38 protein-coding genes, 1 tRNA gene and 1 pseudogene are annotated in these 43,205 nt (G+C 30.2%); 19 read left to right on the forward strand and 21 right to left on the reverse strand.

The features are described from left to right. Positions 1 to 442: 442 nt before the first annotated feature. On the reverse strand, positions 443 to 1,738 hold the full coding sequence (locus ACP5GV_RS04800) for an MFS transporter (protein ID WP_428102578.1): 1,296 nt from the start codon (positions 1,736 to 1,738) through the stop codon (positions 443 to 445). A 115-nt stretch (positions 1,739 to 1,853) separates the two neighbouring features. Further along, a tRNA-Val gene (locus ACP5GV_RS04805) sits at positions 1,854 to 1,928 on the reverse strand. Positions 1,929 to 2,015: 87 nt separating this feature from the next. On the opposite strand from ACP5GV_RS04805, the gene ACP5GV_RS04810 reads away from it, so the two are divergent. Together ACP5GV_RS04810 and ACP5GV_RS04815 are read left to right on the forward strand one after the other, a co-directional pair. Next, entirely contained in the window at positions 2,016 to 2,531 is a 516-nt protein-coding gene (locus ACP5GV_RS04810; protein WP_428102580.1) for a hemerythrin domain-containing protein, read from the forward strand. 177 nt (positions 2,532 to 2,708) lie between these two features. Then, a complete protein-coding gene (locus tag ACP5GV_RS04815; protein WP_428102582.1) occupies positions 2,709 to 4,175 on the forward strand; it encodes an MFS transporter in 1,467 nt (488 codons plus the stop codon). A 9-nt stretch (positions 4,176 to 4,184) separates the two neighbouring features. On the opposite strand, the gene ACP5GV_RS04820 is transcribed toward ACP5GV_RS04815, so the two are convergent. Beyond that, the gene (locus tag ACP5GV_RS04820) at positions 4,185 to 4,454 is read right to left on the reverse strand and encodes a ferredoxin (RefSeq protein ID WP_292319161.1); all 270 of its coding nucleotides are present in this window, start codon (positions 4,452 to 4,454) and stop codon (positions 4,185 to 4,187) included. Between the two features lie 193 nt (positions 4,455 to 4,647). Between ACP5GV_RS04820 and ACP5GV_RS04825 the strand changes: the two genes are divergently transcribed. Continuing rightward, positions 4,648 to 5,817, forward strand: a complete 1,170-nt coding sequence (locus ACP5GV_RS04825) for an MFS transporter (protein WP_428102585.1) — start codon at positions 4,648 to 4,650, stop codon at positions 5,815 to 5,817. Here ACP5GV_RS04825 and ACP5GV_RS04830 read toward each other — a convergent pair whose 3' ends face one another. Next, positions 5,818 to 6,768 carry an aldo/keto reductase gene (locus ACP5GV_RS04830; protein ID WP_428102587.1) on the reverse strand — a complete coding sequence of 317 codons (951 nt, stop codon included), beginning with the start codon at positions 6,766 to 6,768 and terminating at the stop codon, positions 5,818 to 5,820. Positions 6,769 to 6,981: 213 nt separating this feature from the next. On the opposite strand from ACP5GV_RS04830, the gene amrB reads away from it, so the two are divergent. From amrB to ACP5GV_RS04845, 3 genes are all read left to right on the forward strand, one after another. Continuing rightward, positions 6,982 to 7,833, forward strand: coding sequence for an AmmeMemoRadiSam system protein B (amrB, locus tag ACP5GV_RS04835; RefSeq protein ID WP_428069051.1), 852 nt, complete (start codon positions 6,982 to 6,984; stop codon positions 7,831 to 7,833). A gap of 63 nt (positions 7,834 to 7,896) precedes the next feature. Then, positions 7,897 to 8,661 carry a hypothetical protein gene (locus ACP5GV_RS04840; protein ID WP_428102589.1) on the forward strand — a complete coding sequence of 255 codons (765 nt, stop codon included), beginning with the start codon at positions 7,897 to 7,899 and terminating at the stop codon, positions 8,659 to 8,661. Between the two features lie 44 nt (positions 8,662 to 8,705). After that, positions 8,706 to 9,440 (forward strand): isopentenyl phosphate kinase, encoded by a 735-nt coding sequence (locus tag ACP5GV_RS04845; RefSeq protein ID WP_428102591.1) that lies wholly within the window; start codon positions 8,706 to 8,708, stop codon positions 9,438 to 9,440. Here the strand turns inward: ACP5GV_RS04845 and ACP5GV_RS04850 are convergent. Continuing rightward, the gene (locus ACP5GV_RS04850) at positions 9,430 to 10,026 is read right to left on the reverse strand and encodes an isochorismatase family cysteine hydrolase (RefSeq protein ID WP_428102593.1); all 597 of its coding nucleotides are present in this window, start codon (positions 10,024 to 10,026) and stop codon (positions 9,430 to 9,432) included. The genes ACP5GV_RS04845 and ACP5GV_RS04850 overlap by 11 nt on opposite strands. A gap of 99 nt (positions 10,027 to 10,125) precedes the next feature. Here ACP5GV_RS04850 and ACP5GV_RS04855 point away from each other — a divergent pair, with 99 nt between their 5' ends. Beyond that, positions 10,126 to 10,443, forward strand: a complete 318-nt coding sequence (locus ACP5GV_RS04855) for a hypothetical protein (protein ID WP_428102596.1) — start codon at positions 10,126 to 10,128, stop codon at positions 10,441 to 10,443. 15 nt (positions 10,444 to 10,458) lie between these two features. Next, the gene (locus ACP5GV_RS04860) at positions 10,459 to 10,605 is read left to right on the forward strand and encodes a vitamin K epoxide reductase family protein (protein ID WP_428102629.1); all 147 of its coding nucleotides are present in this window, start codon (positions 10,459 to 10,461) and stop codon (positions 10,603 to 10,605) included. 1 nt (position 10,606) lies between these two features. Here the strand turns inward: ACP5GV_RS04860 and ACP5GV_RS04865 are convergent, their stop codons facing one another. From ACP5GV_RS04865 to ACP5GV_RS04880, 4 genes are all read right to left on the reverse strand, one after another. Then, the gene (locus ACP5GV_RS04865; protein ID WP_428102598.1) at positions 10,607 to 11,095 is read right to left on the reverse strand and encodes a hypothetical protein; all 489 of its coding nucleotides are present in this window, start codon (positions 11,093 to 11,095) and stop codon (positions 10,607 to 10,609) included. A gap of 48 nt (positions 11,096 to 11,143) precedes the next feature. After that, the gene (locus ACP5GV_RS04870; RefSeq protein WP_428069040.1) at positions 11,144 to 11,683 is read right to left on the reverse strand and encodes a DUF998 domain-containing protein; all 540 of its coding nucleotides are present in this window, start codon (positions 11,681 to 11,683) and stop codon (positions 11,144 to 11,146) included. 187 nt (positions 11,684 to 11,870) lie between these two features. Continuing rightward, positions 11,871 to 12,395 (reverse strand): hypothetical protein, encoded by a 525-nt coding sequence (locus ACP5GV_RS04875; RefSeq protein ID WP_428102600.1) that lies wholly within the window; start codon positions 12,393 to 12,395, stop codon positions 11,871 to 11,873. A gap of 142 nt (positions 12,396 to 12,537) precedes the next feature. Continuing rightward, positions 12,538 to 14,721, reverse strand: coding sequence for a cbb3-type cytochrome c oxidase subunit I (locus ACP5GV_RS04880; protein ID WP_428069037.1), 2,184 nt, complete (start codon positions 14,719 to 14,721; stop codon positions 12,538 to 12,540). Positions 14,722 to 14,834: 113 nt separating this feature from the next. Between ACP5GV_RS04880 and ACP5GV_RS04885 the strand changes: the two genes are divergently transcribed. Beyond that, on the forward strand, positions 14,835 to 15,467 hold the full coding sequence (locus tag ACP5GV_RS04885) for a helix-turn-helix domain-containing protein (protein WP_292319736.1): 633 nt from the start codon (positions 14,835 to 14,837) through the stop codon (positions 15,465 to 15,467). Here the strand turns inward: ACP5GV_RS04885 and ACP5GV_RS04890 are convergent. Next, positions 15,417 to 16,175 (reverse strand): hypothetical protein, encoded by a 759-nt coding sequence (locus ACP5GV_RS04890; RefSeq protein WP_428102603.1) that lies wholly within the window; start codon positions 16,173 to 16,175, stop codon positions 15,417 to 15,419. The two genes, ACP5GV_RS04885 and ACP5GV_RS04890, sit on opposite strands and share 51 nt — an antisense overlap. A gap of 116 nt (positions 16,176 to 16,291) precedes the next feature. Here ACP5GV_RS04890 and ACP5GV_RS04895 point away from each other — a divergent pair, with 116 nt between their 5' ends. Further along, positions 16,292 to 16,714: an SCP2 sterol-binding domain-containing protein gene (locus ACP5GV_RS04895; RefSeq protein ID WP_428102605.1), complete on the forward strand. Its 423-nt coding sequence runs from the start codon at positions 16,292 to 16,294 to the stop codon at positions 16,712 to 16,714. Between the two features lies 1 nt (position 16,715). Here the strand turns inward: ACP5GV_RS04895 and ACP5GV_RS04900 are convergent, their stop codons facing one another. The 8 genes from ACP5GV_RS04900 to ACP5GV_RS04935 all read right to left on the reverse strand — a co-directional run bounded on the left by ACP5GV_RS04900 (position 16,716) and on the right by ACP5GV_RS04935 (position 27,847). Continuing rightward, the gene (locus tag ACP5GV_RS04900) at positions 16,716 to 17,882 is read right to left on the reverse strand and encodes an iron-containing alcohol dehydrogenase (protein ID WP_428069030.1); all 1,167 of its coding nucleotides are present in this window, start codon (positions 17,880 to 17,882) and stop codon (positions 16,716 to 16,718) included. 10 nt (positions 17,883 to 17,892) lie between these two features. Further along, a complete protein-coding gene (locus ACP5GV_RS04905; protein ID WP_428069028.1) occupies positions 17,893 to 19,611 on the reverse strand; it encodes a thiamine pyrophosphate-binding protein in 1,719 nt (572 codons plus the stop codon). 73 nt (positions 19,612 to 19,684) lie between these two features. Beyond that, complete coding sequence (locus tag ACP5GV_RS04910) at positions 19,685 to 20,563, reverse strand: dimethylarginine dimethylaminohydrolase family protein (protein WP_428102631.1); 879 nt, start codon at positions 20,561 to 20,563, stop codon at positions 19,685 to 19,687. 81 nt (positions 20,564 to 20,644) lie between these two features. Beyond that, entirely contained in the window at positions 20,645 to 21,760 is a 1,116-nt protein-coding gene (locus ACP5GV_RS04915; RefSeq protein ID WP_428102609.1) for an MFS transporter, read from the reverse strand. 127 nt (positions 21,761 to 21,887) lie between these two features. Next, positions 21,888 to 23,807 carry an aldehyde ferredoxin oxidoreductase family protein gene (locus tag ACP5GV_RS04920; protein WP_292319730.1) on the reverse strand — a complete coding sequence of 640 codons (1,920 nt, stop codon included), beginning with the start codon at positions 23,805 to 23,807 and terminating at the stop codon, positions 21,888 to 21,890. After that, complete coding sequence (locus ACP5GV_RS04925) at positions 23,808 to 24,311, reverse strand: 4Fe-4S dicluster domain-containing protein (protein ID WP_292319746.1); 504 nt, start codon at positions 24,309 to 24,311, stop codon at positions 23,808 to 23,810. Between the two features lie 93 nt (positions 24,312 to 24,404). Beyond that, positions 24,405 to 26,417, reverse strand: coding sequence for a molybdopterin-dependent oxidoreductase (locus tag ACP5GV_RS04930; protein ID WP_428102611.1), 2,013 nt, complete (start codon positions 26,415 to 26,417; stop codon positions 24,405 to 24,407). Beyond that, positions 26,414 to 27,847, reverse strand: a complete 1,434-nt coding sequence (locus ACP5GV_RS04935) for a complex I 51 kDa subunit family protein (protein WP_428069023.1) — start codon at positions 27,845 to 27,847, stop codon at positions 26,414 to 26,416. Before ACP5GV_RS04935 ends, ACP5GV_RS04930 begins: the two co-directional genes overlap by 4 nt. A 241-nt stretch (positions 27,848 to 28,088) precedes the next feature. Between ACP5GV_RS04935 and ACP5GV_RS04940 the strand changes: the two genes are divergently transcribed. The 5 genes from ACP5GV_RS04940 (at position 28,089) to ACP5GV_RS04960 (ending at position 37,612) form a co-directional block, all read left to right on the forward strand. Continuing rightward, complete coding sequence (locus ACP5GV_RS04940) at positions 28,089 to 29,942, forward strand: S9 family peptidase (protein ID WP_428102614.1); 1,854 nt, start codon at positions 28,089 to 28,091, stop codon at positions 29,940 to 29,942. Between the two features lie 138 nt (positions 29,943 to 30,080). After that, on the forward strand, positions 30,081 to 32,921 hold the full coding sequence (locus ACP5GV_RS04945) for an ABC transporter substrate-binding protein (RefSeq protein WP_428102616.1): 2,841 nt from the start codon (positions 30,081 to 30,083) through the stop codon (positions 32,919 to 32,921). Between the two features lie 105 nt (positions 32,922 to 33,026). Beyond that, positions 33,027 to 36,671, forward strand: a complete 3,645-nt coding sequence (gene rgy, locus ACP5GV_RS04950; protein WP_428102618.1) for a reverse gyrase — start codon at positions 33,027 to 33,029, stop codon at positions 36,669 to 36,671. A 45-nt stretch (positions 36,672 to 36,716) separates the two neighbouring features. After that, positions 36,717 to 36,980, forward strand: coding sequence for a DNA-binding protein (locus ACP5GV_RS04955; RefSeq protein WP_428069015.1), 264 nt, complete (start codon positions 36,717 to 36,719; stop codon positions 36,978 to 36,980). 203 nt (positions 36,981 to 37,183) lie between these two features. Further along, a complete protein-coding gene (locus tag ACP5GV_RS04960) occupies positions 37,184 to 37,612 on the forward strand; it encodes a universal stress protein (protein WP_428069013.1) in 429 nt (142 codons plus the stop codon). On the opposite strand, the gene ACP5GV_RS04965 is transcribed toward ACP5GV_RS04960, so the two are convergent. The 3 genes from ACP5GV_RS04965 to ACP5GV_RS04975 form a co-directional block, all read right to left on the reverse strand. Further along, positions 37,609 to 38,802: an MFS transporter gene (locus ACP5GV_RS04965; RefSeq protein WP_428102621.1), complete on the reverse strand. Its 1,194-nt coding sequence runs from the start codon at positions 38,800 to 38,802 to the stop codon at positions 37,609 to 37,611. The two genes, ACP5GV_RS04960 and ACP5GV_RS04965, sit on opposite strands and share 4 nt — an antisense overlap. 78 nt (positions 38,803 to 38,880) lie before the next feature. After that, on the reverse strand, positions 38,881 to 39,582 hold the full coding sequence (locus ACP5GV_RS04970; protein WP_428102623.1) for a purine-nucleoside phosphorylase: 702 nt from the start codon (positions 39,580 to 39,582) through the stop codon (positions 38,881 to 38,883). A 33-nt stretch (positions 39,583 to 39,615) separates the two neighbouring features. Further along, positions 39,616 to 39,888, reverse strand: a complete 273-nt coding sequence (locus ACP5GV_RS04975; protein ID WP_428102625.1) for a PolB1-binding protein PBP2 family protein — start codon at positions 39,886 to 39,888, stop codon at positions 39,616 to 39,618. A 157-nt stretch (positions 39,889 to 40,045) separates the two neighbouring features. Here ACP5GV_RS04975 and ACP5GV_RS04980 point away from each other — a divergent pair, with 157 nt between their 5' ends. The 4 genes and pseudogenes from ACP5GV_RS04980 to ACP5GV_RS04995 form a co-directional block, all read left to right on the forward strand. After that, positions 40,046 to 41,047 carry a hypothetical protein gene (locus ACP5GV_RS04980; protein ID WP_292319019.1) on the forward strand — a complete coding sequence of 334 codons (1,002 nt, stop codon included), beginning with the start codon at positions 40,046 to 40,048 and terminating at the stop codon, positions 41,045 to 41,047. Between the two features lie 9 nt (positions 41,048 to 41,056). After that, positions 41,057 to 42,259 carry an aconitase X catalytic domain-containing protein gene (locus ACP5GV_RS04985; RefSeq protein WP_428102627.1) on the forward strand — a complete coding sequence of 401 codons (1,203 nt, stop codon included), beginning with the start codon at positions 41,057 to 41,059 and terminating at the stop codon, positions 42,257 to 42,259. Further along, positions 42,256 to 42,633 carry an aconitase X swivel domain-containing protein gene (locus tag ACP5GV_RS04990; RefSeq protein WP_292319017.1) on the forward strand — a complete coding sequence of 126 codons (378 nt, stop codon included), beginning with the start codon at positions 42,256 to 42,258 and terminating at the stop codon, positions 42,631 to 42,633. The genes ACP5GV_RS04985 and ACP5GV_RS04990 overlap by 4 nt, the downstream gene beginning before the upstream one ends. 46 nt (positions 42,634 to 42,679) lie before the next feature. Further along, positions 42,680 to 43,205, forward strand: a pseudogene (locus ACP5GV_RS04995) (ABC transporter substrate-binding protein); the annotation flags it as partial.

Here is a 43,205-nt window from a genome sequence, read left to right on the forward strand (position 1 = left end):
CTGCCTTACCAGGGCAGCGCTCCACCAGGCTGAGCTACCACGGCCCATTTATTAAGAATCTAGGAAGGATTAAAATGGATTTTGCTCATTTTTGATCTTATTATCTTACTAAAAATATGGATTCATTTCAATTGATTCTAAGTAGTAATTAGCATCTTCGTCTCCATAATAAATAATGATTATGAGGTAAATTTTGTTTCGTACAGCTAACAACTTTCATGATCTTAATCAAATTATCAATGTCCTACATTTTTAGTTTTCTTTTTAAGTTGCTAATAGGGACATTGAGATACGTTTATTAATACATTATCACTAGAGCGCCATTTAATGTTTAGAATTAGCTATACAATATCTTAAAATTTTATAATTTAAAATGTTTTATGCAAAGGATGTCTAGTTTTACAATATTTTGTAAAGTATTTTCTATATTTTTAATATATTATTAGATCTTAGACAAAACATCGAGACTTTTATATCTGACATCCTCACCTCTTTTAATCCAATATACCGAAGCTATTAAACCAAGTCCTTGAAACCCCATACCATATATAGCAAATCCCCATAATGGAAGTGATGAAGTTAAATAAGTTGATATAGTGTATGTTGTCATAGCTATTCCTCTAACTATACCTATATAAAATGCCCTATTTGTTGTTGGGAATAAAGTTGGTTCATAAATTGTTCTAACAAACCATGTCATAGTTATGAAAAATAGATTAATAAATGTCAAAGAATAAAATAGATACAATGACTTAAAGTTAAAAATTGTATATGCTAATATAGGTAAAAAACTAATTGTAGCAGTTAAAAATGAAATAAAAGTATATTTTCTCATATCAATTTTATCTATTATTGGACCAATTAATAATCCTGCAAAGCTAGCCCCAAGGTTAGCCCATAAAATAACTTCTATGAGAGAAGATCCTTTAAAGTAAAAATCCGCTAAAACAAAAGCCATTAAGGACCAAGTTAAGTAGTTTGCCAAAGCCCAAATTGTTAAAATCAAAAACCTCTTTTTTAGTCCTATATTAGATGATAAAAAGTTTTCTTTAACGTTTAATTCCTGGCTAGTAGTTATTTTGCTTATTTCTTTTTCTGCATCTTTAATTTTTCCTTTTGCTGTTAGCCATCTAATAGATTCTGGCATTAAAAGCCTCAACATTATAGCAATTATCAATCCTATTATAGCCATTATAGCTATTGATATACCCATTATTATAAATGAGTTTTTCATGAAATAAACAGACAAAGCTATAGCTGCGGCAATTGCCGCGCCAATATTTTCGAAATTTGGAGATAGAACTAATATTTTTTCCCTATATTTAACAGGAGTAAGTTCTGCAAGCAATGATAGCCCTATAGGATTCTCTCCTTCAACTCCAAACATAGATATCCCATAACCTAATAGAAATAGCACCATTTGTAGTAATCCTTTTATAAATAATAAATCTAAAACAATTATTAAGCTACCAAGGCCATAAAGACCCATAGTTATTATATAAGTCTTTTTTCTACCCATAATTCTATCGGATATTCTCGATAATATTAAATCTCCTAACAATGGAATAGCTGCTATAACAATTAAATAATATATGTTTTGATATGTTGGAAAAAATGCGTATCCCAAAGTATTAATTATCCCCCATAAAAAGAAACCTATAGATGTTGAAAAGAAAATATACCAATGCATTTTACCCCATTTTGCCAAATCAATTTTTCTGATTAGATTTTCAGACATAATTTCACCTTAGAGAACAGTTGTTCTCTAAATATTTAAATTTTTTCATAGGACTTATTATAAATAAGTATTGCTAATTTTCAAATACAAAGAAAGATTAAAATAACATGTCATATGGGCCCGGCCGGAGTCGAACCGGCGACCTCCGCCGCGTCAGGGCGGCGTCCTAACCAAACTAGACTACGGGCCCTCAAATCTATATTTATTGTTACCCTTTAAAATCATTTCTTTCATAAAGATATAAAATTTTTTGATTTTAAATAAAATAGGGTTGAAAATGATAGCATTAACCCTAGAATTACAAGATGAACATGTTTTCATTTCAGATCTGAACAACTATTTAAAAAATTATAAAAACAATTTAAATGACAAGAAAAATTTGCAAAAAATTAGTAAAATTCTTTTTATTTTAAGCAATTATGTTTTAAAATGCCATCATAAAAAAGAAGAAAAATTCATTTTTCCATATTTAATAAATAAGGGTGGAGAAGAAGCATCTTTGGCAAACGAAATGATGAACCAACATAAGATCATTGAAAATCTTGAAAATCAATTAGAAAGTAGTTTAAATATGGTCGCATTAAAAACAATAGATCAAAAACTTTTAGACCTAATCACAATTTTAGATTCTCATATCCAGGAAGAAAATACTGTTGTATTCGCATATGCAGAAATTTCTATTGATGAAAAAGAAAAAGAAAAAATTCTAAATGAAATTAATGAATTTGAAAAAGAAAACCCCGAATTTTGTAATAAGGATAAATACCAAAAAATATTAAATCAGTTGCAATGAGTGTAATTTATTATTAAATAATAAAATCAAAATATTAAATCAGTTGCAATTTATAACATTTAATTTTTTTATAAAGATCTTTATTAATAGATTACTCGCATAAAGGTTAAAGTAGTGATTTCATATATAGAAAAAATATATATAGTCTATTTAAGTTAAATATACCGAGGAGAGATAATGGAATATAAATGGAGAGCATTATCTGTCACAAGCGTTGGATCACTGATGTCAGCTATAGATAGCACGGTTGTATTATTAGCTCTAGTTCCTATAACTCAAGATCTTCATGCAAATTATGTCACAATAGTTTGGGTAGTTATAGCTTATTTGCTAGCAAGCACCAGTTTAGTATTAAGTCTTGGAAGAATGGGAGATATGTATGGAAGAAAGAAAATTTACAATCTCGGATTTATAGTCTTTACTATAGGTTCCTTGTTAGCGGCTTTATCATTAAACGGTATTCAATTAGTTATTTATAGGGCCATAGAAGGAATAGGATCAGCTATGATGATAGCTAACTCTTTAGCTATAATATCAACAGCTTTTCCACAAAATGAAAGAGGCAAAGCTTTTGGCATAAATTCTATAGTTTGGGCAACCGGAAACATTTTAGGTATAGTATTAGGAGGTTTTATAATAACATATACTAGTTGGAGATGGATATTTTTAATAAACATACCGATAGGCATTTTCGGAACTATATGGGCTTGGAGGACATTAAAAGAAACTAAGGCATATAATACAAAGGAATCGTTTGATATAGCAGCTGCTATAGCATTTACTTTAGGAATATTATTAATACAATTAGGGGTAACGAATGGCCTATTATATGGCTGGCACGACTTTTCCACAATTGCATCATTTATACTATCACCGTTTCCTTTTATATTCTTTATCATATGGGAAACAAAATATGCAATCGACCCGATAATAGATTTGAAATTATTTTTTGGTAATAAAATGTTTAGCGCTTCTACTTTTACAGCTACAATTCAGAGTTTAGCTATGTTTGCTGTCAATTTTCTATTATTATTTTATTTGGAAGGTATATTTGGGTTAAGCGTTCTAACAGCTTCGTATCTAATAATACCTATGGCATTTGTTAATGCCATAGTAGGCCCAATAGGAGGTAGGTTAACCGATAAATATGGTGCAAGAATTATAAGCACTTTAGGTTTAGCATTCCAAGCAGCAGCTATATTAATGCTTAGTTTTATGAATTCGTCAACATCCTTATGGTATGTTGCGTTTACTGAAGGCATTTTTGGAGTTGGAGGAGGTTTATTTTGGCCTTCTAACACAAGTGCTGTGATGTCCGGTGCTCCCAAAGGTAAATATGGTGCAGCGTCTGGAATATTATCAACTTTTAGAAATACAGGCATGATATTGAGTTTCGCTGTAGCATTAACTGCTGTAGCAAGCAAGCTACCACCTGCTATAGTTTATCAGCTATTTGTAGGCACGCTAAGCACTAAGCTTGATATTAATACAGCTAGCAGTTATTTAGCAGCTCAATCATATGCTTATCATATTTCTTTTGGTTTACTTGTTATATCAATAATATTGTCCTTAATGAGGCCTAGTAAAACACAAAATATAATTGAAGAAAAAATAAAAACTCAACAAAGTATACCTATACAATGAATTTATTCTTTAATGTATTTGTTGCCCATCCTTACTATAATGTATTATTTGTGTGGGACAACTTTGTGAAGCAGCATCTACACAATCTTGTAACTCATCACCTACTGTACCTTCACTTCTTGATCCTTGTTCTTTTTTATCTGCATCTGCTCTCCATTTATTAACTATTTCTGCCTTGCCATCAATTTCATTCATCTGAAATACGTCTGGACACAAGCTAACGCATACCATATCTGCTATGCAATTCTCTCTTGGTTCGATCCAAACCTTTATTGTCATTTTTCTCACCAATTTTATATTATTTTTATAAGTTTTAAGTTTTAGTAAATACTAATACTTAACTTATATGATTTTATCTATCTATATAATTATAAACTATACATATTAATAATTCATATTATTAAATTCTTAATTAAATAATTTAAATGATAAGATATTTATTTTTGAAAGAAATATTTTTACTGGTGTCGCTATGAATATAGGGTTTGCAAGAATTTTAATGAGCAAATCAATAAGAGTATTTTTGTCAGGAATCGTATCAATTTTAACACCATTTTATCTAAAATATTTAGGATTTTCACCATTCTTAATAGGAATTTCCATATTTGTTATTGTGTTAGGTAATGTGGTTCAAAATTTAATTTTGACATGGTTTAGGAGCAAAATAAATATCAAAACATATTTGCTTATAGTTAGTTTGCTTTTTTCTATATCAGGATTTATTCTATTTATATCTTCTTCAATATTCTTAATTTTTTTATCACTGTTTATAGGGAATATAAGTACAACCGGAAATGAGACTGGTCCATTCCAGTCAATTGAAGCAGGTATTTTGCCTGATTTAGTAGATAAAAACTTTGTAAAAAGAGCATATGGTATTTATAATTTCTTAGGCTATACTTTTTCCTCATTAGGAGCCTTAACATCATCAATACCGGCTTATTTTAATTACGATATATTCTCCTTCAAAATATTTTATTTATTGTATGGAATAGGAGGTTTAATAATTTTTATAAATTATGTTAAGTTTAATTACAAAGAAGATGAAAGCACAAGACTTTCATTAAAAGATTTTGATAAAAAAGCTAAAAGAGATCTTTATTTAATTACAGCATTATTTTCTACTGATGCCCTAGGAGGTGGATTCATAGTACAATCAATAGTAGCTTACTGGTTCAACTTAAGATATGGAATATCATTAAAAGTTTTGGGTCCTCTTTTTACGGCAGTGAATATAATTACTGCTATTTCTTTATTGTTAGCACCTTTGATAGCGGAAAGGTTGGGAAATCTTAGAACGATGGTTATTACCCATCTTATATCTAATGTATTTTTAATAATGATACCTATTTTTTCATCATTTTGGATAAGTGCTATGTTTTTATTGCTAAGACAAAGTATGTCTCAAATGGATGTGCCGACGAGACAAGCTTTTATCGTTGAAATATTTAAGAGAGAATATAGAGTCTCATTTAATTCTATATCAAATACTTTTAGAAGCATTTCTTCTTTGTTTGGATCTCCTTTAGATGGTGTAGCTTTAGAAAATGGTTTATTGATTTTACCATTCTTTGCAGGAGGTTTCATTAAAATTTTCTATGACTTTTCTATTTTCTATTTTTATCGTAATAGAACAAAATAATTATTTATATTTTTGTGTCTCTTCGATGCTTTCTTGGTTTAAATCCTTAAAGTAATTGTTGTATATTTCTTCTACAATTATTTTTTCATCTGTTTTTAATTCTAATCCATTAATTTTAATGTATTTATCTATTTCTGTTATAGATGTTATATTTGGTAAAACAGATGAAACGTTTCTGTTTGATAATATAAAGATTAATGCTAATTCATATAGCATATAATTTTTTAATTTTTCTTTTAATATTTCTGCCCCCTGTAATCCTTTTTTAATCCAATTTATATCTTTAAATTTTCTATGTAATTTACTATCATAGTTTATTGGCCATTTCATTTCATTTAGTACGTCGCTTGCGTGAGGTACTCTAATAAAATGATCAATGTTTTCATATTTTAAAAAGTCTTCACCTGGATATCTTTCTATTATGTTATATATATGTTCTAGGCTTTCATAACCAATTTCTATAGCTTTTAAACCCTCTTCTTTCCAACCTAATGTTGGACCTAATGAGATTCCATAACTCAATATTTTGCCTTCTTTCTTAAGATCCTTTAGAAATTCGAATATTTTTTCATTAGTTACCACATTTATAGTTGGATTGTGAAGCATTAGTATATCTATATAGCTTGTTTTCAGTCTATTTAACGAATCATTGATTGCTTTATTCAGATAATCCAAATCAAATCTTCTCTTATTTGTTAATAAATCATACCCTACCTTAGTTAAAATAACTATATCGTCCCTATTAGTTTTAAATATACTTAACAATTCCTCTCCTTTTCCCTTTCCATAGATATCAGCAGTATCGAAGAAATTTATTCCTTTTTCATAGGCATACTTTAATATTTTCTCTGAATTGCTTACAATACCCCATTCATTAGAAACTAAAGACCATAATCCTATTCCTATTTCTGATACTTCTTTATTAACATTTTTTAGCTTTCTATATATCATAGGTTCCACAATTTTTTGTCTAAAACTAAAAAATTTAAAATGCGATATAGATTTTAATGTAAAGCCAAATCAGCAACTTTGAACTATAAAATTATACAAGATGTATTGAAAAGTAAACAAGGCCTAGTGAATTTAATACTTTATTCAACAGATAAAACGTTTCTCAGAAAAGGAAATAAAAGCTTGTTAGTATTTATTAATTGGTGATATTAATTGGCATTAAAAAGACAAGCTTCACATGCAGGATCGTTTTATCCATTAAATAAAGATGAGCTTATTAAATCAATAGAAAATAGCTATTTACATAAACTTGGTCCAGGGAATTTGCCAAAGGTAGGAGAAAGAAAAAGACAAAGTATTGGTTACATGGTTCCTCACGCAGGCTACATATACAGCGGACCAATTGCAGCTCACAGCTATTTTAATATAGCAGCTGAAGGAAAACCAAAAGTATTTGTGATAGCAGGACCTAACCATACAGGTCTTGGAGAAAACGCATCTATATGGAAAGAAGGACTTTGGGAAACTCCTCTGGGTGATGTTGAAATAGATAGTGAAATCTCAAAGCTTATAGTTTCTTATTCAAAATATTTTTCTTTTGATGAGGAAGCTCACCTATATGAGCACTCTGTAGAAGTCCAGATACCTTTCTTACAGCAACTATTTGAAAATGTAAAAATAGTTCCAGTTGTAATTAAGCTACAAAATGAAGAAGTTTCTTTAGACCTAGCTAATGCTTTGTACAAAATAATAACAGAAAATGGGGTAGATTTAATCTATATAGCTAGTAGTGATATGAACCACTACGAACCTTATGATGTTACTTATAAAAAGGATGAGATGGCATTAAAGAAGATTGAGGAATTAGATACAAATGGATTATTTAAAGTATTAGATGAAAACAACATAACTATGTGTGGTCCCGGGCCCGTTGGAGCATTACTGTATTTAGGAAAAAAGATGAACTCTAAGGTTCAAATATTAAAACACGCAACCTCTGGTGACATTACTGGAGAGAAGGATTGGGTCGTTGGATATGCAGCAGCAAAAGTTATAAATTCATAAAAATATCTTCAGATGAAAATTTAAATTTAAATCAGATTATATTTTATACGAAGATGATATGCAATGAAGCTCAAATCTTACTCATCGGCAGTTATTTTGGGTTTTCCAATACCAGATACATCTAACCCTTTTATTGCTGTTCCTACAAAAGAACTAGTATTTAATATAAATATAGAAAAATGCAACAAACCAATTGTATTATTTGATAATTTTCCTAACGAAGTAAAAGAGTATATATTAAATTATTGGAAAAAATTAAATGAAGGATTAAACGAAAATTTATGTGCAAAGGTTAATTTGGAAGAAAATCTCAAAGGCTTTACATATTCTGGATTGTATGCAGTCACAACCTCTTTGCTCTTGTATTCTTTAGGAAAATATAATAATGAAATTTTAGAAGAGGATGAAATAATAGAGCTTACTAGGATAACTGATAATGTTAAAGATCCTTCATGGAGTTCAGTTCTAGATTCGTTGAGATTTTCATCTTTAACAGGAAAATCAGTAGTATATAGGAACGATGAAGAGAACTCATCATTAATGAAAATTATATTCCCAATAGAGTTTAGAAGCATGATTACATTGAATCAAAAATTAACGAGGGATTTATTGGGAAACGATGTTTATGGATCATTAACTCATCTCATGGGAATTTCAGTATTAGAAGCATCTATTAGGCTTAGAGAATCAAACAACTTTAGAGAAGTTTTTAATATATTTAGGCCAATAACTGATGCAATATCAAAAATAATGTGGGGATTAGACAGCAATGAAAATTGTTTTTATGTTCCTGGTTTACCTAATACTGCTGAAAAGATATGCATCTAAAACATTTATATTTAATTAATTTAGAATTTTATTAGGGATTAAAATTGAAGTGCAAATCTGCTGTAATAAAACTTGGAGGAAGTCTAATTACAGACAAATCGTCTCCAAGAACTATAAATTGGGATTCATTAAATGATTCTATTTTACAAATATATAAATATTATAAAGAAAGTAATGCGAAAATAGTTCTTGTACATGGAGGAGGGAGTTTTGGTCATTATGAAGTTGATAAAATAAGGAAAACAAGAAATGTAATTGATTCTTTTTCAACATCTTTAATTCAGGAATCTATGTTAACATTAGCTTTAGCAGTACTAAAATCTTCAATAAACTCTGGAATTCCTGCCTCTCTACATCCAGCACATACTATATGTAAAAGCAATGTAAAAGATTGTAATTATTATCCAATAATAAATGATTTAAACAACGGGTTAATACCAATTACTTATGGTGATGCAGTTTTTGATGGAGAAGGGAAAATTATTAGTGGAGATGATTTATCTGTACAAATTTCAAATATTATAAATTCTGATTGTTTGATTTTTGCGACAGATGTGGAAGGAATCTTAGATGAAAAAGGCAACCTAATAAGAGAATTAAGGAGAGATCAAAATATAAATATTATAAATAGGAATGTTTTTGATGTCACCGGTGGTATTATAAATAAAATAAATAAGGCTTTTAATTCAAAGTCTAATAACATAAGAATAGTATCGGGAAAAGAAATCTATAACGCTTTAAATGGAGAAGATGTTGGAACAAAAATCATTAGCCTTTAGTTTTTTCCCAATAGTTTATTATTTCACCAGACTTCATAACTATAAGCATTTTCTTCATATTAGCTAAAGACCTTTCGTGCGATTCTTTATCAGAGGATGAAACAGCATCTTCAGCAATCACAGGTAAAAAACCTAGGTTAAATGCATGTCTTGCACTAGATTCGACTCCAATTTCAGTTGCAATACCAGTAAAAACTAAAGTTGTAATTCCTGCATTTCTAATCATAAGCTCAAAATTAGTCCCAACAAATATGCTTGCTGTGTTTTTATTTATTACAATTTCATTTTTCTCTGGTTTAATTGCCAATTCGTACAAGTTAGGATCATTACCCCATGAAGCTTTTCTTCCCCATCTTGATAACAGAAATTTTCTTACAGGCGATTCAAACCTTTCTGGTAAGGGCGTTATTTTAGTATAAAATATAGGAATGTTTAGAGACCTGGCAGAATTTATTAAATTGTTTAAAGAATTCATGAACTGCTCTTTATTAAAAATTCCTTGAACTAACATGTTTTGGACGTCCCATACAATCAAAGCAGAATTATTTGGCTTAAACAGTTCTTCATAAGAATTATATTCACTCATACTACCACCAAAATATATATGTAGCTTAGATATATAAATATGTATCATATAGTTTTTCTATATGAAACTTTTTAAACCTTTCTCTATTTAATGAATGTAGTGATCAAGTTGAAGTTAATACCTACAATTATTTTCATTACAATCTCAATAGCAGGAATTGGTGCTGCACTAACATCTTATTATTACGTTTATATGGCTAACACTTCACCACCTGCTTGTCATTTTAGTGAAAACATAACAAGTAGTGGTATTGAATTAAACTGTTTAAACGTACTTAAAAGTTCATATTCTTCTATTAGTTTAAATTTTGGAGTAAAAGTTAATGCAAACTTTGATGTTTTAGCAATAATTTATTTCAGTGTTAGTCTTATACTTTCACTTATGATGCTTTTTACTTATTATTCAGTAATAGCATAATATATTTGGTCTATAATAGGAGCAAGCTTCATACCATATTTAGTTTACTTAGAAATATACGTTATAAGATCCATATGTATTTATTGCACAACAATGCACATACTGATAATTTCGCAGGTCTTATTATCTTTATATTACATTAAATCAAAAAAATTAATTTAGGTTATTTCATTAATTTACTTTTGTTTCTGATAGAAATTATAGTACCATAGGCTATTATTACAACCCCCACTATACCTAATATAATGCTTAAAAATATTGATAGATACGAAGGCCATAAAACAATTCCCACGATTGCATATCCAATTCTTATAGGAACCGTATAATTGTTAGCTATTGTAATTGTTCCATTAGTTGTCGAAGCTGCAACCCAAATATTGTTACTTCCTGCCTGTGATACACTTTGTCCATTTATTAGGACTTTTAATGGGTTTGAAGAATTGTAAATAAGTAATTTACCTTGACTTATGGATATAGATATGTTTTGATTAGGAGCCAGCAAATATGTTGATAAATTGATTTGTTTTTGAGCTTGTTTAAGGGAATTGGAAAAAGTAGATTCCAGAGCATATGGAGAAACAATAAACAATAAAACTACTGCAACCGCTAAAATAACTATCCCTATTGTAAATAATCTCCTAGCACTTGGCATTTAAATTACCTCAGATTATCTATAGAGAAAAAAGATTATAAATATAGTTTATTTAGTCCTTATCAAAAAGCCAGAAAATCCTATCGCCCAAATTAAATTTGGATAAACTATTAATCTTTCCATGCCACCATAATTAAAAGGACCATAAATATTAAATATATATAATATTAGAGATACCAATCCTATGCTTCCCATTATAGGCCATGTTAAATTTTTGTTTGATTTATATTTGAAAGCAGCATAAGATGATAAGGAAGCAAAAAGAAAAACTATTAATGACATTATAGTATGTAAATGATAAGGAGAATTTTCAGGGAAAAAACCAACTCCAGCAGCACCTATTCCTGATAATAATAAAAATATCTTTAAGATTTTTCCTTCTAATAAGAATCCAGATATTATCAACAAAAAACCCATTACAATTATTGATGTATTGAATATATAGGCAGTACTGCCAACACCTAAATCACTTATGTAATTTTTTGAAATACTATATCCTGGATATAATGATTCCGCAATCATCATAAATATGAAAAACTGAGCAACACCAATAAATATGAGATATCCAGATATTTTTTCTTTGTTCATTGTTTTACACCATTGAATAAAAATATTTTTAGAAATTTAAATTTTTCTATAATTTTATATAATAAATTTTTATTAAAAGCTGCTAACAATCTATAAAAAGTTTTTACTTGGTATTTCTTATTAATTTATTAATATTTGTCAATAATTTATATTTAGTTGAAAAATAAAAACAAATAAGAAAAAAAGATTATGGTAGAACGTAACCTATCGATCCAGCGAAAGCTAATATTAAAAACAAGAAACCATCTATAGCCGAGAATATTCCTGCTATTTTTGCATAAGTTGCCTTACCAGTATATCCATGAATTGATAGAAACACAGTAACTGGAACTAAGAAATATAGTATTATTGATATGAATATTAAACCATGTATAGCTGTATATGTTGCAAACATAGCAAAAATTATGCCTGTATACCATAAAGCATGTTGAATTATATACATATTAGTTCCGCCTAATATTAACGCTATTGATATCATCCATAGCAACAAAACAAATGCAGCAGCAACAGTTGCATCAAAAACAGCTGCATCTTGAATAACAAAAGCCAATGCAAGTGTCTCCATTATTGCGCCACTCAATATAACTATACCAAAATCCTTAGGATTATTTTTAGTCCCACCAACACCCATATTAACAAAACCTATTATTAAAGTCATAACTCCTGCTTCCCAAAAAAGAGTATTCATAGCTGTGTTAGCTAATGCACCCATTTTTGTTTCACCTCTAATATTAAAATATTAATGTAATATATAAATTTAACTATATCAAAAATATTATATACAAGTTTCCCACAAACATCTAACTAGTTGTAAAAAAACTAATTGTTAAAAAAGAAATCTGTTTATTCTCCAATTAACTTTTAAGAGATTTAGGAAATCTGATCAACATCAATGATATTATTACAGCTATTGCAGATGCAGCAACTAAATCGCCAATCATTCTCAACCAAATTAAATTCTGAACTACCTGGAGATTCCAGAACCCAATATTACCATTTGGTGTTGTAATTGTTTTTATATACCAAAAACCATACTTTAGCTCGTAAATCCACTGCAAAATTCCCAATGGTAACAAAGAGATTAAAGCCTGGAGGTAAAATCCAACAGTATAAATTATTGATGCTATACCTAAGTACTTTAGATCTCTTTCTGTAAATCCTCCAGATAATGTATAAGCGACTACCCACATTAATATAGTTGGTAGTCCATAGGCTAATGGAAATGCCAAGTGAGCATGAGCCATTGTAAATTGTAGGTCATGGGTAAAATAATTAATTATAGGAGCATTAATCAAACCTGCTCCAAAAACTATTACCCCAGCACTTCCACCTATTCCTGCAGCTAAAACAAACGTTATCAAGGTTTTTTGGAACTGATTTAGATTGTTGCCCTTGTTTCTTTTAGCTGCTAAAATTACGTAACCCATGGCCATTCCTAATGGTATGGCCTCTAAAACACTTAATATAGCACCTATGTACATCCATATAACAGGAAATCCAGTCCAATAATAATGATGAGCTGTACCGATCATGCCAGTAAGTACTTCTGTTACTGCATCTATAGTTACAACAGTTTTTGCTAGACCCGCTGGAATTAGACCTTGTAAAACTAATAGTAATGCAAGTACAGCTATTACAATACCTGGCCAGAAACCTTCTACATTTGCATGCACAAATATCCATCTGAAGAACTCATCTTCTGTAAAATAGGGAAAAGGTTTTACAATTGGTAATGCTCCAACAAAAATACCTATTGCATCACCCGCAAGTAAGTATGATAGTACTTTGGCAAAGGGCTTAAGAAGGTCAACTGTCAATTTAGACGCTTTATAAAATAAATACGAGACGTAGCCTAAAAGAGCGGTTATTAACAATAACCAGAAAGAACCGACTTCTATTACATCCCTACCTTGTGCTCCAAATATAAACCACCATGGAGATGGTATTAGCTGCAGATAGCTTGCCCATAATCCGAACAAAGAACCTAATGCAGTTACTACACCCAAAATTATAACGGTAATCATTGTTTTCCTAGATATATTTAATCCAAAGTATGGCAAAACGAATAGCGAAAAAATTACCCATGTTAATGAAATCCAATATATGGCCAACCATATATGTAAGCCCCTTGCAACATTAAACGGTAAAATAGATAGAAGATTTAAACCATATAATACACCCGTAGAATAAAGATGCATAACATATGCTCCTAATAGGCCTTGTACTCCAGAGCCCAAGGCAGCTATAAGCATGACCCATAATGCTAATTTTTGGGTTTTATTGGGTTTAGGTAAATCAATTTTTACAATAGGATCATTCCAATGCGAAATTAATTCCTTAATTATATAGATTATAAGAGGTATTCCAACAGCAAAGATAGCACCTATCATTGCAAATGTAGAAAAATAAGCGTTATTGCTAGGCGTAGTTAATCCTATAGTATAAGGAAAACCATTCGTATAACCCATAATTGAAATTATTGCAGACCATGTAAAGTATGCGGTCAAATCCTTTATTATAGTCTTATTTGTTATCAAATTGGGTTTTAATCTATATTGAGATGAGTTTGATCCTAAATATATAGAATAATAATCAATTGCATAATTATAAGCGTTAGCAAAATCATTGCTAACAACTATTGTATTATTATTTTTATAATATATTGGATCTAAATAATTTTTAATCTCATTAAGTTCGGTTGAGTTATAATTTGAAGGCATATCGCCTTGTGATATTGGATCTAAATATAGCTGCTTTGCCGTATAATCTTGAAATAACCTTAAGGTATAACCAGTAAAATCTATACCAAAATATGATCCCATACCTTCAATGCTACCGTAATCCATAAGTCCATACTTTTGGAAGTAGTATTTTCCCATAATTATTTGTTGTTTAGTAAAAAGGACAGTACCGTTTTGTGATATTACCTCATTCGGAACTGGAGGGAAATTTCTAAACGTATACGCATATAAGGCAAAAGCAAATATAAACACAAATATAACTGCTACTAAAACAATTTTAGTACTTCCATTTTCCATTATGTTCACCAATTAATAATTAAGGTTAAATATATTTAGGTAAGATCCTAACCTTTTAGGAAATCTAAATAAAAAAATAAATTTTAGCAATTAAAATTTTAGTAGGGGTTAAATTGGTTAAGCTTGTAAAGGCTCAAATAAAGATTTACAGAGATGATTGCGAAGTAACTAATGAGATTTATGAAAGAGGAATTAAATTTAAACATTTAAAAGTTAGACCCGGATATGAGGAGAGCATTCATATAATAAAATTTGAAAACCCGATAGATAGAAATTCTATTAGGGGACTCAGAAACATTTCACAAATCGATAGCAATACCATATTAGCTATTACAAAAAGTTGCAGTGCTTGTAAAGTTATGTCTCTAGTAAATCTATTGATATTGTCAGCAGAACCTGGTAACAATAACAGTATAGTTTATACGGTATTAGCAAAGAATGATCAACTAAACGATGCCATAAAAGAGATCAAAGATAATGGACTAAAAGTTGAGATATTAAGTAAGGAGAGATACGAAAACATTGATTTAAGCGAAAAGCAAATCAAAGCAATTATAACAGCATATAAAATGGGATATTTTTGTAAGGATAGAAAAGCAACGCTAACTCAGGTTGCCCAAAAGCTTAATGTAAAACCATCATCGCTTGAGGATGTTTTAAGAAGAGGATTAGAAAAAATCTTAAGTAATTACTTTTTAGAACAAGGCCTTATGGATGAAGATGATATTGAGAGCAATAGGTGTTGATAAAATCAATAAATGATATATAAATATACTAATTAAAACGAACAATATAGATGAATACATACCTATTCTTCCAATTTTCTTTATTTCTTTAATATTAATAATTTTATTACCAGAAAGAGATAAAGCAATCAGAGGAAATAAATACAGCGTAACCAAGTAATAATTTCCAGAAATTAAATAAGTCAATGCAATAGCTATTACAACTAGAGATAATGTATAACCAACAGTTTTAATTTTATCAATCTTCCTAAAAGGTAGCTTATATTCAACTATAGAAGCTAAAGTTAAGGTAAACATAATCCACGATAATATTATAAGAAATTGATAGGTTTTCACATAAGATATCATTGATAACCAAACTAATGACATAGATGACAAGAAACTGCTACCTGAAATGTTAGTTAAGACGTATTTTTTCCTTAACGAAGACGCTAAATAAATAATCAATAAAGATACAGGTAGAATCAAATATAATGTTAATTTAACTAAAATAATATATGGTATTAACAATAATGTAACCAAAGCAATATCCTTTACTTTAATTTTATTTATTCTTAACCTTAAATAATTAAAACAGTAAATATCAATAATTGCATTAATTATAACCATTAATGATATTATAGAAATTTTCGATGATAGCCCAAGAGATAATACTAACGATAATATTAACGAAGACATTAATCCATGCGCCATTGGTGTTTTCTGCATTGAATATCACGATTATTAAAAAAATAATAAACCTAAATTTACCTTAGCCTAATCTTTAAGGCAAAATAGGATAGGTTTTTATTTTTGAGAAAGTAATAATAAAATAGGTGATAAAAGTGGGAAACGTAGAATTTCCTAGCAAAGAATGGGCAGAAATTTTTTGTAAAAAAATTAATGAAAACAATAACTATAAAAACGTTGCTAAAGGCTGGAAGTGGCCTCTGATGTTTAAGGTGATAGGCTTATCTGATGAATTATTGAAAAAGTTTCCCAGTGGGAATATAGGTATTAAGTTAGATTTATTTGAAGGACAATGTAAAGGCGCCGAATTTTATGAAGATTCTACAAAAGGGAACGCTGATTTCATATTAACAGCATCGTTCGATAGCTGGATGAAAATACTTACAGGAGAACTTAATCCTGTTACCGCAATTTTACAAGGAAAACTTAAATTAGAGAAAGGATCCATGGCAACAGTGATGAGATTTCCTTCAGCAGCAGTTGAATTGGTAAAATCAGCTCAAGAGGCTTCTAAATAAATTAATATATTTTATTTAATATATCTTTTATTTCATCTATTGTAGGAGAAATTGGATTAAAAGCAAGATCAGGATCCCTTAAAGCTAAATCAGCAATCTTATCTATACTACTCTTATATGTCTTTTCATCTATTGCTATTTCGCTTAATTTCTTAGGTTGTCCAATTTTATTATATAAGTCTAATAAATGCTCTGTCAAGTTCTTTTTTATTTCAAATCCATCTAACTGTTCTAATGCAATTTTTATTTCATCATACATTTTCCCTGCATTTTTATCTTTATAATTAAAATTTATTACATAAGGCATTACTATTGCTACAGCCATACCATGAGGAATATTAAATAATGAGCCCAAAGGATGCGCTATAGCGTGAACTAAGCCTACACCTGAATTAGAAAATGCTATACCAGATAGCGTGGCAGCAAGATGAAGATAGTTAAGCGATTCCTCATCATCCTTATTTTCTACAACTTTTGGTAAGTATTTGAAGAACATTCTAGCTGATTGAATAGCTATTCCCTCTGATAATGGATTAGAATTTATTGATACTATACCTTCGATATCGTTTGCCAATCCATCAATAGCGGTTATAATTAGCTGCTTTTTCGGTAAAGTTTTTAAAAAATTTATGTCTAGAATGCTCTCGTAAGGAACTAAATCATAATTACCTGATGCGTATTTAATTTCGTAATTATTTTCTTTTATTTTCAAAACAAAAGCAAAGCTAGCATCACTTCCAGTTCCGGCTGTAGTTGGTATTGTAACTAGTAATGGGAATTTATTTTCTAAGTTTAACGAAACAAATGGAGAAATATCTTCGCTTTTTAAATCAGGTCTCAGTAATTTAACCCTTAAAACTTTAGATACATCAATGACGCTTCCTCCACCAATAGCAACAATAAGATCTATATTTTCTCCTTTGACAAACTCATAAATATTGTTAACTGTTTCTATATTAGGCTCCGGACTTATATCATAATATAGTCTTACATTTATACCATTTTTAGCTAATCCTTCTTCAATCTTTTTAAAGTAATCTGTACTTCTTATTACCTTATCAGTTATTATTAGAATATTCTTTAAACCATAGCCTCTAGATAAATTTAAAAGCTCTTCTAAAGAATCTGCATTATAAATAATCTTTCTTGGTAAAACAAGAGACACCATTTTAAACACCTTATGAAGGAATTTCGACCCCTTCTAGCCAAATTCCAGCTAATATTTCAAAGTGTGGTGGTATTACATTTTTATCTACGGCCACATTTATTACAGATGATTTCTTCGATTCTATAGATCTTTCCAATGCGGGTTTTATTTCATCTGGTTTTGTAATATATTCTCCATGGCATCCAACAGCTTCAGCTATTAAATCATATCTTATCTCAGAAAAATCAACGCCTACATGTCTGTTGCTATAATATAATGTTTGACCAGCTTTAATCATTCCCCATGCGCTATCATTTAATACAATAAAAGTGATTTGTAAGTTTTCTCTGCATGCAGTTTCAAGATCAGCTATATGAAATCCAAAAGCTCCATCTCCTGATATTACATAAACTTGTTTATCTGGATTTGCAAGCTTAGCAGCTATTGAGAAGGGTATTCCAGAACCAAGATGGCCTGAATCTCCACTAGCAGTGCTGAAATAAGTATAAGGTAAATAAACCTTATTCAGATATGACGCCCATACGGTAGTGTTACCGCCATCGATTACTGCTATAGAATCTTTAGGGAAAAACTCCCTTACTTCTCTTACAACCCTTAAAGGATGTATTGGTATAGAATCAGAATAAGAAAGATCTTCCATATTTTTTAAATATTCTCTTTCGGATTCTTTATATTTTTCAAGCTTTTCTGGGTAATCTTTCTTTGGTGGCATAATTTTTTTAATTGCTTCCAATAATTGGCTTAAAACTACTTTTACATCACCGATAATACCTATATCAACAGGTCTATTTAATCCTATATCGTCACCTGTGATATCTATGTGAATTGTTTTTTGATTACTGAAATCACCCCATGCAGGAGGCTTTCCCCAATAATCTAGATCTCCAAGCCTTGATCCTGCTATTAATACAACATCAGCCTCTGTTTGAGCTTCTAATGCTCCTGGTAATGAAGGTAATAGTAACGAAGGATAATCCTCAGAAATACTACCTCTTCCACCAATTGATGTAGTTACTATAGCTTTTAGATAATCAGCCAATGCTTTAGCTTCTTCAACTGCGTTAGCTCTTAAAATACCTCCTCCTAGGTGAATCAAAGGCATTTTGGCCTTAGCTAATAATTTTGCTGCTTCATCTATTAAAAAAGGATTACCTGCAGGAGGTACTATTGGTCTATAATTATCTGGTTTTAGCAAAGATACACTGCTTTCATCACCTGTTTGATATAGCACATCCACAGCTACATCTAAATGAACTGGTCCTGGTCTGCCAGTTAGAGCTTTTCTAAAAGCCCATTGAACCAATTCCGGTATTCTATTCCACTGACTTATATAAGCATTCCATTTTGTTACAGGCTTTAATAAATTAATTTGATCCAATGCTTGCATCGATCCATGATCTGGATAAGATTTCCATGATTGATTTTGAGCTGTTATAATTATTATTGGTATACCTTCAGCGAATGCAGGATAAACACCACCTATTAAATTAGCTGCTCCAGGGCCAACAGTTGCTATTACAACTCCAGGTTTGTTTGTAACTCTAGCATATCCATCAGCTGCATGTGCTGCAGCACCTTCATGATGAAATGTTACAAATTTAATCTTGTTATCGTTATAAAATGAATCTAATAAAGGATATAATTGATCTCCAGGTACACCAAATACATATTTTACCCCTTCATTAACCAAAATCCTTTTAATTAATTCTCCACCTGTAATTTTTCCCACAAAAGTTCACCAATCTTATTGTATACAAAGAAAAATAAAATACTTTATCGAATACAAAGAAATAATAATAGATTCATTTATTATAAACTAAGTCTCTAGATATTTGACCTGTTACACAATGAATACTTCCTCCCCCTTTAACAACTTCATCCATTTTAACTTCTATTACATCAATTGCATTTTCTTCTAGGATTTTTCTCACAGCATCGCACCCTTCTGCTAAAAGTATTTTATTGGGCTCTAACGCAACGGTGTTTAAACATAACTTTGTTTTGAAATCTTTAGAAACATCAGAATATTCTACTGTTACTATATTAAAACCAAGATTTTTCAATTCGTCAGCAACTTCCCAAGGGAACATTTGTTTAATAGTAATAAGAGTGTCTTCATTAATTTGGGACACATATTCATCTATGTGAATTCTACTGATAGGGGTTTGTATAACAAATATGTTTTTAAAACCATTTTTTTGTAATAATGAAATAAATGCTTCTACACCGCTTTTATTATTTCTTTCACCAATTCCAACCAATGCTACATCATTTCTAATAATTAGTGCATTTCCTCCTTCAAAGATTTCATTGTTTTGCATTTTTTTCACTATAGGAATATTTAACTTCTTTAATGATTCCTCATATACGCTTTCTTCTCCTCTTCTAACATCGTATTTAAAGTTAGAAATTATTGCACCTGAAGGTATCATTAAAAATGGATCCCTAGCATAAACAGCATTTGGTTTATCTTCTAAACCTTGAACTATATTTACCTTAACACCTTCGTTTTTATATATTTCAATTAAATCTATTATTTCTTTTTTAAATTCCTCAATATTAACAGTAGAATTAAATAAATATTTACGGTAATTCTCTTCATTTACGATTTCCAGCTCTTTCCCAGGGACATGCATCATTACTTCTCTTAATTTCCCCACCTCTGAATCTAAATAAATCATGCACCTCAATCCTCCCTCCAATTATAAAATGTAAAAAGAAATATATAAAACAGCCTAATTATAAAAATTGGGTTTATTAACTCATTTAACATCTTTAAAGAATAAATAAAAACCTATTGTGGATATTGTATATAAAACAGCTGTAATAAAGAACGGAAGATTTAAATTACCTAAGTAAAATAAATATCCCCCAATAAATGGTCCAAAAGATCTAGGTATAGAATCTATAAGGTTTATTAGACTCTGGCCTCTTGCCCTTTCATCATAAGGTATTAAATTTAAAACAAAAGAGCTAAATATAGGCCCTGTCATGTTCATAAATGTGTTTCTTAATATGAATATTAATGAAGCAAGATAGAATGAATTAGCTAATGGAAGTAATATTAACAAAATTATACCTATTATATGGGTATAAACGATTGTTTTAACTCTTCCTAAATGCCTTGAAAGTTTTGGGGAAAATAAAGTTGATACAGCTAATATTCCATTAGATATTGCAAATATTGGACTTATTTCTGCTGCTGTTTTAGCAAATTTTAAATAAAACCATAAAGATATTATCGGCAATATTAAACCTGCCCCTAATCCAACTAAGGATTCAAAGGACAATTTCATTACATTTTTAAATGATTTCAATCTAAAATCTAATTTACCTCCTTTGTAATCTTCTTTTATTAAAGAAATTAATGACAACGATATTAATACAATAAATAAGTTCAAAAGTATTATATATCTTAATTTTATAAACATAGGCAATAATGAACCAATTACTGAAAGAAAAGTGCTAATAGAATAAGATAAACTCATATTTTTATCTAAATTTAGAGATTTTTCTGCTAATAAAGCCCCAGTTAGTCCGCCTCCACTCATCAAGCTAACTATTAATAAACCATATGGAAATTTAAGAAAAAGGAGCAAAAAACCTACTATAGATATAGATCTATTAATTATGGCAAATTTTTTTCTACCAAAAGCATCTCCCAGAGTAGAAAAAATAATTGATAAAAATGATCCAATTAACATTTGCCCTGCTATCAATAATCCTATAAGTGCTGCATTTAAACCAAGATCTTTAAGATATAAAGGATTTACAAGCTGAGAAGAACCAAAAATTAATCCATTAACTGACATTGCTGCAATCAGTAATTTTTCATCTCTTCTCATTATTATCCAACTCTTTAAACCTTGAAGTCCCATTAATATTGCTGATCACATTGTTAATACATATAAAACAAAATTATATCCGTTTATATTATTACCAGTATAAAATTTTTTATTAATTCCTTAAGAATAAATTTCTATAATGAAAACTTTAAAGGTTTAATTATTTTAATTTGTTAATTTTTCTCAAATAATCAGCCACATCATCTAAACCAAGCTTCTTTAAAGTTTCCTCTTTAATATATCCAGTCTCTTTGTCCCAACCAAAACCTTCGTAAGCTTCTTCTAACAATTCATTAGGTTTTTCAACCTTAAGCCCTTTGGCTGGTCCAGATAATATCGGAATTTCCATCCTTTTCGGTAGCTTATCGTGTGACTTTTCAAGACCTTCTCTCAAATTAAATGCCCTTTTTAAATTCCATGATCTTTCCCCTGCTTCAAAAATTTGTAATGGTGTTAAATTAAACCCTGTTAATGAAGAATAAAGAGCCGCTAACCTTTTAGGTGAAAGAGAACCTGTTTCATTAGTAGCTGCATAGAAATTACAATATCCAAGACTATTGATAACTTCGCCATATAAAGCTATAACCCTATATGCTTTTCCTCTATTAACTCCTACCTCTTCTAGTCTATCTGGCAACGGCCAAGGAAGTCCTACATCTCTTAAACCACTGTCAACTCCCATCATGTCATAAGATGGATATATTGGATGCTCATGGCAAGCTCCTCTTGGTCCAACAGAATACTGTATAGCTAAAAACTTAGATTCAACTCTTGGATCGTGCGCTGGAAACTCAAGTCCCTTAACATGGTTAACAAGATCTTCTGAACCTTTTCCAATTTTCTTTGCAGCCCAATAACTTCCTTCTGCCAATAAATTGCCAAAACCCTTTCTATAAGCTATCATGTCAACTAATGTTAAGAAAGTTTCTGCATCTCCCCATTTTAATTTAATTCCGCCTGTTTCCTTTTCCGTGATCATTCCCATCTCATAAGCTTCTATTGCCCATGATATCGTATGCCCTAGAGTAATAGTATCAATACCATAATTATTGGCCATATAATTATACCTTATTATAGCTTCCATATTATCTATCATTGGCATGGCCCCACTCATATCAACAGTTTCATATTCTGGACCTTCGTTTGGTGGTGTTGCAAATGGACCAGCTGCAACGTACGAATATCTGCTACATCCAATTGTACAGCTGTAACAAGCTCTCCTTTTTATCATATAATTGTTTTCTAAATAATCTGCTGATATTTTTCTTGCTTTATCAAAATAACCGGTCCTAAAATTTTGTGTTGGCAGACCACCCATAGCATTTAAGCCCATTAAACCCCCTACAGTTCCGTGAGCTCCCATTGCTCTATTGCCCGGATCGCTTATTATTGCATTTTCTGCTTCATAGCTTAATGAAATAAATTTTTCTGGATCATATACCCTTACGCCATATCCACCCGCTGCAACAATAGCCTTTAATTTTTTTGATCCCATAACAGTGCCTCCACCACTTCTTCCTGCCGCCCTATCATAGTCATTCATTATTGATGCATATTTGACGAGATTTTCCCCACCAGGGCCTATTGTAGCTATAGAAATGTCTTTCGCTCCCACTTCCCTTTTTAATGTATCTGTGGTCTGATGTACAGTCATTCCCCATAAATGGGTAGCATTTCTAATTTCTGCGTTTCCTCCTTCTAAATAAAGGTAAACTGGTTTCTCAGATTTTCCCTTAACTATTATCATATCGAATCCACTAAATTTTAAAAAAGGACCAAATTTTCCTCCTGATCTCGTTTCACCCCAAAAGTTAGTTTGAGGCGATTTAAATGCCCAAAATATATTTCCGCTTCCTGGTGCGAGCGTTCCTGTCATAGGTCCTGCGGTTGCTATCAATAGATTATCAGGCGATAATGGATCTATTAATGGAACTTGTTCATCCCACATTATTTTTGCAGCAAATCCGAGACCACCAATATATAGTTTTGCCCATTCTCTTTTCAAATCATCAATAATTATTTTATTTTTACTTAAATCAACCCTCAATATTTTTCCTGTATATCCATACCATTCGTCCATCTATATCGCCTCCCTTGTTCTTGGGGATGGATATGGGACTATTGGCACCATGCCTTTCTTTTGTAATTCCGCAAAGAAATATCTTTTATAATATGCCGCATCATTTGCCTCTAGATAAGCCAAAGCTCCTTCAGGACATGCCTTAACGCATTGTGGGTCTCCTCCACAAAGATCGCATTTAACCGCTTTCTTTTCAATATGATCTAATGTTATGACCCCATAAGGGCATACTACAATGCAGTTTGTGCAACCATCGCATTTATTTCTATCTATTATAACAGCATATGTATTAGGATCTCTATATATTGCGTTTTCCGGACAAACCCCTGGCATAGCGCAAAGACCGCATTCAATGCAAAATGTTGGCGCATCTAAGGGTTCATTTTCTAGCCTAACGACATGAATTGCTGATAAAGAAGGATCTATTATATTAAAATGTTCAAATGAGCATGCTTCTTCGCATCTTCCACATCCTGTACATCTATCAGGAATAGCCATTAGCATCTTTACCAACAAAACCACCATATTAATATAGATAACCAGAAAATATAACTCTTATTACTATGCTGATATTTATCTAATTTTTATTGTCATATATTATAAAGAATTAACAAATTTTATATTAGTAATAACTTTATTATAAGATTCTTTTTGATCTACAACTTTACCGCCCAATCTTATTATTAAGTCGTTAAATATATCGAATTCTTGCTTTAATCCATTATTTACTATTTTATTAACTTCTCTTATATCAAAATCGTAAGATAAATAATGACCGGATTTTTCTAAAAATGTTGGTGATGGTATAATTAATTTAGCATAATATTTTGCGCTCGTATCTATAATAGGTGTTATTTCAGTTATAAAATCTACATTGCTTAATGATTTAATTAGTTCGTCTCTATTAATCGAATTCGCTATCAAATTATTTCCTATTATTATTAAAGTTTTTAAATTTCTAATGATATCGATGATTTTATTATTTGTTTTTAAATTTAGATCATCTTTATTTGTTAAATATAGATGCTCTATTACGTTACCATTGCTAAACAAAGGTATTAAATAAACGTTTGCATAAAATGATTTCATTATTAAATATAAGTTAAAAAGTTCTTCTGCTATATAATTATTGAATTCGAAAAATAATGCCAATGGTAACTTATTAATAATTTTTAAAATATTTTCAGCTATTTCTTTTATTTCATTATCTAAATTATATGATTTTATTTTATTCAAAAAATTATCAAAATTTTCAAAATGTTCTTCTAAATATCTTTTATCGTAATTTTCTAGGGAAATTATTAGAAATTCTAATGCCCTAAATAAATTTATCATTTTTTCTTGGGAAACTCTTGAATAAAAGTCAGATTGCTCATGGATGGACCTATAATCATTTACATCATCTATTGAAATTAAATTTAATTTTCCTTTCTTCATATTATCTATTAAAATTGAAGAAATTGTAGGATGATGCTTTTCTATATCACCTATAGCTATTATAGTTCCTAAACTTTGTATATCATTAGCCTTTATTATTTTCTCTTTATTTAAATTAGATAAGTATTTTTTAACCGAGTAACCATAATTAAGTTCAATAATATCGAAAACATTATTAGTTTTAATAACATCTTTTGCGATTAGATTTAATAAATAATGTTCTTCCAGTGAAATTCTATTTGCTAGAATAATTCCAACACTGTTTGGTCCATAATTATTTACTGTTTCTTTAATTCTATTTGATAAAATATCTAGTGCTTCATCGTAACTTATTTTTTTCCAACCATTCTCAGACCTTAGCAATGGAAAATATATTCTATCATTACTATAATAAAGGTTTTCCCATTGATATTTGCCTACTATACAGCTTGCTGAAAGCTTTAATTTTGATTCATTACCATATATCATAACAGGTTTTCCATTTGATACACCAACTTTAATGGGGCAAGTGATTGAGCAAAGAGTACATGATGAATCAATAAATTCATTTGGATAGCCATATTTTATTACAAAAGCATCCTCAATTGCCCCACTTGGGCAAACGTCTATACAACTTCTGCAGCTAATACAAGAACTTTTTCCTAGTTTATCTCCTTCAGCAACTATTAATGTGTTAAAGCCTCTGTTAATGCTTCTCCAAACTAATTTTCCTATAACATCCTCACAAACCCTAACACAATTGTAGCAATTAATACATCTGTTCATATTGACATAAATATAAGGGTGACTTGTATCATAAAGTTTTTTATCTTCTTCATATTTGTAACCATCAAGACCGTATTTATTCATCAATTCATGAAATTTTTTATGAGGATATTTATCTTTGTATCCTTTAGGATAATTTTCAGCTAATAATTTTAAATTCGTTTTTCTTAGCTTTTCAATTTCATCATCGTCAGTAACTATTTCAATACCATCTTCTATAAAATTGTTACAAGAAGTAACTATACCTTTGCCTTTAACTTTTACCAAACACAATCTACATGAACCAAACGGAGATAACCTTTCATCATAGCATAGAGTTGGTACATCAAACCCTTTATCTTTTAAAGCATTTAATATTGTGATTTTTTTATCATAAGTATATTCAACTCCATTAATTTTTACTTTCATTTTACCACCTCATTCTTATATTTATTTAAAATCGAAAATGTCACTTCTCCAGCTCCTATTCCTAGACCACACAAACTAGTACGCCTTAAAGATTCTAAAATGTCATATACATCATTTAATTCGTTTTTATCAAAGAACCCCTTAGATATTAAATCTCTTAATTTTTTAGTTCCAAGTCTGCATGGAGTGCATTTACCACAAGATTCGTATGAAGCAAAATCCAATATTTCATATAACAGTTCCGATATGTTGGTTTCCTCATTAAATGCTATTATGTTTCCATGACCTAAAGAGGAACCAATTTCTCTAAGCTCTTCATAACCTAGCCTTGTATTAAGTTCATCTGGCATTATTATACCAGATAATGGTGCTCCTATCAATAATCCTTTTAATGTACCTCTTTTAAGACCTCCTGCATTTTTAATAATTTCTTCTAAAGTTATGCCAAATTCAACTTCATATAGACCTGGCTTTTTAAATAAAGAATTGAGTGATATCAGTTTAGTTCCTCTGCTTTTTGAGAACCCAAATTCATAATATTTACTTCCTCCATTACTAATAATATAAGGGATATTTGAAAGCGTTTCAACATTATTGACGACTGTAGGCTTTCCGAATAAACCCTTTTCTGTTGGATATGGAGGTCTAGAAGTAGGTTCTGGCCTTCTGCCCATAAGGGCATTTATTAACGCAGTTTCCTCTCCTACAACATAGCTTCCTTTTCCTATTTCTACATTAATTTTTGGAATTGTAACATTTTTCTTTTTAAAATAATTCTTTATTTCTATTAAAGCGCTTTTAATTCTATATACACTTTTGGGATATTCCCTCCTTATGTAGAAATAAATCTCATCAGCTCCAATAGCGTAAGCTGCAATTAATGCACCTTCAATAACTAAATATGGAGAAAATTCCATAAGAAATCTATCACTGAAAGCTCCAGGATCACCTTCATCTCCATTAACAATTAGATATTTTTTCTTTTCTTTCTGATTATAAGCAGATTCCCATTTAATGCCTGTAGGAAATCCGGCTCCTCCTCTACCTCTAAGGCCTGACTTTTTTACTTCATTTATTACATCTATTTGGTTCATAGATGTAATAGCATAAGTATATGAATTCATACCTCCTAATTTTATATAATCATTCAGGGTATCTAATTTACTATTAAGAAATTTACTTAGAATAGGCTCTCTCGATAGAACTTCAATCATTGGATAAGAGTCTTCATGAGTAGAAGAAGGTGATAAATAACATTTACCCAAACAATAAGTCCTTGGATATTGATCTTTTGCCTTATTCCAATAGTTTGGTTTTTCACTCCTATTAACAAAACAAGATAACCCCCTACAATATTCTTCTGGCAATTCTTTATCTGAAAAAGTGTAAAATGTATTTATTTCTGTTTTAGGAAGATTAATTCTGATCATTTGACCCACACGTTATTAAGATATTTCAGAAAATAAAAACATTTCACTTTCCAACCAAGGATATTAATAAAATTAATTTTATTTTATAATTAGCTAACTACTCTCATCCTAAAGGACATGGCTTACCATTCGTTTGTAATAACGAGAATGATTGCGAATATCTTAATTTGATAAATATTATAATTGTTTACAATACCAAAGTTTTTAATTTATTCTTTATTTATACATATGGGTGTATAGTGTGATCAAAAAAAGGAATTTTACGATAGATGATATACTTAAACTAACTTCCATTAACGAAGTTAAGATATCTTCCTCAGGCAATATAGCTATATCTTATACTAAATCCGATTTAGAGAAAAACAAAAATAATAATTACATTCATATAATAAAAAATAACAATAAAGAAATTTTTTTGACTAGCGGATCAGATTCTTCACCTAGATGGTCTCCAAATGGAGAAACTCTAGCTTTTTTAAGTAAGAGGGGGGAAAATGAAAACAGCAAAGGTCAAGGGATTTATATTTATAATTTAGAAGGAGAGCCAAAAAACATATCTTGGTTTAAAAATGGAGTCTTAACTTTAGAATGGTATGATAATGAAAACTTGATAGCTATTGTCCCAGAAAACGACAAATATTATGACAATGATGGAGATTATATATCAACAGATAGGCTACCATTTTGGATGGATGATACAGGATTCATTGGGACCTATATCTACACTCTTTATTTTATTAACATTAGTTCAGGTTACGTTAAAGAGCTAAAAAAAGAAGAAAATTATATATATCCTACATCTTTATGCTCATGCAATAAAAACATATTTTATTCTACACCTATTGATATAAGGTTTCCTTATAAGCATAAGCTTGTTAAAATTAATCCTGAAAATAGTGAAGAGAGCACTTTATTGCAAGGGTATTTTATAGAGAGCCTTGCATGCATAAATAATAATTTATATGGATTGATACATAACAATGAAATAGGTATTTCAAGCCATTTTAAACTTTATAGGATTGATGAGAATAAAGCTGATTGTTTAACGTGTAATAAAATTGACAGAAACATACAATCAATAATAGGCCAATATTCTAATGGCATCGCACTGCAAATCTATGATAGAGGATTTTCGAAAATAATTTTATTTAATGATAATTTTAAAGAAATAGTAAGCAATGGTTTTGTTTTAACAGGAAGCTCTAATAAAGATACGTTAGTATATGTTTATGCTGAACCAACTAAGGCCATGGAGGTATATAAATTAGATAATAAAGGAGTTCTAAAATTAACTTCATATAATGATTTCTTAAATGATGTAAATCTATATGAACATAAACATGAAGAAGTTAATGTTAATGGTAAAAAAATTGACGGCTGGATAATTATGCCAGAAGGAAATGATAAGAAACCTTTAATATTATATATACATGGTGGGCCTAAGGGTATGTACGGTTATAATTTCTACCCAGAAATGCAACTTTTTGCATCTAATGGCTATGCAATTGTCTTTGCAAATCCCACAGGCAGTGATGGTTATGATGAAAAGTTCGCAGATATAAGAGGAAAATATGGTGAAGAAGATTTTAATGAATTAATGAATTTTCTAGACTATATCATAAAAAAATACAACATTGACAAAGATAGGATGGCAGTCACTGGTATAAGTTATGGAGGTTACATGACTAATGTATTTATAACAAAGACAAATTTATTTAAAGCGGCCGTTAGTGAAAATGGTATTGCTGATTGGATTTCTGACTATTATGCTTCTGATATAGGATATTTCTTTGATCCAGATCAAATAGGTAAAACACCTCACGAAAATCTTAATGAATATATAAAGAAGAGTCCATTCTATCATATAAACAACGTAACAACACCTGTTTTGTTGATACATAGCAATCAAGATTATAGATGCTTTATTGATCAATCACTGGCTATGCATATATCTCTTTACATGAATAATAAGGAAAGCAGAATTGTTTTATTCACAAAAGGAAGTCATGGTCATAGTACAAAAGCGGAACCAAGACATAGAAAGAAAAGATATGAAATTAAGCTTTCTTTCATCAATGAAAAACTTAAAAAATAATTTTTAAGGTTTATTAACCCTTGTTTTTATTATTTGCTATCATTATTATCCTAAAATATATATAATATATTATAATTCAAAGCGAAATATTTAAAAACTGCAACAATTATGTATATTTTAGACCAAAATGGTGGGAAAATGTTAAGTGGGAAATATTATAAATCTGTATCTAAAAGTATCTTAGTAGTAGTTTTAATAATAATTATTGTAGTGGGAATATCAGTCGCTTTAATGCTTTCAAAGAAGCCTCAAACTACATCAACTTCTAGTAGTACAACTTCTAGTAGTACAACTACATCAACTTCTCAAACTACATCAACTTCTAGTAGTACAACTAGTACGATAGAAAATTCTCTTTCACCACCGCTACCGGAAAGCTATTCTGCTTTAACTAATGTGCCTATAATGGTCGAAATAAACCAAGTTCAAAATGGATATTATGCAATGTTATTCGATGGGGCTGGAAATGAATATAAAGTTACTTCTCAATATACAAACGTTTCATTCAATTATCCTGGACAATATTTAATTTATTATAATTTATATAACAGCAATGGAGCATATGTAGGAAGCTCATTATCAAATTTAATAGAAATAATAGTAGCTCCAAATGTAAATTCATCGTATGCTCCTCTAATTACTGTTCCTGTGATAACATCAAATAAAGGTCCTGTGATAAATGTAGGAGAAACTGTTACATTAAACGCAGGATATTTACAGCCCCCATCAGGACAAAATATTACTATAAAAGAATATGTTTGGAACTTAGGAAATGGAACAGTCTTAACAATACCATCAGTTAATGCAACTGGCTATATAACACAGGTAGTTAAAACTGGCTCAGGAAATACAACATACCTAGCCCCTCAAGAAAATCCAATAAACATTACATTCACTAAGCCAGGATTATATCCAGTTAGCTTAACTATAGTTACTGAAAATGTAAGTAATGGAAAATCATATAATTATACAACATATAAAACTTTTGCCGTTTATTCAAGCAATTATCCATTTAATCTATATTCACCTCAAGTTTCAGTGCCAAATCAAGGAGTAATTGTTGATGCAGAAGTGGTTCCAGGTGGTCCATTTACATTTGATCCGGACCTATTTCCAGATACAGTTAGCAACGAAATAATAAACAATGTATATGGGGCCCTATTATGGTACTATCAATCAAGCATAAGCAAGTTTGTGCCAATGATAGCTGAATATATACCTACTGTTGGCAATTGGTCTAACGTAACAGCTAGATACACTTATGGCGCAATTTCTCCCAATTATACAGTATACATTTTCAAAATAAGGCCTGGTCTAAAGGCATCTAATGGAGATCCTATAACAGCGTATGATGTATGGTATAGTATGATAAGGGCATTAGTATGTGCTGGAGGTATACCGGCAGGTTCAGGTACAAACTTAGCGCCTTTTACTGTACCAAATTATACACTCTTTACTTTTATTGTCACTTCACCCAACGATTCTCTAGGCGCTAAGGAAATAATGGAGTCAGTATCTTATAACAACCAAACTAACACAGTAACTTTTCATTTAATACAACCTGTGACACCTATATTTTTCTTCAATATGATGACAACATTTGATTATGTAATGGATGCTAAATGGTTAAATCAAGTTGGAGATGGATTAAACTTAACCGGCTATTATAACAACAATTATACTCAATTAGCACAATCATTTTATCAATACCAGCAGACTTGTATCGCTGGTAATTATAATACAAACGTTCAATGGCCAGCTCCAAATGCTGGATTTACAGGACCATATTATATAGCATCATTTACTCCTGGACAATCAGTTGTTTTAAAGCCTAACCCGTATTGGCCTAATAATATAACATATTTCCCAAAACCAAATGAAACAGTTATAGTAGATTGGGTTAAAGACCCAACAACAGCAATAAATATGCTTGCAAGTGGACAAGCAGATATAGTTACTTTTCCAAAAAGCAGTCCAGCTCCTTACCTCCCCACTTTATTACAATTGCAAAGCCAAGGAAAAATAAAAATGTACAATGAACCATCTTTGAATGAATGGTGGTTTGCGTTTAACTTAAATATAAGCGTTCCATTATTAAAACAAATCAATCCATCTTACAGCATACCATCATATTATTTCGCAAACCCGTTAGTAAGAGAGGCATTTGCTTATGCTTTTAATTATTCAGAGTACATAAATGATGTATTAGGAAATGCCAAATATCATGTAAATCTCGGCAATCCATGGTGCGGAATATTAATACCAGGCCTTGATTATTCTATACCACCATCAGATTTCACAGGCTGTCCAACATTTAATTTAACTTATGCAAAGCAATTAATGGAAGAATCAGGTTTTTACAATATAACAGTTAACTTCCCAATAATAGTATCAAGCGGTGATACTGTTGATTACACAGCAGCAGAGATGTGGGCGCAGGCATTACATGAAATAGATCCAAACATAAATGCACAACCTTTATACATGCCATTCTCAACTATAATATCATATTTGATACCCGGACAAAATCCTTTACCTGTTTATTATTTAGATTGGAATGGAATACCATTAACATGGTATTGGTTACCATTCATATATCAACAAGGAGGTATATACCCAGCACCTGATGGTTGGGATGTCGGATACTTAGAGCAATTATCACATCAGTTTAACAGCACAAATAATACCTATGTAGGTTCATTAATGTGGCAGGAAGCTCAACAATACAAACAATTAAATAATTTGATAGTTCAAGCAGATTTAGCAGATGAAGAAGGTTGGAGCAATGCTACTCAAATAATACATAATGCACAACAGCTAGCAATAAATCAATATCAATTTGTATATGTTGTCATACCTAGCAAGTTCTGGATATTAGGATCATATATGAATGCATATCAAAACAACTTAGCATGGCAATCAAATCCTGCTATAACCAACGGATTAGAGTCATTCTTCTGGTGGTGGGAAAAACCATAACTTTTTATTTTTATTTTTTATAAATAAAATGAGTACCCTTAATGCTTAATAACTCTAGATTCTTAGAAACCTTTTAATCGAGGATGGCCCTCAGGCGGTCGATTTATGTCATTAGATCCAACATTTAGGCATCTTTGCCCCAATTGCGGAAAAGAGATAACTTCAGTAAGATTAGAGAAAGGACTACCTTGTAATCAATGCTTAGAAGTAGAAATAGAAAATAATGATCCAATTTCTATTGGTGAAGCCTTGAGAAAAAGGGGGAAATTATATGGATATTCCTGGCTCTATTATTTGGAAAAAAGTTATAATGAATTCAAAGAATATTTCGAAAAAACAACAAGTTATTATTTATCAAGTGCCCAAAAAAGCTGGGCTAGAAGGCTTTTATATCCTGAAAGCTTTTCTATTGTTGCTCCTACTGGAGTAGGAAAAACAACCCTTTTAATGGCCTATACCGCCTTCAGGGCCATTAATGGATTAGATAGAAAAATTTTATATTTAACACCAACAGAAAATTTAGTCGCACAAACAGCAGAAAGATTAAAAGGCTTTATAAATGATGGAATAGCTTTTTATTATTCTTCTATGCCCAAAAATATGAAGGAAGATATGCTATTAAAAATAGAAAAAGGTGATTACAAAGTATTAATAATAACTCCTGGATATTTAACTAAAAAGTTTAATAAATTAAAAGAGTTCTCACCTTTTGGATTGATAGTTGTTGATGATGTAGATAGCCTTTTAAGGAATAGCAAAAATATAGACAGGGTTCTAATACTATTAGGATTTACAGAAGAAAGCGTTGAAACAGCTTATAAGTTGGTTACTAAAAAAATGGATTTCAGTATAGCGTTATCTAACAAAAAAGAAGATAAAATAAAACAACTAGAGCAAGAAATTTCTGATTTGCAAATGAGCCTTTTAAATAGTAACAATGAAGAAATAAAAGGTCAACTAATAATAGCCTCTGCAACAGGTAGGCCCAAAGGTATTAAACATTTGATATTCAGAGAACTATTGGGTTTTGAAATTGGTGGAGGTACAGATTATTTAAGAAATGTTTTTGACACATATATTATATCAAAAGATATGTTAAACGAAGCTATACAACTGGTTAAGAAGCTTGGTAAAGGAGGCATTATTTTTATTTCGCAATCATATGGAAAAAACGTTGTAAAACCATTAATAAATATGCTAAAAGAAAATGGAATAAATGCTATACAAGCTATAACTAATTCAAGAAGAGCTGTTGAGAAACTTGAAAAAGGAGATGCAGATATTATTATAGGCTTAGCAAGCAGATATGGTACTGTTGTAAGAGGTATCGATTTGCCAGAAATCATAAAATATGCTATATTTATAGGAACGCCTGCTAGAAAACTTGAGTTTAAAACAGCTATGATATCTCCGCAGAGACTTTTAAGGATTGTAATGTTTTTAGAAGAAAAAAATCAATCGTATTCGAGTTTGCGGAAGAGTTTGGAAAGCTTTTTATCAAAATATAGTGAACAATCACCAATAGTCGCAGCAGTATTAAGAGGAGAAATGGAAGCAAAGGGTATATTAAAAGTTCTGAAGGATTTAGTTAGTAATTCTATTGATAAAGTATATAAAGAAATGATAAATTATATTCCAAATGATGGAGATAGGATAAAAATAGGCTCTTTTGTTATTAGAAATGAAAAAGGACAGCTTTATCTATATTCATCTGATGGGCCAACATATTTACAAGCAAGCGGGAGAACAAGCAGATTATATCATGGTCATATGACAAAGGGTCTTTCCATAATAATCGATGAAATTCCTGAGCTTATAGAATCAATAAGCGAAAAACTAAAGTACATAAGTCAAGCGAATTTTATTAAATTCGATGAACTGAATTTAGATGAAGTAAAGAAGGAAATAGAAGATTCAAGAAAAATAAACGGAGGTAAAAAAGTAAATATCGTGAGTGAGCTTATTATAGTTGAAAGCCCAACCAAAGCTAAGACAATAGCTAGCTTTTGGGGAAAGCCTGCTAGGAGGAGAGAGGGAAACCTAAACATTTATGAAACAACAACTGTTGATCCAATAACCAATACCGTCTATCTCTTAACAATAACTGCTTCAAAAGGTCATGTATATGAGCTAATAGTTGACGATGATAATGAATCGTGCTATGGCATAAACCTAATTGATAGTACAATAAGCCCGATTTATACTTCAATTAAAAAATGCTTAAAATGTGGATATCAATTTACTCAAGAAGTCAACAAGTGCCCTAGATGCGGATCATCTGCTGTCATAACATCAGAGTCTATTTTACAATCTATAAAAAGACTTGCAACAGAAGTTGACCAAATAATAATAATGACAGATCCTGATAGAGAAGGAGAAAAAATTGCTTGGGATCTTTACTTAGCCTTAAAACCATATAACAAAAACATTTACAGATCAGCATTTCATGAAGTCACATTAAATGCTGTATTAGAAGCATTAAGACAACCAGGGCAGATACATAAAGGGTTAGTAAACGCACAAATAGCCAGAAGAATAGACGACAGATGGATTGGATTTTCAACAAGCAAATACCTTCAAAATAAGTATAGTAAACTTTGGTTAGGAGCAGGTAGAGTTCAAACTCCTGTATTGGGATGGGTTATTGAAAGATACAATGAATACAAGAAAGAAATGGGATTTAAAATAAAAGTTAAGCTGCCAAGTCAAAATTATATTTATTATTATACAAAGGACAAAGAACAAGCAGAAAAAGCGATCAAGGAGGGCAAGCTAAAAGCTATAACAGTTAAGGTGTATAATGAAGAAGTTAATCCATTGCCTCCATATACTACTGATGCATTAATTTTTGATGCAAGCCAAAAGTATGGTTACACAGCACAACTAACAATGAAATTAGCCCAAGATCTGTTTTATTCTGGTTTAATAACATATCACAGAACAGATTCAATAAGGATATCTCAAACAGGTATGCAAATAGCAAAAGAGTATTTGGAAAAGGCCAACTTAATTCAATATTACAAACCAAGAACTTGGGGAAATGAAGGTGCTCATGAAGCAATAAGAATAACAAAACCATTAAATGCTCAAGAATTAGAGAGAGCTGTATTAGAAAGAACAATTAGGGTGCCTGTGGAACTAAACCAATTCCATTACAAGTTATATCAATTAATATTTGAAAGGTTTATTGCAAGTCAAATGAGCTCATCAATAATAGAAAAAGCAATCGTAAAGCTTATCCTAGGGGATTTAGAGCAAGAAAAAGAGTTTAATATTAATATAGTAAAAGAGGGTTTCACGATAATAACTAAGCCATCGTTAGAAAATTGGATTAAAAAGGAAACAAATATTGAATACGAAATACCATTAAATGACTTGATATACTATAAAGGAAGCTTAATAGAGCTATATAAAAATGGGGATTTAGTTATGCTAATGAAAAAGAAAAATATTGGAAGGCCTAGTACATATGCAAAGGTTATAGAGTCTAACATAAGACATGGTTATGTAATAGAGAGCAAAAAGAAAAAATATATAATACCAACTAAATCAGGCATAGAAATATATAATGATCTAATGGAATCGATTTTTAAAGACTTATTAACAGAAGAAAGCAGCAGAATACTTGAAAGCCAGCTAGACATGATAGAAAACGAGAAATTGTCTCCAGTAGATTTTATTAATGAAATTTATGATGAAATATTTGTTAAAAAGCTAAACAACTATTGTAAGCTTAATAAAAGAAACTAGTTATATATATAATTTCTGAAGTCAATCTATTTATGGGCGATTAAAATGGAAGAAAGAATAAAAATAAACCTCGGTAAGGATCCAGCTGAGGATTATGCACTGCAAGCAATCTTAGAATTAAACAAAGGATCGAAACAAATAGAACTAACAGGTGTAGGAGAAAATGTTTGCAAAGTTGCAGAAGTTTATTTGGCTATGAAATCTAGATTAGGAGAAAATTTGAAGATATCTTCTTCATCTATAGGAACCTCAAAATATAAAGGTAAGAAAAGTAGCTATTTAACTATAGTTATAGAAAAAACTACATAAGCTCAGACGGGGATATTATCTTCATCATTTCCGACGATATCAGCGTCATCACTGCTCATTTTATCAATTAAATTATAAGCCCTCTGTAACACAGGCCAAGCTCATCTTATCGCACCTGCAGCGGTCTTCATCGGGCAATATCTATATTATTCAGTGAAAATTTAAATATGCAAATAGACATTTTATAATTTAGAGGTGGAAAATTGTATAAAAAGATCTTAGTTGGTTATGATGGTTCTGAAGGTGGGGAAAGAGCTCTTGCAAAAGCTATAGAATTGGGGAAAAACCTTAATTCTGAATTATGTTTAATTACTGTAGTACCACCTGCGTCAGTAATAGTTGGGGAAATAGTTAGTCCTGATATAATAAACACTGCAACAATTATTGATTCTACAAAGAAAAAGCTCGATGAAGTAGCAAAGAAATTAGAATCTGAAGGGATAAAAGTTAAATATGAAGTCTTATCTGGCGATCCTGCAGATACTATAATAAGCTATGCAGAATCTAATGGATGCGATCTGATAGTATTAGGTAGAAGAAGACTTTCTAGGTTTGAAAGGTTAATTTTAGGCAGCGTTACAAGTAAAGTTGCAGGTAAATCAATAAATTCAGATGTTTTAGTTGTTCCCTAACCCCTTTTATTTGGAATTAATGGTAGCAATGCTGTAGATACGACACCTATAATAGCGAATAGTATCATATCGTTAACCAATCCAATTTTGTTTAATAAAATACCTCCTACTAATATTCCGATGGCCCCACCAACAGTATTACCAATTCCCCATATGAGGGAATTAGCCCTTGCTGACAAACTTCTATCGACTATTTGGCCTACATAACCTAAAAGAACTGGAAAACCGCTAAATGCAAACAATGAGAATAGCATAAACATTATTGACATTATTATAGGATTTTTTATAAATAAAAAAGCTATATAAAATAAAGTTGCAAAAATAGTAGTTAAATATACAACTTTCTTCCCTCCTATATCACCAGTTAATTTTCCAAAATAAGGCTGACCAAATATAGCAGTTGCATATGATACAGTTAATATAATACTCATTAATATTTTGGAATTATACAAATGATCCAAATAGGTAGGTGCATATGTTTGCACTCCTGCAATAAAAATTGCTCTAATAAAAACTACTATAGTTAATGGAATCAAAATATAATAAAAAGAATTTATAGTTAATTCATCGTTAGATTTTTCAAAGTTAGATTTTTCAAACGGTTTTTTATCAATTTTAATTTTTATTGGTCTTAGACCATAAAATACTATTGATCCAAGTATAATTGTGTAAACCCCTATAATGGATAAGCCTAGAGTGCCACCAAGATATTTTATCATAAATACTATCACGATTGGAAATAAAGCTCTTCCTAAACTTCCAAATGAACCGTTAATTCCAAGAGCTCTTGGTGAATCCTTAGGATCAAAACTATGCTGAAGTATCGATCCGCCTAGTGAATGATAAAATGATAAACCTGAGCCTAGCATTATTGATGCAATAGATATATACAATAAATTATATTTAAGTGAAGAAAAAGAAATTCCATATACGATTATAGATATACCTATTAATGTGTAACCTAAAAACATTAATCTTGCATGGCTACCGCTTTTATCTGCTGTTCTTCCGACCCATATGCTTATTAAACCTGATAATATGTTTATTAATGCACCCATAACACCTAAATATGAGGCTGAAATCTTCATATCCAAATAATAAGCAATCAATATTGAAAATACAACAATAAAGCTATCATTTAAGAAGTGACCTAATGAAGTAAATATTAGTGATCTTAGTTTTTGATCCATTTTTTCATCCTAGTGAAATTTAATTTCTTGCATTAAAAATTTATCTATATATAATAAATATATCTTAAATTTCTTTAATTAATGAAATTGTTTTGTAATTACGTTAAGAGAAACACTAGCTGCATTTATTATTGAGTTATAGTAATCACCTACCTTATTTTTTATTACATTATTACTAACTACTAAAATACAGGCAGACTTAATATTTCTTAAATTAGACAATGCAAAAAGTGTTGCACATTCCATCTCTACACCTATAAATCCCAACTTTCTTATAGTATCTATATAGTTACTTTCAGCATAAAAAGAATCACTTGAAAAAACAGAACCTATATAATATTTAATTTTCTTTTTATTTAATTCGTTAACTAATTCATATAACAATTCATAGCTTGGAGCTGTATTAGGGCATATGTTATTGAAATATAGTCCTAAGCCTGCTCCTCCATAGGAAAAAGAACCTCCTGTTGGTACAATTATATCTCCTATATCAATTTCATTAACAATCGAGCCTACAGTCCCTAATCTTATAATATACTTTGTGCCTAATTTTATTAGCTCTTCTATAACAATTGCGGCACTTGGCCCACCCATACCATGAGCGGCTAAACCTACTTCCACATTATTGTAATATCCTTTGTAAACAAATAAGTCTCTACTTTTACTGACTAATATAGGATCTCTTAAAAGCTTTGATACCATTTGAACTCTTTGAGGATCACCCATAATAATCATTCTTTCTGGAGCTTCCTCTGCGTCTAAATGGTATACCTTTTTCAATTATATCACCGTATAGAAATAATTAGAATAAGATTAAATATCAGGCGGTCCTTGAATTGATATATATATCCTTAAATTATACGGTAAACTATAACAATAATTTCCTCTTTCTAATAAACCATTGGAAACTAAAGACTCAATAATTTGAATTGAATTTTTTATTCCCTTTCTGTTTAAATCCATAACTGCTCTTAAGTCACCAACTGAAATGTTTTCTAAAAAATATCTAAATACTTTCTTCTCCTCATCACTTAAATTCCTAGCCTTTTCTAAAATTTTTGATGATTCAATTAGCCAAGTTTCCATTAGTTCCTCCTCCTATAAGTACGTATTTAACTGAGATATAAACAATTTTGATTCTTATTTAGAGAATTAAATATTAATAGAATATAAATTTTCTTTATTGAATTTAATTTTTATTAGATTTAATAAGTTTTATGATTACGAGGACTATGGGGGGAAAATGCAAATAAAAATAAATTATGAATCATGCCAAAAAATAGGAAAATTATTAGAAAAAATTAAACCAATAAAAATAGACATGTATGATGACGAAGATTTTTTCCCTCCATTATCTTCTCCTAAAGAGGATGTCTTATTATATTTCTTAGTTATGGTATCTATAGATCATAGATTAAGTTATCATGATAGACCCTATGAAGGAATTATAGAAGGAAAATATTATCATGGTGCTGATGCATTATACAAACTTGGTAGCATAAAATATAAAGAAGATCCCTCATTTTTCTATCCAGAAAACTTGTCAAATTTAAATCAAGATAATATGATAAAATGGCTAACCATAGAGAATAAAAATAGAAAAATCTATCCAAGCGATATTATGGTTAGATTAGAACTAGTTAAAGATATTGGTAATAAAATTAAGAAAAATTTTTATGATCCATATGATATAATAACAATTTCTAAAGGATATTTAAGGAGAGGGGTAAACGATGGATTTATAGATTTATTAAAGATATTTAAAGCTTATCAAGATCCTGTTGAGAAAAAATCCTTTTTATTAGCAAAGTTTTTAGAAAGGAGAGGAATATTAAATATAAATGATCCTTTTAATAAAGAAGTACCTATAGATAATCATTTAACGAGGATTGCACTTAGATTAGGACTGGTAGAAACAGATGAATTGACTAGAGAAAAGATAGCTGCTCAAGAAGAATTCTCTGAGTTTGAAGATATAATATTAAGAATTTCTATAAGACAGGCTTATAAAATTGTATCACAATCATCAGGAATTGATCCTTTTATAATGGACGATATATTGTGGTCATTTGGAAGAAAATGCTGTAAAATTAATGAACCAGTCTGCATGACAACTTGTAACGATGAATGTAAAAAAATTACAGGTTGCAAACAAGGTTGCGTATTAGCAAAAGAATGTAAGGCTTATTCTGATAAAATATATATGATACCAGAGCATAACTTTAAAAAAACATGGTGGTATTAGGGCGGTATAATGTACCTAACTAAAGAAGAAGAAAAAATATTAAATGGAGAATATGGTTGGGGATTAGCTAAAGCAATGCAAGTTATAGTTAGCGTTGGGGATTCATTAAACTCAGAAAAGCTAATCGGCATAACACACGCTCACATTTCCGGTGTATCTTATGGTAATATTGGTGAACCTGGTAAGAAATTAATAAAACAATTTTCGGATGAAGGGATAAAATTTTCTGTAAAAACTACTGTTAATCCAATTGGATATGACACGTTAGATTATGATGCAATCCCATTTACAAAAATCGATAGAAATTATATAAAAGGGCAAGAAGAAGTATTAAGATCTTTGCAAAAAATGGGGGCTGATTTAACATTGTCATGCACGCCATATTACTTGCCTATGGTTAATGAAATCAAAATAGGATCAAGTGTTGCATGGGGAGAATCAAATGCTGTAGTTTATGGAAACAGTGTTTTAGGTATTAAAACAAATAGGGAAGGCGGTCCTATTTCTTTAATGGCAGCCATAGTTGGTAAAATATATTATTATGGCCTCCACATAGAGGAAAATAGAATACCGGAAATAAAGTATAAAGTTAATAAACCAGAAAATTATGAAATTAATGAAGTAAGAGCAAGTATTATAGGTGAAATAATATCAAAAATCCATAATAATGATAAACCCCCATATTTATACGAAAAATTAAGAAATGAAACAACCGTTAAGGAGTTCTCTGCATCAATTGGAGCTGCAGGTAATTTGGCAATGGTAGTTATAAAAGGAATAACTCCTATTAAATTTAACGAAAAAGAAATAAATGAGACTATAACTATTGACTTTAATGATATTAAAAAGAGAGAAGATGAATTAAAGCCTAATGATAAGCCCGACTTAATATATTTTGGATGCCCTCATACAAGCAAATATGAAATTGAAAAAATTGCAAAGTACTTGAAAAAAGTTGATAATCTAAAAACCCAGATTGTTATAACATCATCGAGAAATGAAATGAGCAAAATAGATAAAGACGTTCTAAACATCTTAAAATCGAAAAACGTTAAACTGATTGGAGATACTTGCTTAATAGTTAGCCCATTTGGATATCATGGACTAAATGTTGTAACAAATAGCTATAAAGCATATTTTTATTTATCTAAAAAAGGTATTAATGTATCTTTAATTTCTTTAGATGATCTAGAAGAGGTATTGAGATTATGAAAGAATTTACGGGGAGAGCTCTAGTAAAAGGTGAAACTGAAGGTGAGGCCTTAGTAATTAACGAAATTAGCTTTTATGGAGACGTAAATCCTTATAATGGGAACCTAGTTGATGGAAGAAATGTAAAAGATAAAATAATAGTTGCGTATAAACCGAGGGGAAGCACTGTAGGGTCATATATTATATATGCTTTAAAAGAAAACGGTTTTTCACCTAAGGCTATAGTTATGGGCAAATCAGAACCTATTATAATAGCTGGGTGCGTTTTAGCCAACATACCTCTAGTAGATAACATAGATGTTAATGCTTTGAGAGAAATAAAAGATGGTGATAGAATTATAGTTAAGAACGAAAAAGTAATATTATTAAAATAACTTTATATAACTTTATAAACCTCAGACCATTTATTATTTATAGGCGATGCTTATTGAAGTAGGAAATAAGTGGAATAGGAGGTCAATTTCAAAAGGTTTGATTATTTCTGTTTTTGTAATTGTTGTGGTTATTATAGTTGGAGCATATATAGGAATTACATATATTAATAAAAATAAAACAACAACGCAATCAAGTTCTACAAGCTCGCAATCCTTATCAATACTTAAACCAGCTTCGCCAGCATCGTTAACAGCTGTTGCGAATAGTCCATTAAGTGTTTTCTTACCGGAATATACACCTTCTAATGGAGTTTACGCTTTAGTTTATACAGGTAATGGAAGTATTATAAATACAACAACTAATTATGTTAACCTTAAATATAAATATCCGGGTGTTTATCTAATTTATTATGTAGTTTATCAAAAAGGTATTCTCTATGGTTCTTCATATCAAAGTCTCATGAGAATAGTTATAACTCCAAATATAAGCTTATCTTTGTCTCAATATTTAACTGTCCCCACTATAACTTTTAACTCAACAGAAAATCCAACTGCTCCTCTATTTAATGTTT

The sequence above is a fragment of the Caldisphaera sp. genome (assembly GCF_049974385.1).
GTDB lineage: Archaea > Thermoproteota > Thermoprotei_A > Sulfolobales > Acidilobaceae > Caldisphaera.

Excerpts from the sequence above, each read along its gene's own strand:
- ACP5GV_RS04800 (WP_428102578.1), bottom strand. The coding sequence starts at position 1,738 with ATGTCTGAAAATCTAATCAGAAAAATTGATTTGGCAAAATGGGGTAAA.
- ACP5GV_RS04810 (WP_428102580.1), top strand. The coding sequence starts at position 2,016 with ATGATAGCATTAACCCTAGAATTACAAGATGAACATGTTTTCATTTCA.
- ACP5GV_RS04815 (WP_428102582.1), top strand. The coding sequence starts at position 2,709 with ATGGAATATAAATGGAGAGCATTATCTGTCACAAGCGTTGGATCACTG.
- ACP5GV_RS04820 (WP_292319161.1), bottom strand. The coding sequence starts at position 4,454 with ATGACAATAAAGGTTTGGATCGAACCAAGAGAGAATTGCATAGCAGAT.
- ACP5GV_RS04825 (WP_428102585.1), top strand. The coding sequence starts at position 4,648 with ATGAATATAGGGTTTGCAAGAATTTTAATGAGCAAATCAATAAGAGTA.
- ACP5GV_RS04830 (WP_428102587.1), bottom strand. The coding sequence starts at position 6,768 with ATGATATATAGAAAGCTAAAAAATGTTAATAAAGAAGTATCAGAAATA.
- ACP5GV_RS04840 (WP_428102589.1), top strand. The coding sequence starts at position 7,897 with ATGAAGCTCAAATCTTACTCATCGGCAGTTATTTTGGGTTTTCCAATA.
- ACP5GV_RS04850 (WP_428102593.1), bottom strand. The coding sequence starts at position 10,026 with ATGAGTGAATATAATTCTTATGAAGAACTGTTTAAGCCAAATAATTCT.
- ACP5GV_RS04865 (WP_428102598.1), bottom strand. The coding sequence starts at position 11,095 with ATGCCAAGTGCTAGGAGATTATTTACAATAGGGATAGTTATTTTAGCG.
- ACP5GV_RS04870 (WP_428069040.1), bottom strand. The coding sequence starts at position 11,683 with ATGAACAAAGAAAAAATATCTGGATATCTCATATTTATTGGTGTTGCT.
- ACP5GV_RS04875 (WP_428102600.1), bottom strand. The coding sequence starts at position 12,395 with ATGGGTGCATTAGCTAACACAGCTATGAATACTCTTTTTTGGGAAGCA.
- ACP5GV_RS04880 (WP_428069037.1), bottom strand. The coding sequence starts at position 14,721 with ATGGAAAATGGAAGTACTAAAATTGTTTTAGTAGCAGTTATATTTGTG.
- ACP5GV_RS04890 (WP_428102603.1), bottom strand. The coding sequence starts at position 16,175 with ATGCAGAAAACACCAATGGCGCATGGATTAATGTCTTCGTTAATATTA.
- ACP5GV_RS04900 (WP_428069030.1), bottom strand. The coding sequence starts at position 17,882 with ATGGTGTCTCTTGTTTTACCAAGAAAGATTATTTATAATGCAGATTCT.
- ACP5GV_RS04910 (WP_428102631.1), bottom strand. The coding sequence starts at position 20,563 with ATGATTTATTTAGATTCAGAGGTGGGGAAATTAAGAGAAGTAATGATG.
- ACP5GV_RS04915 (WP_428102609.1), bottom strand. The coding sequence starts at position 21,760 with ATGGGACTTCAAGGTTTAAAGAGTTGGATAATAATGAGAAGAGATGAA.
- ACP5GV_RS04920 (WP_292319730.1), bottom strand. The coding sequence starts at position 23,807 with ATGGACGAATGGTATGGATATACAGGAAAAATATTGAGGGTTGATTTA.
- ACP5GV_RS04925 (WP_292319746.1), bottom strand. The coding sequence starts at position 24,311 with ATGCTAATGGCTATTCCTGATAGATGTACAGGATGTGGAAGATGCGAA.
- ACP5GV_RS04930 (WP_428102611.1), bottom strand. The coding sequence starts at position 26,417 with ATGAAAGTAAAAATTAATGGAGTTGAATATACTTATGATAAAAAAATC.
- ACP5GV_RS04935 (WP_428069023.1), bottom strand. The coding sequence starts at position 27,847 with ATGATCAGAATTAATCTTCCTAAAACAGAAATAAATACATTTTACACT.
- ACP5GV_RS04945 (WP_428102616.1), top strand. The coding sequence starts at position 30,081 with ATGTTAAGTGGGAAATATTATAAATCTGTATCTAAAAGTATCTTAGTA.
- rgy (WP_428102618.1), top strand. The coding sequence starts at position 33,027 with ATGTCATTAGATCCAACATTTAGGCATCTTTGCCCCAATTGCGGAAAA.
- ACP5GV_RS04955 (WP_428069015.1), top strand. The coding sequence starts at position 36,717 with ATGGAAGAAAGAATAAAAATAAACCTCGGTAAGGATCCAGCTGAGGAT.
- ACP5GV_RS04965 (WP_428102621.1), bottom strand. The coding sequence starts at position 38,802 with ATGGATCAAAAACTAAGATCACTAATATTTACTTCATTAGGTCACTTC.
- ACP5GV_RS04975 (WP_428102625.1), bottom strand. The coding sequence starts at position 39,888 with ATGGAAACTTGGCTAATTGAATCATCAAAAATTTTAGAAAAGGCTAGG.
- ACP5GV_RS04980 (WP_292319019.1), top strand. The coding sequence starts at position 40,046 with ATGCAAATAAAAATAAATTATGAATCATGCCAAAAAATAGGAAAATTA.
- ACP5GV_RS04985 (WP_428102627.1), top strand. The coding sequence starts at position 41,057 with ATGTACCTAACTAAAGAAGAAGAAAAAATATTAAATGGAGAATATGGT.
- ACP5GV_RS04990 (WP_292319017.1), top strand. The coding sequence starts at position 42,256 with ATGAAAGAATTTACGGGGAGAGCTCTAGTAAAAGGTGAAACTGAAGGT.